Source organism: Streptomyces shenzhenensis, assembly GCF_003688995.1.
In the GTDB taxonomy this organism is placed as follows: domain Bacteria; phylum Actinomycetota; class Actinomycetes; order Streptomycetales; family Streptomycetaceae; genus Streptomyces; species Streptomyces shenzhenensis_A.
In genome coordinates, this window is sequence record NZ_PENI01000010.1 from 56,836 (window position 1) to 113,655 (window position 56,820).

Annotated in this window: 47 protein-coding genes and 1 tRNA gene (2 of these 48 cut by a window edge); 25 read left to right on the forward strand and 23 right to left on the reverse strand. The window is 71.9% G+C overall.

Annotated elements, in window-relative coordinates; translation table 11 throughout:
- A protein-coding gene (locus CTZ28_RS17705) for a S41 family peptidase (RefSeq protein WP_121890391.1) crosses the window boundary here: on the reverse strand, window positions 1-2,816 show its 5' portion. 511 nt of this gene lie to the left of the window's left edge; 2,816 of the gene's 3,327 nt are visible here — the first part of the coding sequence; it begins with the start codon at window positions 2,814-2,816; its stop codon lies beyond the left edge, outside the window.
- A 155-nt stretch (window positions 2,817-2,971) separates the two neighbouring features.
- On the opposite strand from CTZ28_RS17705, the gene CTZ28_RS17710 reads away from it, so the two are divergent.
- The 5 genes from CTZ28_RS17710 to CTZ28_RS17730 all read left to right on the forward strand — a co-directional run bounded on the left by CTZ28_RS17710 (window position 2,972) and on the right by CTZ28_RS17730 (window position 8,006).
- Window positions 2,972-3,571 (forward strand): TetR/AcrR family transcriptional regulator, encoded by a 600-nt coding sequence (locus CTZ28_RS17710; RefSeq protein WP_121890392.1) that lies wholly within the window; start codon window positions 2,972-2,974, stop codon window positions 3,569-3,571.
- A gap of 124 nt (window positions 3,572-3,695) precedes the next feature.
- A complete protein-coding gene (locus tag CTZ28_RS17715; protein ID WP_121890393.1) occupies window positions 3,696-5,918 on the forward strand; it encodes an MMPL family transporter in 2,223 nt (740 codons plus the stop codon).
- Between the two features lie 134 nt (window positions 5,919-6,052).
- On the forward strand, window positions 6,053-6,565 hold the full coding sequence (locus tag CTZ28_RS17720; RefSeq protein ID WP_121890394.1) for a YbaK/EbsC family protein: 513 nt from the start codon (window positions 6,053-6,055) through the stop codon (window positions 6,563-6,565).
- A 183-nt stretch (window positions 6,566-6,748) separates the two neighbouring features.
- Window positions 6,749-7,651 carry an NAD(P)-dependent oxidoreductase gene (locus CTZ28_RS17725; protein WP_121890395.1) on the forward strand — a complete coding sequence of 301 codons (903 nt, stop codon included), beginning with the start codon at window positions 6,749-6,751 and terminating at the stop codon, window positions 7,649-7,651.
- Between the two features lie 79 nt (window positions 7,652-7,730).
- Complete coding sequence (locus CTZ28_RS17730; protein ID WP_121890396.1) at window positions 7,731-8,006, forward strand: DUF1876 domain-containing protein; 276 nt, start codon at window positions 7,731-7,733, stop codon at window positions 8,004-8,006.
- A gap of 241 nt (window positions 8,007-8,247) precedes the next feature.
- On the opposite strand, the gene CTZ28_RS17735 is transcribed toward CTZ28_RS17730, so the two are convergent.
- The 4 genes from CTZ28_RS17735 to CTZ28_RS17750 all read right to left on the reverse strand — a co-directional run bounded on the left by CTZ28_RS17735 (window position 8,248) and on the right by CTZ28_RS17750 (window position 12,075).
- Window positions 8,248-9,414, reverse strand: a complete 1,167-nt coding sequence (locus CTZ28_RS17735; protein WP_121890397.1) for a serine hydrolase domain-containing protein — start codon at window positions 9,412-9,414, stop codon at window positions 8,248-8,250.
- Between the two features lie 90 nt (window positions 9,415-9,504).
- Window positions 9,505-10,281 (reverse strand): energy-coupling factor ABC transporter ATP-binding protein, encoded by a 777-nt coding sequence (locus CTZ28_RS17740; protein WP_121890398.1) that lies wholly within the window; start codon window positions 10,279-10,281, stop codon window positions 9,505-9,507.
- Window positions 10,269-11,030 carry a cobalt ECF transporter T component CbiQ gene (gene cbiQ, locus CTZ28_RS17745; RefSeq protein ID WP_121890399.1) on the reverse strand — a complete coding sequence of 254 codons (762 nt, stop codon included), beginning with the start codon at window positions 11,028-11,030 and terminating at the stop codon, window positions 10,269-10,271. The genes CTZ28_RS17740 and cbiQ overlap by 13 nt, the downstream gene beginning before the upstream one ends.
- Before the next feature lies 1 nt (window position 11,031).
- A complete protein-coding gene (locus CTZ28_RS17750; RefSeq protein WP_121890400.1) occupies window positions 11,032-12,075 on the reverse strand; it encodes an energy-coupling factor ABC transporter permease in 1,044 nt (347 codons plus the stop codon).
- Between the two features lie 180 nt (window positions 12,076-12,255).
- On the opposite strand from CTZ28_RS17750, the gene CTZ28_RS17755 reads away from it, so the two are divergent.
- Window positions 12,256-12,618: an SsgA family sporulation/cell division regulator gene (locus tag CTZ28_RS17755; protein WP_121890401.1), complete on the forward strand. Its 363-nt coding sequence runs from the start codon at window positions 12,256-12,258 to the stop codon at window positions 12,616-12,618.
- A gap of 34 nt (window positions 12,619-12,652) precedes the next feature.
- On the opposite strand, the gene CTZ28_RS17760 is transcribed toward CTZ28_RS17755, so the two are convergent.
- The 3 genes from CTZ28_RS17760 to CTZ28_RS17770 form a co-directional block, all read right to left on the reverse strand.
- Window positions 12,653-14,323 carry a penicillin-binding transpeptidase domain-containing protein gene (locus CTZ28_RS17760; RefSeq protein WP_121890402.1) on the reverse strand — a complete coding sequence of 557 codons (1,671 nt, stop codon included), beginning with the start codon at window positions 14,321-14,323 and terminating at the stop codon, window positions 12,653-12,655.
- Between the two features lie 105 nt (window positions 14,324-14,428).
- Complete coding sequence (locus tag CTZ28_RS17765) at window positions 14,429-16,054, reverse strand: penicillin-binding transpeptidase domain-containing protein (RefSeq protein WP_121890403.1); 1,626 nt, start codon at window positions 16,052-16,054, stop codon at window positions 14,429-14,431.
- A gap of 127 nt (window positions 16,055-16,181) precedes the next feature.
- On the reverse strand, window positions 16,182-17,936 hold the full coding sequence (locus tag CTZ28_RS17770; RefSeq protein WP_183154447.1) for a dolichyl-phosphate-mannose--protein mannosyltransferase: 1,755 nt from the start codon (window positions 17,934-17,936) through the stop codon (window positions 16,182-16,184).
- 96 nt (window positions 17,937-18,032) lie between these two features.
- Here CTZ28_RS17770 and rsmI point away from each other — a divergent pair, with 96 nt between their 5' ends.
- From rsmI to CTZ28_RS17800, 6 genes are all read left to right on the forward strand, one after another.
- Window positions 18,033-18,881, forward strand: a complete 849-nt coding sequence (gene rsmI / locus CTZ28_RS17775) for a 16S rRNA (cytidine(1402)-2'-O)-methyltransferase (protein WP_121890405.1) — start codon at window positions 18,033-18,035, stop codon at window positions 18,879-18,881.
- Window positions 18,882-19,153: 272 nt separating this feature from the next.
- A complete protein-coding gene (locus CTZ28_RS17780) occupies window positions 19,154-19,534 on the forward strand; it encodes a hypothetical protein (protein WP_121890406.1) in 381 nt (126 codons plus the stop codon).
- Between the two features lie 45 nt (window positions 19,535-19,579).
- The gene (locus CTZ28_RS17785; RefSeq protein WP_121890407.1) at window positions 19,580-20,458 is read left to right on the forward strand and encodes a TatD family hydrolase; all 879 of its coding nucleotides are present in this window, start codon (window positions 19,580-19,582) and stop codon (window positions 20,456-20,458) included.
- A gap of 115 nt (window positions 20,459-20,573) precedes the next feature.
- Window positions 20,574-21,977 carry a resuscitation-promoting factor gene (locus CTZ28_RS17790; protein ID WP_259471678.1) on the forward strand — a complete coding sequence of 468 codons (1,404 nt, stop codon included), beginning with the start codon at window positions 20,574-20,576 and terminating at the stop codon, window positions 21,975-21,977.
- A gap of 72 nt (window positions 21,978-22,049) precedes the next feature.
- Window positions 22,050-22,916 (forward strand): 16S rRNA (adenine(1518)-N(6)/adenine(1519)-N(6))-dimethyltransferase RsmA, encoded by an 867-nt coding sequence (rsmA, locus tag CTZ28_RS17795; RefSeq protein ID WP_121890408.1) that lies wholly within the window; start codon window positions 22,050-22,052, stop codon window positions 22,914-22,916.
- A complete protein-coding gene (locus tag CTZ28_RS17800; protein WP_121890409.1) occupies window positions 22,913-23,806 on the forward strand; it encodes a 4-(cytidine 5'-diphospho)-2-C-methyl-D-erythritol kinase in 894 nt (297 codons plus the stop codon). The genes rsmA and CTZ28_RS17800 overlap by 4 nt, the downstream gene beginning before the upstream one ends.
- 12 nt (window positions 23,807-23,818) lie before the next feature.
- Here the strand turns inward: CTZ28_RS17800 and CTZ28_RS17805 are convergent, their stop codons facing one another.
- Window positions 23,819-24,424: a Uma2 family endonuclease gene (locus CTZ28_RS17805; protein WP_259471679.1), complete on the reverse strand. Its 606-nt coding sequence runs from the start codon at window positions 24,422-24,424 to the stop codon at window positions 23,819-23,821.
- A gap of 145 nt (window positions 24,425-24,569) precedes the next feature.
- Here CTZ28_RS17805 and CTZ28_RS17810 point away from each other — a divergent pair, with 145 nt between their 5' ends.
- The 7 genes from CTZ28_RS17810 to galK all read left to right on the forward strand — a co-directional run bounded on the left by CTZ28_RS17810 (window position 24,570) and on the right by galK (window position 34,660).
- A complete protein-coding gene (locus CTZ28_RS17810) occupies window positions 24,570-26,378 on the forward strand; it encodes an ABC-F family ATP-binding cassette domain-containing protein (protein ID WP_121890411.1) in 1,809 nt (602 codons plus the stop codon).
- Between the two features lie 268 nt (window positions 26,379-26,646).
- Complete coding sequence (locus tag CTZ28_RS17815) at window positions 26,647-28,440, forward strand: outer membrane protein assembly factor BamB family protein (RefSeq protein ID WP_121890412.1); 1,794 nt, start codon at window positions 26,647-26,649, stop codon at window positions 28,438-28,440.
- Between the two features lie 101 nt (window positions 28,441-28,541).
- The gene (locus CTZ28_RS17820) at window positions 28,542-30,404 is read left to right on the forward strand and encodes an outer membrane protein assembly factor BamB family protein (RefSeq protein ID WP_121890413.1); all 1,863 of its coding nucleotides are present in this window, start codon (window positions 28,542-28,544) and stop codon (window positions 30,402-30,404) included.
- A 251-nt stretch (window positions 30,405-30,655) separates the two neighbouring features.
- On the forward strand, window positions 30,656-31,345 hold the full coding sequence (locus tag CTZ28_RS17825) for a helix-turn-helix transcriptional regulator (protein WP_121890414.1): 690 nt from the start codon (window positions 30,656-30,658) through the stop codon (window positions 31,343-31,345).
- A gap of 125 nt (window positions 31,346-31,470) precedes the next feature.
- Entirely contained in the window at window positions 31,471-32,532 is a 1,062-nt protein-coding gene (gene galT, locus CTZ28_RS17830; protein WP_121890415.1) for a galactose-1-phosphate uridylyltransferase, read from the forward strand.
- On the forward strand, window positions 32,529-33,497 hold the full coding sequence (gene galE, locus CTZ28_RS17835) for a UDP-glucose 4-epimerase GalE (protein ID WP_121890416.1): 969 nt from the start codon (window positions 32,529-32,531) through the stop codon (window positions 33,495-33,497). The genes galT and galE overlap by 4 nt, the downstream gene beginning before the upstream one ends.
- The gene (gene galK, locus CTZ28_RS17840) at window positions 33,497-34,660 is read left to right on the forward strand and encodes a galactokinase (RefSeq protein WP_121890417.1); all 1,164 of its coding nucleotides are present in this window, start codon (window positions 33,497-33,499) and stop codon (window positions 34,658-34,660) included. The genes galE and galK overlap by 1 nt, the downstream gene beginning before the upstream one ends.
- A gap of 10 nt (window positions 34,661-34,670) precedes the next feature.
- Here galK and CTZ28_RS17845 read toward each other — a convergent pair whose 3' ends face one another.
- Complete coding sequence (locus CTZ28_RS17845) at window positions 34,671-35,114, reverse strand: GNAT family N-acetyltransferase (RefSeq protein WP_121890591.1); 444 nt, start codon at window positions 35,112-35,114, stop codon at window positions 34,671-34,673.
- A gap of 272 nt (window positions 35,115-35,386) precedes the next feature.
- On the opposite strand from CTZ28_RS17845, the gene CTZ28_RS17850 reads away from it, so the two are divergent.
- Entirely contained in the window at window positions 35,387-36,160 is a 774-nt protein-coding gene (locus CTZ28_RS17850; RefSeq protein ID WP_121890418.1) for a LuxR C-terminal-related transcriptional regulator, read from the forward strand.
- A 185-nt stretch (window positions 36,161-36,345) separates the two neighbouring features.
- Here the strand turns inward: CTZ28_RS17850 and tamR are convergent, their stop codons facing one another.
- The 3 genes from tamR to CTZ28_RS17865 form a co-directional block, all read right to left on the reverse strand.
- Window positions 36,346-36,843, reverse strand: a complete 498-nt coding sequence (gene tamR, locus CTZ28_RS17855) for a MarR family transcriptional regulator TamR (protein ID WP_121890419.1) — start codon at window positions 36,841-36,843, stop codon at window positions 36,346-36,348.
- 89 nt (window positions 36,844-36,932) lie between these two features.
- Complete coding sequence (locus tag CTZ28_RS17860) at window positions 36,933-37,607, reverse strand: TetR/AcrR family transcriptional regulator (RefSeq protein WP_121890420.1); 675 nt, start codon at window positions 37,605-37,607, stop codon at window positions 36,933-36,935.
- Window positions 37,604-38,611, reverse strand: a complete 1,008-nt coding sequence (locus tag CTZ28_RS17865; protein ID WP_121890421.1) for an acyl-CoA desaturase — start codon at window positions 38,609-38,611, stop codon at window positions 37,604-37,606. The genes CTZ28_RS17860 and CTZ28_RS17865 overlap by 4 nt, the downstream gene beginning before the upstream one ends.
- 305 nt (window positions 38,612-38,916) lie before the next feature.
- Here CTZ28_RS17865 and ppc point away from each other — a divergent pair, with 305 nt between their 5' ends.
- Window positions 38,917-41,649 (forward strand): phosphoenolpyruvate carboxylase, encoded by a 2,733-nt coding sequence (gene ppc, locus CTZ28_RS17870; RefSeq protein ID WP_121890422.1) that lies wholly within the window; start codon window positions 38,917-38,919, stop codon window positions 41,647-41,649.
- 193 nt (window positions 41,650-41,842) lie between these two features.
- On the opposite strand, the gene CTZ28_RS17875 is transcribed toward ppc, so the two are convergent.
- The 7 genes from CTZ28_RS17875 to CTZ28_RS17905 form a co-directional block, all read right to left on the reverse strand.
- Window positions 41,843-42,331 carry a hypothetical protein gene (locus CTZ28_RS17875; RefSeq protein WP_259471680.1) on the reverse strand — a complete coding sequence of 163 codons (489 nt, stop codon included), beginning with the start codon at window positions 42,329-42,331 and terminating at the stop codon, window positions 41,843-41,845.
- A 65-nt stretch (window positions 42,332-42,396) separates the two neighbouring features.
- Window positions 42,397-42,999, reverse strand: coding sequence for an aminoacyl-tRNA hydrolase (gene pth, locus CTZ28_RS17880; protein WP_121890424.1), 603 nt, complete (start codon window positions 42,997-42,999; stop codon window positions 42,397-42,399).
- 162 nt (window positions 43,000-43,161) lie between these two features.
- A complete protein-coding gene (locus CTZ28_RS17885; protein WP_121890425.1) occupies window positions 43,162-43,755 on the reverse strand; it encodes a 50S ribosomal protein L25/general stress protein Ctc in 594 nt (197 codons plus the stop codon).
- Between the two features lie 228 nt (window positions 43,756-43,983).
- Window positions 43,984-44,964, reverse strand: a complete 981-nt coding sequence (locus tag CTZ28_RS17890) for a ribose-phosphate diphosphokinase (protein ID WP_121890426.1) — start codon at window positions 44,962-44,964, stop codon at window positions 43,984-43,986.
- 128 nt (window positions 44,965-45,092) lie between these two features.
- Entirely contained in the window at window positions 45,093-46,541 is a 1,449-nt protein-coding gene (gene glmU / locus CTZ28_RS17895) for a bifunctional UDP-N-acetylglucosamine diphosphorylase/glucosamine-1-phosphate N-acetyltransferase GlmU (protein ID WP_121890427.1), read from the reverse strand.
- Between the two features lie 127 nt (window positions 46,542-46,668).
- A tRNA-Gln gene (locus CTZ28_RS17900) sits at window positions 46,669-46,739 on the reverse strand.
- An 11-nt stretch (window positions 46,740-46,750) separates the two neighbouring features.
- The gene (locus CTZ28_RS17905) at window positions 46,751-47,623 is read right to left on the reverse strand and encodes a terminase gpP N-terminus-related DNA-binding protein (protein ID WP_121890428.1); all 873 of its coding nucleotides are present in this window, start codon (window positions 47,621-47,623) and stop codon (window positions 46,751-46,753) included.
- A 166-nt stretch (window positions 47,624-47,789) separates the two neighbouring features.
- Here CTZ28_RS17905 and CTZ28_RS17910 point away from each other — a divergent pair, with 166 nt between their 5' ends.
- The gene (locus CTZ28_RS17910) at window positions 47,790-49,103 is read left to right on the forward strand and encodes a sensor histidine kinase (RefSeq protein WP_121890429.1); all 1,314 of its coding nucleotides are present in this window, start codon (window positions 47,790-47,792) and stop codon (window positions 49,101-49,103) included.
- 68 nt (window positions 49,104-49,171) lie between these two features.
- Here the strand turns inward: CTZ28_RS17910 and CTZ28_RS17915 are convergent, their stop codons facing one another.
- Window positions 49,172-49,666, reverse strand: a complete 495-nt coding sequence (locus CTZ28_RS17915) for an SUKH-3 domain-containing protein (protein ID WP_121890430.1) — start codon at window positions 49,664-49,666, stop codon at window positions 49,172-49,174.
- 118 nt (window positions 49,667-49,784) lie between these two features.
- Entirely contained in the window at window positions 49,785-50,336 is a 552-nt protein-coding gene (locus CTZ28_RS17920) for a YwqJ-related putative deaminase (protein ID WP_121890431.1), read from the reverse strand.
- Between the two features lie 299 nt (window positions 50,337-50,635).
- Here CTZ28_RS17920 and CTZ28_RS17925 point away from each other — a divergent pair, with 299 nt between their 5' ends.
- The 3 genes from CTZ28_RS17925 (at window position 50,636) to CTZ28_RS17935 (ending at window position 55,384) form a co-directional block, all read left to right on the forward strand.
- The gene (locus CTZ28_RS17925) at window positions 50,636-51,634 is read left to right on the forward strand and encodes an SMI1/KNR4 family protein (protein WP_121890432.1); all 999 of its coding nucleotides are present in this window, start codon (window positions 50,636-50,638) and stop codon (window positions 51,632-51,634) included.
- 7 nt (window positions 51,635-51,641) lie between these two features.
- Window positions 51,642-54,350 (forward strand): SUKH-4 family immunity protein, encoded by a 2,709-nt coding sequence (locus CTZ28_RS17930; RefSeq protein WP_121890433.1) that lies wholly within the window; start codon window positions 51,642-51,644, stop codon window positions 54,348-54,350.
- A gap of 146 nt (window positions 54,351-54,496) precedes the next feature.
- Complete coding sequence (locus tag CTZ28_RS17935; protein WP_121890434.1) at window positions 54,497-55,384, forward strand: cellulose-binding protein; 888 nt, start codon at window positions 54,497-54,499, stop codon at window positions 55,382-55,384.
- A gap of 35 nt (window positions 55,385-55,419) precedes the next feature.
- Here CTZ28_RS17935 and CTZ28_RS17940 read toward each other — a convergent pair whose 3' ends face one another.
- Window positions 55,420-56,820, reverse strand: the 3' portion of a protein-coding gene (locus CTZ28_RS17940) for an MFS transporter (RefSeq protein ID WP_121890435.1). Its footprint extends 93 nt past the window's final position; only the last 1,401 of its 1,494 coding nucleotides appear in the window; its start codon lies off the right edge, out of view; its stop codon occupies window positions 55,420-55,422.

Genomic DNA, 56,820 nt, shown 5'->3' on the forward strand with positions numbered 1-56,820 from the left:
GCGTTGCCGCGCACGTCCACCAGGAGCGCGGGCCGGGACACCTCCAGGCGCACATCGCGGTTGAACTGGGCCCAGCCGGAGCCGCCCATGTCCGGGATGTGCAGATAGCCGCACCGGCCGCCGCTCAACTCCCGCACCACCTCGCGGCGTTTGGCCACCCAGTCCTGGTAGCGCAGCGGCCGTTCGTCGATCAGCGGGACCACGGCCACCCGCCGCGACCGGCCGTCCGGGCCCGCGGTGGGGCCGGCGAGTTGCGTGAGCTGCTCGCCGGAGGGGCAGTGGGCGAAGGTCAGCTCCACGGTCGTGCCGCCCGCGCCCGCCAGCAGCGGGTACGGGCCCGCCACCGGGTCCACCGGCCGCCCGTCCACATGCGTGAGCACGGCGCCCTCCCGGATGCCGGTGCCGGCCAGCGGCGAGCGCGCCCGGGAGTCGGACGAGTCGCCGGGCAGGATCCGCTGGACCATCCAGTGCCCGTCCCGGCAGACGAAGTTGGCGCCGAGCAGGCCCTGGTAGCGCTGGTAGTGGGGCGGGCCCTCGTTGCGGCGGGCCGGGGTGACATAGGCGTGCGAGGTGCCCAGCTCGCCCAGCACCTCGCGCAGCAGATCCGCGAACTCGTCCGGGGACGTGACGCGTTCGACCAGCGGCCGGTACTGGTCGAGGACCGCGTCCCAGTCGATGCCGCACATCCCCGGGTCCCAGAAGTAGGCCCGGATGAGCCGGCCCGCCTCCTCGAAGGACTGGCGCCACTCGGCGGGCGGGTCGACCTCGTGCAGGATGCGGCGCAGATCGATCCAGACCGTGGTGTCGGCGTCGCCGGACTCGGTGGACGGGACGGCACGCAGCTCGCCCTCGTCGACCACGACCAGCCGGGTGCCGTCGCCGCTGACCGCGAACCAGTCCAGGTGGCCGACGAGTTCGTACTTCTTCGCCTTGGTGATGTGAAAGTACTCCAGGGTCGGGCGTCCGCTGGTGTCGGCCGGGTTGACGAAGGTCTCGCCCAGCGCGCCCGAGATCGGCCAGCGCAGCCAGACCAGGCCGCCGCCCGCCACCGGGTGCAGCGCCGAGTACTTGGAGGCGGCCACCGGGAAGGGGGTGACCCGGCTCTCCAGGCCCTCGACCTCGACGGTCACCGCGTTGCCGTCGCCGGGCTCGTCCTCCAGGGGGTCAAGGCCGCCGGCCGCGGGGCGTCCGTCCGGGTTCAGCGCGAAGGGGGAGGGGGTGGCGGACGACAGCGGCACCAGGTAGGGGCGGCAGCCGAGCGGGAAGGACAGGTCCCCGGTGTGCACGTCGTACACCGGGTCGAAGCCGCGCCAGGACAGGAAGGCCAGATAGCGGCCGTCCCGGGTGAACACCGGGTTCTCGTCCTCGAAGCGGCCGTCGGTGACGTCGACGATCAGCCGGTCCGGCTGTCCGGTCCCGGGCACGCGGGCCATCTTGATCTGCCGCAGCGAGCGTCCGATGCCCGGGTGCGACCAGGTCAGCCAGGTCCCGTCCGGGGCGAACGCGAGGTCCTTCACCGGGCCGTTGATGGACCGGATCAGCTCGGTGACCCCGCGTGTCCCGGACGGCGTCCCGGAGCCGTCCGCGGCGTCCTCGGTGATGTCGACGAGGAGCAGCCGTCCGTCGTGCGCGGCGACGGCGAGGCGTTCGCCCGACGGGTCCGAGACCAGCTCCAGGACCCGGCCGAGGCCGCCGGAGGCCGGCCGGCGCGGCGGCCGGTCGCCGCTGGCCCGGGGCAGCTGGGCGATCTCGATGCCGTCCTCGCCCCCGGCGTCCGTGACGTAGGCGATCTGCCCGGTCGAGCCCAGCATCTCCGGCAGCCGGACCCGGACCCCCGGGGTGTCCGCGATGGTGCGGGCCGGGCCGTCGCGGTGGGTGAGCCAGTACAGGCTGCCGCGCACGACGACGGCGCTGGCCCGTCCCGTCTCGTCGACCGAGACGCCGTCCACGTGCTGGGCGGCCGGGACCTGGTAGCGGCGCCGGCCGGCGCGCGGGCCGGACAGCCGCACGTCGAGCCGGCGCGGCACAGCGTGCGGGGACAGGTCGTCGACGAGCCACAGATCGCCCCCGCACTGGTACACCACCCGCGTCCCGTCGCCGGCGGCGTGCCGGGCGTAGAAGGCGTCGTGGTCGGAGTGGCGGCGCAGGTCGGAGCCGTCGTACGCGCACGAGTAGAGGTTGCCGACGCCCTCGTGGTCGGAGAGGAAGGCGATCCGGCCGGCCACGAACAGGGGGGAGCCCAGATGACCGCCGAGGCCGGCGAGCAGCCGCCGCCCGTGCAGCCACAGCCGGCCCGTGGCGCCGCCCCGGTACCGCTTCCAGGCGGCGGGTTCGTGCGGCGGGGTGCCGGTCAGCAGCAGTGTTCTGCGCTCGTCGTCGAGGTCGGCGACCTGGATGTCGGAGACCGGGCCCCAGGGGAGCTTGCGGCCCGGGTCGCCGTCGGGGGAGACCTTGTAGGCCCAGGTGAAGTAGGAGAAAGGCTGGCCGTGGGAGGCGACCGCGAGGATGTCGGACTCGCCGTCCTCGCCGGGCGGCGTCCACCCGCACACCCGGGTGTCGGCGCTGCCCCAGTACGTCAGCTGCCGTCCCGGTCCGCCGTCGACGTCGGCCAGGTGGATCTCGGGCACCAGGCTGTGCCAGGTCGTGTAGGCGATCCTGCGGCCGTCGGGGGAGAAGCGCGGGTGGCCGATCTTGGTCCGGTCGACGGTGAGCCGCCAGGCGCGGCCGGGGGCGTCGAGGGGGGCCAGCCACAGATCGTCCTCGGCCACGAAACACAGCAGGTCGCCGCTGAGGTGCGGCAGGCGGAGATAGGTCACCTCCCCATGCTTTTCCGGCCCCTGGGACCGGGCAACTTATGCGGAACTGACGGACGTGACCCAACGCACGTACGAAACCGTTTCGTTTCGATGCGAGAGTGCGCTACATTCGTCTCGTACGAAACCGTGTCGTTCGGAGCAGGGAAGGCAGAGGTATGGCTGAGGTCGCAACGACGCGTCGCAGTCGGATCACCCCTGAGCGCGAGGCCGAGTTGTACGAGGCCGTGCTCGAACTGCTCCGGGAAGTCGGCTACGACGCCCTCACCATGGACGCCGTGGCCACCCGCACCCGGTCCAGCAAGGCCACCCTCTACCGCCAGTGGGGCGGCAAGGCCGACCTGGTCGTGAAGGCCATCCGGCACGGCAAGCCGTTCAGCATCGAAGAGATCGACACCGGATCGCTGCGGGGCGATCTGCACGCCATGCTGGCGGCCGAGGACGACTGCACGATGGAGCGGAACTCCGCACTGATGCGGGGCGTCGCCATGGTCATGCACCACAACCCCGACCTGCGCGAGGCGTTCCGCAACCAGCTCCTGGATCCCGAGATGCACGGGCTCCGCGCGGTGCTGCAACGCGCCATCGAACGCGGCGAGGTCCGCCCGGACTGCCCCGCGCTGGAATTCCTCGTGCACATGATGGTCGGCGGCTTCGCCACTCGCGCGCTGCTCGAGGAGCAGCCACCGACCCAGGCATTCCTCACGTCGTACGTCGACGCCGTGGTCCTCCCCGCCCTCGGCGTATCCACCGACTGACCACCTCGCACCTCCCCAGCCCCACCTGACGTCACCGCTCACGTCGTCGGGCCGATCACCCCTGCCCCCACGGGTTGATCATCCCTGCCCTGACCACCCCACGACTGACCGGGAGTACGCCCTCGTGGCCACGTTCCTCTACAAACTGGGCCGGCTCGCCTTCAGGCGACGGCACTTCGTCGCCCTGATCTGGGTGGCGCTGCTGGCGCTGGCGGGTGCCGGCGCGGCAAGCGCCCCCGCCGCCGGCAACACCTCCTTCTCCATCCCAGGTACGGAGGCACAGAAGGCCTTCGACCTGCTGGAACAGCGCTTCCCCGGCATGAGCGCCGACGGCGCGACCGCCCGTGTCGTTTTCAAGGCGCCGAGCGGCGAGAAGATGACCGACAAGGACATCAAGGCCACCGTCGAGAAGACGGTGCAGGAGCTGGAGGACGGCGCCGAGGTCGCCTCCGTCGCCGACCCGTACACCGGGAAAGCCGTCAGCAAGGACGGCACGATCGCCTACGCGTCCGTGAAGTACAAGGTCTCCGGCATGGAGCTGGAGGACTCCTCGCGCGACGCGCTCAACCACGCCGCCGACGGGGCGCGGGACGCCGGACTGACCGTCGAGATCGGCGGTGACGCGCTCAACGCGACACCGGAGACCGGATCCAGCGAGATCATCGGCATCGCGATCGCCGCGGTCGTCCTCGTCATCACCTTCGGCTCCCTGCTCGCGGCCGGACTCCCGCTGCTGACCGCGCTCATCGGCGTGGGCATCGGCGTCTCCACCATCACCGCGCTGGCCAGCGCCCTCGACCTGGGCTCGACCACCTCCATCCTGGCGATGATGATCGGCCTCGCCGTCGGCATCGACTACGCGCTGTTCATCGTCTCCCGCTACCGCGCCGAACTCGCCGAGGGCCGCGAGCGCGAGGAGGCCGCCGGGCGGGCCGTCGGCACCGCCGGCTCCGCGGTGGTCTTCGCGGGCCTCACCGTCGTGATCGCCCTGGTCGGCCTGTCCGTCGTCAACATCCCGATGCTGACGAAGATGGGCATCGCGGCCGCCGGCACGGTCGCCGTCGCGGTCCTGATCGCCCTCACCATGGTCCCGGCGCTGCTCGGGTACGCGGGCCGCCGGGTCAAGCCGGCCGGTGAGAAGAGCAAGCTGCTCGGCGGCCGGCGCAAGGCCGAGCGCCCGCAGTCGGCCGGCCGGCCGAACCTGGGCACCCGCTGGGCGAGCTTCGTCGTGCGCCGCCCGGTCGCCGTCCTGCTGCTGGGCGTCGTCGGCCTCGGCGCCGCGGCCGTCCCGGCCACCTCCCTGGAACTGGGCCTGCCCGACGACGGCTCCCAGCCGACGTCCACGACCCAGCGCCGCGCCTACGACCTGCTCTCCGAGGGCTTCGGGGCCGGCTTCAACGGCCCGCTGATGGTCGTCGTCGACGCACGCGACAGCGCCCGGCCGAAGGCCGCCTTCGACGAGGTCGGCGACCGGATCAAGAGCCTCGGGAACGTCGTCACGGTGACCCCGGCCGCGCCCAACGAGGCCGGCGACACCGCGACCATCACCGTGATCCCGGACTCCAAGCCGTCCTCGACCACCACCGAGGACCTGGTGCACGCGATCCGGGACACCGGCGCCGACATCACCCGGAGCACCGACGCCACGGTGCTGGTCACCGGCTCGACGGCGATGAACATCGACGTCTCGCAGAAGCTGAACGACGCGCTGCTGCCCTATCTGACCCTCGTCGTCGGCCTCGCGTTCCTGCTGCTGATCGTGGTCTTCCGCTCTGTCCTCGTGCCGCTGAAGGCGGCCCTCGGCTTCCTGCTGAGCGTGCTGGCCGCCCTGGGCGCCGTCGTCGCGGTCTTCCAGTGGGGCTGGCTGTCCGGCCTGATGGGCGTCGAGGAGACCGGACCGGTCATGTCGATGATGCCGATCTTCATGGTCGGTGTGGTCTTCGGCCTCGCCATGGACTACGAGGTGTTCCTGGTGACCCGGATGCGGGAGGCGTACGTCCACGGCGAGAACCCGAGCCAGGCCGTGGTCACCGGCTTCCGGTACGGCGCCCGGGTCGTCACGGCCGCGGCCGTGATCATGATCGCCGTCTTCTCCGGCTTCATCGGATCCGGCGAGTCGATGGTGAAGATGATCGGCTTCGGTCTCGCCGTCGCCGTGCTCTTCGACGCCTTCATCGTGCGCATGGCGATCGTGCCGGCGGTGCTCGCCCTGCTCGGCAGGCGGGCCTGGTGGCTGCCCGGCTGGCTGGACCGCCTGCTGCCCAACGTGGACGTCGAGGGCGAGGGCCTGCGCGCCCTGGACGACGACCGGCCCCGGGACGAGGACCGGGAGCTGGTACGCGCCTGACGCGTACCGCCTGACACAGGAGCCGGCCGGTGAGGGACCGTGGGGACGGGGCTGCCCTCACCGGCCTTCTGTGTCCCGGGCGACGCGGGCGGAATCGTCCGCCCGCCGCCCGCCCGTCCCGCTACGGTGCCCCCATGACGACAGCCGCCACCGACGCCGAGGGCTCCGGAGCCCACCCCCGGTTCGCCGCCGCTCTCGACGAGCTGGGCCTCGGGGACCTGCACTCCCGCATCCGGCGCTTCCCGGACGCTACCCGTACCGCGGCCGAGGCCGCCGCAGCGATCGGCTGCGAGCTGAGCCAGATCTGCAAGTCGCTGATCTTCGCAGCGGACGACGTGCCCGTGCTGGTGCTCATGGACGGGGCGTCCCGGGTGGACGTCGAGCGGGTCCGGGCGGAGCTGGGCGCCGGGGCCGTCACCCGGGCCAAGGCCGAGGTCGTACGGGAGACCACCGGGTACGCCATCGGCGGCGTGCCCCCCTTCGGGCACCGGACCCGTACCCGGGTGCTCGCCGACCGCTCGCTGCTCGGGCACGACCTCGTGTGGGCCGCCGCCGGTACCCCGCACACCGTGTTCCCGATGGCCCCCGAGGCGCTGATCGCCCGGGCCGGCGGCACCCTGGTGGATGTACGCGAGCGCACCTCCTGACCGCGCCGGCCGCGAGCGTCGGTCCTCGTCGGCCACTTTCGTCGGGATAGTCGCGATCTGGGCGGAAAAGCCGCCTAAAATCGCCGCGGTGATACCGGTCCGGAGCGCTGCTGTCGCATGTCGCACCGGAGCAGCATCCGGAGCGGGACTCCGCGAGCAGGACACCCGAGATCAGGAGCACGCATGACCGACAACCTCACCGTGAGCGTCCTGGGCACCGGCATCATGGGCGCCGCGATGGCCCGCAACATCGCCCGCGCCGGACACTCCGTCCGCGTCTGGAACCGCACCCGCGACAAGGCGCAGCCGCTGGCCTCCGAGGGGGCGCATGTCGCCGCCGACCCGGCCGAGGCGGTGCACGGGGCCGACGCCGTGCTGACCATGCTGTACGACGGCGACACGGTCCTGGAGGTCATGCGCGAGGCGGCACCCGCGCTGCGCTCCGGCGCCGTCTGGCTGCAGTCGACCACGGCCGGCCTCGACTCCGTCGCCGAACTCGCCGGGTTCGCCCGCGAGCGCGGTCTCGTCTTCTACGACGCCCCCGTCCTCGGCACCCGGCAGCCCGCCGAGTCCGGGCAGCTCACCGTGCTGGCCGCCGGCCCCGAGGAGCACCGCGCGACGGTCGTGCCCGTCTTCGACGCGATCGGCGTGCGGACCGTGTGGACCGGCGAGGACGGGGCCGAGGCCGGCGCGACCCGGCTCAAGCTGGTCGCCAACAGCTGGGTCCTCGCGGTCACCGCGGCCGGCGGCGAGGTCGTCGCCCTCGCCCAGGCGCTCGGCGTCGACCCGCAGAGCTTCTTCGACCTGATCGCCGAGGGACCGCTCGACATGGGGTACCTGCGGGCCAAGGCCGGGATGATCCTCGACGGGCAACTGACCCCGCCGCAGTTCGCGGTGGCCACCGCCGAGAAGGACGCGCGGCTGATCGTGCGGGCGGGGGAGCGCGGCCACGTACGCCTGGACGTCGCCGCCGCCACCGCCGAACGCTTCGCCCGGGCCGCCGCACAGGGCCACGGCGACGAGGACATGGCCGCCGCCTACTTCGCGAGCTTCGACGGGACGCCGGGTACGTCCGAGCAGCCCTAGGGGCGCGCGGCTGGGGCCCGGCGTGACGTCGCGGTGGCTCGGGCGCACTCTGGAATCAGTGGTTCCGGAGGTGGTCCCGATGACACACACCGCAGTGGGATGGCATGTCGAGATGGAGTTCCAGGAGGACGATCAGCACACGCGGGCGGTGGCGCTGGTGCGCTTGCCCGACGGCACGGAGGTGCGGGCGCACGGCCAGGCGAGCCGGCACCGCACCGACACGAATCAGCCGAGGGTGGGCGAGGAAATAGCGGGCGCCCGCGCCCTCAACGAACTGGCGATGCAACTCCTGTCCAAGGCCCACGAAGAAATAGACACAGCATCAGGAAGAACCTCACACCCAATCAACGTATGAACAGCCCCCCCGACAGCGCCCCCGAAGGGGCGCGGGGAACTGCGCGACCAGCCACGACGGCGCGGCAGCCGAAGGACAATGCGTCAGGGCCGCGGCGGTGTGTTGTGGTCATGCGGCATGGCAGCGCCCCCAAAGGGGCGCGGGGAACTGCGCGACCGGCCACGATGGCGCCGCAGCCGAAGACGCGATCAGCCACGACGGTGCCGCAGCCGAAAGGCGAGCAGCACCCCAGCCAAGCCGCCTACTCCCCGGCGAGAGCCGCCCGTACGGCCCGCACCAACGCCTGCGCCCGCGGATCCGCCGTCACGCTCTGCCGGAAGCCGTTCGTCACATAGCCGAAGGCGAGCCCCGAGTCAGGGTCGGCGAAGCCGAGCGCGCCCCCGCGGCCGGGATGTCCGAAGGAGCCGGGCGACAGCAGCGGCGACGCCGCGCCGTGCAGCATGTGCCCGAGACCGAACCGCGTGCCCACGACCAGCACGCGGTCGGGCCCGGCGGACCGCTCGCCGCGGGCCAGCTCGACGGTGCGCGGAGTGAACAGCCGTCGGCCGCCGTCCACTTCGCCGATCAGCGCGGCGTAGAACCGGGCCAGGCCGTCCGCGGTGGCGATGCCGTTGGAGGCGGGCAGGGCGGCGGCGCGGTAGGCGGGGTCGTTCTCGTCGGGCAGCGGGGTGATCGCGGCGAAGGCGCGGCGGGTCAGCGAGCCGGGGTCGGCGTAGGCATCGGCGACGGACCGCTTGGGCCGGGTCCGCAGCCCGCCGGCTGCCTCGGGGGCGTCGACCGGTCCGACCCGGCCCACCCGCGCGGCCTGGCCGTCCGGCAGCCCGAGCCACAGGTCGGCGCCGGCCGGCCCGGCGATCTCGTCGGCCAGCCAGGCACCGACCGGACGGCCCGTGACCCGCCGCGCCAGCTCGCCGGTGAGCCAGCTGTACGTCTGCGCGTGGTAGCCGTGGTCCGTGCCCGGCTCCCACACCGGCGCCTGGGCCGCGACGGCCGCCGCGCCCAGCTCGGGATCGGCCGCCTGCCCAGGGGTGAGCGGGCGGTCCAGCACCGGGACGCCGGCGCGGTGCGCGAGCAGGTGCCACACCAGCGTGCGCTCCTTGCCCGCGGCCTTGAACTCCGGCCAGTACTCGCCCACCGGCGCGTCCAGGTCCAGCTCCCCGCGCTGGTGGAGGAGGAGCAGGACGGCCGCGGCGACGCCCTTCGTCGCGGAGCGCACGATCTGGGCGGTGTCGCGTTCCCAGGGCGCCTGCCCGTCCACGTCCTTGGTGCCGCCCCACAGGTCGACGATCCGGTGCCCGTCCCGGTACACGGCCAGCGCGGCGCCCCGCTCGCCCAGTTGCTCGAAGTTGCGCAGGAACGCCTCCCTGACCGGCTCGAAGCCCTCGGCCACTGTGCCGTTCACGTCCACGCCCGCACTTCCCTTCGGCTCACCTTCGGCTGTGGGTGCAACACCGGCGGCCGGCCTGCGATTCCTTCGGCCGGGCACGGCCGGACGCCGTCACCGGCCGGACGTCGTCACCGACTTCGGGTCGAAGCCGAAGGGCAGCTCCAGGCGGTGGGCCCGCATCAACGCGTCGTCGGACAGGACGTCGCCGGTCGGACCGTCCGCCGCGATCACGCCGTCGCTCAGGATCAGCGAGCGCGGGCACAGCTCCAGCGCGTACGGCAGGTCGTGCGTGACCATCAGGACGGTGACGTCCAGCGCGCGCAGGATGTCGGCGAGTTCCCGCCGGGAGGCCGGGTCGAGGTTGGAGGAGGGCTCGTCGAGCACCAGGATCTCCGGCTCCATCGCCAGCACGGTGGCGACGGCGACCCGGCGCCGCTGGCCGAACGAGAGATGGTGCGGCGGCCGGTCGGCGAAGTCCGCCATGCCCACCTGCTCCAGGGCCGTGCGCACCCGCTCCTGGAGCGCGGCGCCCTTCAGCCCGGCAGCCGCGGGACCGAACGCCACGTCCTCCCGCACGGTCGGCATGAACAGCTGGTCGTCGGGGTCCTGGAAGACGATGCCGACCTTCTGCCGGATCTCGGCCATGTGTTTCCTGCCGACCGGCAGCCCGGCCACGGTCACCGTCCCGGTCCCGCCGCTCAGGATGCCGTTGAGGTGCAGGACGAGGGTGGTCTTGCCGGCGCCGTTCGGGCCGAGCAGCGCGACCCGTTCGCCGCGGCCGACGGCGAAGTCCACGCCGAACAGGGCCTGGTGGCCGTCGGGGTAGGCGAAGGCGAGGCCGGAGACCTCCAGGGACGCGGGGATCGAGTCAGTGCTCACAGGGTCCATCCCAGCAGACAGACGACGAGGGCGGCGCAGGGGAGGGCCAGGGCGTACGACCACTGGGCCCGGGACGCGGTCACCTCGTCGATGACCGGCATCGAACCGGCGTACCCCCGGCTCACCATGGCCAGGTGGACGCGCTCGCCGCGCTCGTAGGAGCGGATGAAGAGCGCACCGGCGGACTTGGCGAGCACGCCCCAGTGGCGCACCCCCCGCGCCTCGAAGCCGCGCGACTCGCGGGCGATCCGCATGCGGCGCATCTCGTCGGTGATGACATCGCCGTAGCGGATCATGAACGATGCGATCTGGACCAGCAGCGGCGGCAGCCTCAGCCGCTGGAGTCCGAGCAGCAGCTCGCGCAGTTCGGTGGTGGCGGCCAGCAGCACCGAGGCGGCGACGCCCAGTGTGCCCTTGGCGAGCACGTTCCAGGCGCCCCACAGGCCGTTGACGCTCAGCGACAGACCGAGGACGTCCACCCGCTCGCCCTCCGCCACGAACGGCATGAGCACCGCGAACGCCACGAACGGCACCTCGATGAGGAGGCGCTTGAGCAGGAAGCCGGCCGGGACCCGGGCGCGGTACGCCACTGCCGCGAGCAGCACGGCGTACAGCCCGAACGCCCACACGGCCTCGCGCGGTGTGGAGACCACGACCACCACGAAGGCGAAGGCGGCGGCGAGCTTGGTGTGCGGTGGCAGCGCGTGCACGGGCGAGTGCCCGTGCCGGTACAGCCGATGGGCGTGCCCGGCCCCCATGTCAGATCTCCGTGCCCGTGGGGGAGACGTCCTGGGTGCGGCGCCTGCGTACCGCCCAGAAGATCGCGCTGCCCGCGACGACCGTGACGCCGACGCCGATCACGCCCGCGAGACCGCCGGAGAGCCGGGCGTCGGAGACGTCCTTGACGCCGTAGTCGGCGAGCGGCGAGTCGGCCGAGGCGTGGTCCTCGGTCTTCCGGTCGATGCCGTGGTCGTGGGCGACCTTCTCCAGGCCGTCCGGGTTGGCGGACGCGTAGAAGCTGACGAACCCGGCGAGCACGAGGGAGGTGACCAGGCCGGTGATCCACAGGGTGCGGCGCGAGGTCCGGGCGGCGGCCGGGGCCGCCGCCGCCGGGGCGTCGACCAGCTCGCCGTGCACGCGCAGCTTGAGCTCCTGGCGCAGGCCCCGGGCGCCGTGCACGAGGTCCGGCCGTACGGCGACGACGGCGCCGACCGTGAGCGCGGTGATCGCGGCCTCGCCGATGCCGATCAGCACATGGACGCCGATCATCGCGGTGGCGACCTTGCCGAGGGCCACGTCGGTGGTGCCGCCGACCGCGTAGATCAGGGTGAAGGCGACGGCGGCGGCCGGCACCGAAACCAGCGCGGCGACGAAGGAGGCGACGGTGACCGAGCGCCGCCCGCGCGGCAGCACCGCGAGCAGGCCGCGGAAGACGGCGTACGACACCACGGTCGTCACGATCGCCATGTCGGTGATGTTCACGCCGAGCGCAGTCAGGCCGCCGTCGGCGAACAGGATGCCCTGCATGAGCAGGACGACGGAGACGCAGAGCACTCCGGTGTAGGGGCCGACGAGTATCGCGGCGAGGGCGCCGCCGAGCAGATGGCCGCTGGTCCCGGCGGCGACCGGGAAGTTCAGCATCTGCACCGCGAAGATGAACGCCGCCACGAGACCGGCCAGCGGCGCGGTCCGCTCGTCCAGCTCACGCCGCGCGCCGCGCAGGCTCACGGCGATGGCGCCGGCGGCGACCACTCCGGTGACGGCGGAGGTGGGGGCGTCGATGAATCCGTCAGGAACATGCACGCGCCGATTCTAGGCACTTATTGCGAACGTCTTGCAAGAGCGAGGTTGTCGTTTATTGCACACGTGAGATCTCTCAGCTCTCAATGAGCACATTCTTGGAAATATGCGACATTGGAAAGGAGGTGTACGCGCGCAGTAGCGCAGGACCAATATCGGTGACACAGCGTTAGGGGCTCTCTGATGTCCGTAGTCGAACAGTACGCACGAGCCCATGTCGTCACGGACGAGGACACCCGCGAGGATGCCCCCGCCGTCCCCGTCGTCCTGCGCTACGACCCCGAGGTGGATCCACGGTCGGTGCGCATCGGTCTGCCCGACCCGTTGCCCGGACCGCACGAGTGGACGTTCTCACGCGCGCTGCTCGAACAGGGACTGCGGGCACCCGCCGAGAGCGGAGACGTCCGGGTGTGGCCCTGCGGCCGCGTCCAGGCCGTCGTGGAGTTCCACTCCGCGCACGGGGTCTCCGTGGTGCAGTTCGAGTCGAAGGCCCTGCTGCGGTTCCTGCGGCGCACCTATATGGCCGGCGAACCCGTGCCGCGCTGACCACTCGGCCCCGGACTCCGTCCCAACGCTGTCCTCAGCCGCCCGTCTTCAGCAGCGCCGCCACGATCGGGCCCGCCGTGTCACCGCCGTGGCCGCCCGCCTGGACGACGCCCGCGGCCGCCAGATCCCCGCGGTACGCCGTGAACCAGCCGTTGGCCTTCTTCTGCCCGTCGACCTCCGCCGAACCCGTCTTGGCGCCGTAGTCGGGGCCGAGACCGGACATCGCCTGCGCCGCCGTGCCGTACGCGGCGGTGTACTGCATCAGCTCACGCAGCTGGGAGAGGGTGCCCGCGGACATCGTGCGGGACGCGGTGGCCAGCGTGCGGTTGTCGACCGACGGGGAGACCAGGTACGGCTGGTGGAAGACGCCCGCCTTCACCGTCGCGGCGACGGACGCCATGTTGAGCGGGTTCATGCGCACCCCGCCCTGGCCGATCAGCGAGGCCGCCATCTGCGCCGCCGACTGCACCGGCACCGAGCCGTCGAAGGTCGGGACGCCGATCGCCCAGTCGTTCCGGGACAGACCGAAGACCTGCTGGGCCTGCTTCGTCAGGTCGTCGTCCGTCAGCTCGCCCGCCTGGCTGATGAAGGCCGTGTTGCAGGAGCGCGCGAAGCTCGCCTTGAACGTGCCGCCCTTGATCTGGAAATCGTCGTCGTTGTGGAACTTCCAGCCGCCGTACGTGAACGTCTTGGGGCAGGGGTGGGACTTGTTCGCGGAGGCCAGGTCCTTCTCGATGAGCAGCGACGACGTGATGACCTTCATCGTGGAACCGGGGGCCAGCGAACCCTGGAGCGCCGTGTTGAAGCCGCGGCTGGTGTTGGCCACCGCGAGGATCTCACCGGTCGAGGGCCGCATCACCAAGACCGAGGCGCGCTCCGACTCGGCGACCTGCTCCTCGGCCGCGGCCTGCAGGCTCGCGCTCAGCGTCGTCCTCACCGTGCCCGGCGTGCCCTTGCCCAGTTCCAGCAGCGTCTTGTCGGACAGCTTCGCCTTCTGCGACTCCTTGCCGCGGACCACGCGCAGTTCGACGCCCGCCTTGCCGCCCGCCAGCTTGCCGTACTTCGCGCGCAGCCCGTCCAGCACCGTGCCGAGCGACGGGTACGCGGCCGTGGTCAGCTTCCCGCCGTCGCGGTCCAGCGCCGTCACCGGCGGTGTGCCGGCCTCGCCGGTGACCAGCTTGTCGCCGTCCTTCAGATCGGGGTGCAGCACGGCGGCGTGCCAGCCGATCACCGGCTCGCCGTCGGACGTGCCGCGCACCACCGTGAGCGCGCTGTCGTACGCCAGCGGCTTGCTGACGCCCTTGTAGGTCACCGTGGCCCGCACGGCGAACGGGACCTCGGCGCCGGTGCCGGTGCCGGGGGTGATCTTGACGTCCTTGATGTGGGCGTCCTTGGTGTAGCCGGTGAGCAGCGCGGTGGCGGCGCTCGCGTCGTCCGTGGCGGCCGCGGCCCGCGTGACCTCGCCCCGCTGCCAGGCCGTGAGGAAGCTCGTGGCGGCGGTCCGCACCTCGGCCGCGGTCAGCGGTCCGGTCTTCACCGCCTTGCGGCCCGCCGACGCCGGCCCCGTCCCGTCCTCGGCCGCCGCGCCGCCGCCGTAGAGCGCGTAGACGGCGACCCCGGCGCCGATGACGACGACGGCGCTCATCCCGCCGAGCACGGCGGGTCGGGTCTTCCGTCGCTCGGCGACGCGCCTTCTCTTGCCCACAGCCTCAGTTCCTCCGCGAATTCCCCAGGGTCCCCGTCGCCCTCGTTGCCCCCATGCACCTCAACGACGGCTACCACCCTAGAGTCCCGTCCTGTACGGGTGACTTCAGCCACCTGTCCGTAGCACAGCTGCGACAATCGGTCCGGCCGCGTCGGTGCCGTGGCCGGCGTCCTGGGCCATCGCCGCCGCCGCGATGTCGTTCCGGTACCCGGTGAACCAGCTGTTGGACCTGGTCTGTCCGTCGACCTCCGCCGAGCCGGTCTTCGCGCCGATGCTGCCGCCCAGACCGGCCATCACCCCGGCCGCGGTGCCGCTGGTCGCGGTGCGGTACATCATCGCCCGCAGCTGCTGGACCGTGCCCGCGGGCAGCCCCTGCGCGCGGGCCGGTTCGCGGCCGTCGAGGGCGAGCGGCACGACGACCGGCTGACGGAACGTGCCGGTCATCGCGGTCGCCGTCACCGACGCCAGGTTCAGCGGGCTCATCTGGACCTGGCCCTGTCCGATGAGGGCGGCCGCCATGTCCGGGCCGCCGGTGGCCGGCACGGAGCCGTCGAAGGACGGGATGCCGGTCTGCCAGTCGTCCCGGCCGAGGCCGAAACGGTCCTCGGCCTCCTGGGTCAGCGAGTCGGTCTTCAGGTCGTCGGTGTACTTGATGAACGCCGTGTTGCAGGAGCGGGCGAAGCTCTCCGAGAGCGTCGCGTTCTGGTTCGGGGCCAGGCTCTTGAGGTTGCGGAAGGTCTGGCCCTCCCACATCGCGTCCGGGGTGCAGGGCGCGGGCCCGTTCGCCGTGGTGATCCCGTTGTCGATGAGCGTGGCCGCGCTGATGATCTTCATGGTGGAGCCGGGGGCCAGCTTGCCGAGGAAGGCCGCGTTGAAGCCGTCCTCGCGGTGGTTGGCGACCGCCAGCACCTCGCCGGTGCTCGGCCGCACCGCCGCCACCGACGACTCCGGGTACTTCCGCACCGCCGTCTCGGCCGCGGCCTGCGCGCTCGCGCTCAGCGTCGTCCGCAGCCGGCCCGCCCGGCCCTCGGCGAGGGTGAGCAGCGGGGTGTCGGCGGCGTCCTCGGCCTCGTGCCGGATCGCCAGTTCCACTCCGGGGCTGCCGCCCGCCTTGGCGCCGTACTTGTCACGCAGCTCGTCCAGGATGGGGCCCAGGGACGGGTAGGCGTCCTTCGTCAGCACCTTGCCGTTGCGGTCCACCGCCTCGACCGGCGGGCTCGCGGACTCACCGGTCACCAGTGTGTCGCCGGGCCGCAGCTCGGGGTGGACGAGGGAGGGCTGCCAGTCGACGAGCGCGCGGTGCGTGGTCCGGCCCCGCACGATCGTCAACTCGCTCTTGTAGGCGAGCGGTTCGGACTTCCCGTCGTAGGACACCGTCGCCTTGACCGTGAACGGCACGGTGGCGCCGGTCGCCGCGCCGGGCGTGATCCGCACGCCGGTGATGTGCGCGTCCTGCGCGTACGCCGTCAGCAGCGGCTCGGCGTCCGCCGCGTTGTCCGTGTACGAGGCCGCCGTCACCCCGCTGCCCTTCTCCCAGGCGGCGAAGAACTTCCGCGTGGTCTCCCGCACTTCGGCGGCGGTGGGCGGCCCGGTCCGCACGGGTGTGGGACCACCGCCCGACTCCCCGCCGCCGTTCACGGCGGACACGATGTTGTACGTCCCGTACCCGGCCCCTCCCACCAGCACGGCGAACGCACCGCCGACGACAGCGGCCTTGACCCCCTTGCGCATCCTGCCGAACCCCTCCCCCTGCCCCCGTGACAGTCCCCCGCACTGTAGGCGGGGCCGCGGTGCGAAGGTGAGGGATGTTGTCGGATGGTGTCCTAACGGAGACGGGGTCACCACCCGCCGAGCGCGCCTAGACCCATGTATCCAGCCACATCCGCGACCGCCAGTTGTCGATCGGGATCGCCGTGCCCGTGTACAGGGGCCAGAAATAGATGAAGTTCCAGGCGATCAGGAGGACCAGGACGCCCGCGCCCGAGGCGCCGATCACCCGGCGGGTGTCGGTGGAACCGCGTGGGCCGATGATCGCGCCGATCAGCATCGCCACCGCCAGGCACAGGAACGGCAGGAAGACGATGGCGTAGAAGAAGAAGATCGTGCGCTCCTGGTACATGAACCAGGGCAGATAGCCGGCGGCGATGGCGCAGGCGATGGCGCCCGCGCGCCAGTCGCGGCGGAACAGCCAGCGCCACAGGACGTACAGGAGGGCGAAGCAGGCCGCCCACCACAGCAGCGGCGTGCCGAGCGCCAGGACCTCGCGGGCGCACTTCTGGCCCGCGTCGGCCGGGCAGCCGTCCGTGCCGGCGGTGGGGGACTCGTAGAAGTACGAGACCGGGCGGCCCAGCACGAGCCAGCTCCAGGGGTTGGACTGGTAGGTGTGCGGCGACGACAGGCCGACGTGGAACTCGTACACCTCGTGTTCGTAGTGCCACAGGCTGCGCAGCCAGTCCGGCAGGAAGGTCCAGTGGCCGCCCTTGCCGTCGGTCGCCGCCCAGTTGCGGAAGTAGCCGCCCGAGCCGTCGGCGGGGGAGCGGATCCAGCCGATCCAGGAGACCAGGTACACGGCGACCGCCACCGGCACCGTGGCCAGAAACGTGATGCCCGTGTCGTACTTGAGCACCGCCATGTAGGGGTGCCGCGCCCCGGCCACCTTGCGGGCGCCGACGTCCCACAGCACCGCAAGCACACAGAACGCGGCGAGGATGTAGAGGCCGTTCCACTTGGTGCCGAAGGCCAGCCCGAGCATCAGGCCGGCCGCCCAGCGCCAGGGGCGCAGGCCGAGGCGGAGCGTGTCGGCGGTGTGCGCGTCCGGGCGGACGCGGCCGTCGGCGTCGGCGGGCAGCGCTGCGGCGAGCCGCGCCCGCGACCGGTCCCGGTCGACGACCAGACAGCCGAAGGCCGCGAGGACGAAGAACATCAGCACGCCGTCCAGCAGCGCGGTGCGGCTCATCACGAAGTGCAGGCCGTCCACCGCCATCAGCGCGCCCGCCAGACAGCCGAGGAAGGTCGAGCGGAAGATCCGGCGGCCGATGCGGCACAGCAGCAGCACGCTCAGCGTGCCCAGCAGGGCCGTCATGAACCGCCAGCCGAACGGGTCGAACCCGAAGATCAGCTCGCCCAGCCCGATGACGTACTTGCCCACCGGCGGGTGCACGACGTACGCCGCGTCCGTGGGGATGGTCAGATGCCCGCCCGACTGCAGGACCAGGTCGTTGGCGTTCTTGTCCCAGTTGACCTCGAAACCGCGGTGGACGAGCGCCCAGGCGTCCTTGGCGTAGTACGTCTCGTCGAATATCACCGCCTTCGGGCTGCCCAGGTTCCAGAACCGCATCGCGCCCGCCATCAGCGTCACCAGCAGCGGGCCGACCCAGCCCGACCAGCGGGTGATCCGCTCGGCCAGGGCCGGCGGCACGCCCAGGGCGAGCCAGAGGCGCGGACTGGGCTCGGCGTACGGCGGCACCAGGCGGTCGCGGACGTCGCCGGCGCCACCGGCCGCGGCCGGGCCCGCCGGATAGCCGAAGCGGCGCAGCCGCTGCAGCCACGACGGACGCTGGTCGTGCGGAGCCTGGCCCTGCCGGGTGTCCATGGAGGACGCGGTACTGGTCACCGCGCCATCGTAGGGAACCCTTCTGTGCGAGTCCCGCGCATGGCCGCTACGGGGCCGGATGCGCCCCCTTCCGTCCGCCCCTGGGAGGATGGGGGCGTGACTGGAACCCTTGTCCTGGCGGGCACTCCCATCGGCGACGTCGCGGACGCGCCACCGCGGCTCGCGGCGGAACTGGCGAGCGCGGACGTCGTGGCCGCCGAGGACACCCGGCGGCTGCGCCGGCTGACGCAGGCGCTGGGCGTCACCCCCAAGGGGCGCGTGGTCTCCTACTTCGAGGGCAACGAGGCGGCCCGGACGCCCGAACTGGTCGCGGAGCTGCTGGGCGGCGCGCGGGTGCTGCTGGTGACGGACGCCGGGATGCCGTCGGTCTCCGACCCCGGATACCGGCTGGTCGCCGCGTCCGTCGAGCGGGACATCCGGGTCACCGCGGTCCCGGGGCCGTCCGCCGTGCTCACCGCGCTCGCGCTGTCCGGACTGCCCGTCGACCGGTTCTGCTTCGAGGGTTTCCTGCCGCGCAAGGCGGGCGAGCGGCTGTCCCGGCTGCGGGAGGTCGCCGGGGAGCGGCGCACGCTGGTGTACTTCGAGGCGCCGCACCGCCTGGACGACACGCTCGCCGCGATGGCCGAGGTGTTCGGCGGGCAGCGGCCGGCCGCCGTCTGCCGTGAGCTGACCAAGACGTACGAGGAGGTGCGCCGCGGTCCCCTCGCCGAGCTGGCCGCGTGGGCGGCGGAGGGGGTACGGGGCGAGATCACCGTCGTCGTCCAGGGCGCGCCCGAGCCGGGTCCCGAGGATCTCGGCGCCGATGAACTCGTGCGCCGGGTCCGGGTCCGCGAGGAGGCGGGGGAGCGGCGCAAGGAGGCGATCGCGGCGGTGGCGGTCGAGGTGGGGGTGGCCAAGCGGGTGGTGTTCGACGCTGTGGTCGCATCGAAGCGCTCCGCTGGGTAGGGCGGGGGTTTTCGGGGGCGCCGTCGGGGTTGGGGGTTGTTTCGGGGTGCGGGTTGTGGGGGCTGGTCGCGCCGTTCCCCGCGCCCCTTTGGGGCGTGGTTCATGTAGGGGCAAATTGTGCTTGGGGCAGGTAAAGGGCCGGCCCGGTTGTCGGGGGTGCTGCGGCAAGGGAGGGCCAAATCGGGTTCAACAGTCGGCAGGGGTGGTGCATTTGCCGTCGGTGCGGGCGTCCACTGGTGGAAGGGTCCGGCGGACGAAGAGGAGTAACTGGCATGAGTGAGATCGCAGGGCAGACCGGCCCCCGCGGTGCGGCGACAGCCGTCGTTCACGAGTCGTATTCCTTCGCCTGCATGCGCTGCGGGCACGGCTGGGAGCAGTCGTACGAGATAGAGCACCACACGGACGCCGACGGCACCGAGTTCGTCATGTACGTAGCGAACGGGCGGATCGTTCCGTCGCCGCTGAGCCGGCCCGTGTGCCAGAACTGCGACGGCCGCGTGGTCCGGATCATGCGGGCGGGGCAGGTCTCGTCGGTGCTCGGGGCGGCGCACGAGACCGCCGAACGGGAGCCGGACCGGCCGGCGCCGGCGTCCCCGCACCACCACTGGCACCTGTCCGATCTCCTCCATCCGTTCCAGCGCCGGGCGAGCTGACCGGCGCAGGCCGGGTGCGGCATGCCCCTTTCGTAGGATCGGGGCATGCCTTCGAATGCCGACAAGAACGCGGCACCGCCGCTCCCGGAGCCCCTCCGGGTGCCGGTCGCCGACTCCCACACCCATCTCGACATGCAGTCCGGCACGGTCGAGGAGGGACTCGCCAGGGCCGCGTCGGTGGGCGTGACGACGGTCGTCCAGGTCGGCTGCGACATCAAGGGCTCCCAGTGGGCCGCGGAGACCGCCGCGGCGTACGACGGCGTCCACGCGACCGTCGCCCTGCACCCCAACGAGGCCCCGCGCATCGTCCACGGGGACCCCGACGGGTGGTCCCGGCAGGGCGCCCGCGAGGCGGGCGGCGACGCGGCCCTGGACGAGGCGCTGGCCGAGATCGACCGGCTGGCCGGGCTGCCGCAGGTGAAGGGCGTCGGCGAGACGGGACTCGACCACTTCCGCACCGGCCCCGGGGGCAAAGCGGCCCAGGAGCGGTCCTTCCGCGCCCATATCGAGATCGCCAAGCGGCACGGCAAGGCCCTGGTCATCCACGACCGGGACGCGCACGCCGACGTGCTGCGCGTCCTCAAGGAGGAGGGCGCCCCCGAGCGCACCGTCTTCCACTGCTACTCGGGCGACGCGGCGATGGCTGACGTGTGCGCCCGCGAGGGCTACTTCATGTCCTTCGCCGGGAACGTCACCTTCAAGAACGCCCAGAACCTGCGCGACGCCCTCGCCGTCGCCCCGCTGGAACTGGTCCTGGTGGAGACGGACGCGCCGTTCCTGACCCCGGCGCCGTACCGCGGACGGCCCAACGCGCCCTACCTGGTTCCGGTGACGGTGCGCGCGATGGCCGCCGTGCGCGGCATCGACGAGGACGCGCTGGCGACGGCCCTGGGCGCGAACACGGCCCGCGCCTTCGCCTACTGAGCGCAGGGCGAGTCCTCCCGACTGTCGCCAGTTGTGCCGTTTTGGAGAGTGCGGGGTGCTCCGCTAGGTTCTGGGGGCCATTTGGTCCCCTTCTGGCCCTCTGGAGCGTGTCGGTGTGAGCAATCCGCAGTACGAGACGTACGGGACTTATGGGACGTACGGGCCGTACGGGACGTACCTTCCCGGTCCCGCCCCGGCCCCGGCTCCGGCTCCGCCGGCGGGGTACGGCACATGGGAGGTGCCCGTCGCCGGCGGGGCGTACCGCGACACCTACCGGCCCGCCCACGAACAGCCGTTGCTGCCGCGGCAGCCGCCGAGCGGGATCGAGCCGGACCTGCGCGAGCCCGTCAGACGTGAGGCCGTCATGCGCCCCCGGTCGGACCGGCGCGCCGCGCGCCGGCGCCGGGCGCGCTACGCCCGGCGCTCGGAGCCCACGATGCGTCGGCTGGTGCCGCAGGCGCTGGTCGTCGCCTGCCTGGCCGGCGGCACCACCGCGTTCGTCGCCAAGGACAAGGCGATCGAGCTGAGCGTCGACGGGAAGTCGCGCACCCTGCACACCTTCGCCGACGACGTGACCGAACTGCTCGCCGAGGAGGGCGTGCCGGTGGGGGAGCACGACGTGGTCACGCCGGCCCGCGGCGCGGAGCTCAGCAGCGGCGACGAGATCGCGGTGCACTACGGGCGGCCCGTACGGCTCACCATCGACGGCGAGCGGCGCCAGGTGTGGACGACGGCGCGCACCGTGGACGACGCGCTCAGGGAGCTCGGGGTGCGCGCGGAGGGCGCGTATCTGTCGGCCTCGCGCGCCCAGCCCATCGGGCGCGCCGGTCTCGCCCTGGACGTGCGCACCGAACGCGCGGTGACGGTCATCGCGGACGGCCGTGCCCACATGGTCCGCACCAACGCGGCGACCGTACGCGAGGCGGTCGACCAGGCCGGGATCACCCTGCGCGGCCAGGACACCACGTCCGTGCCGCCGGGCAGCTTCCCGCGGGACGGACAGACGGTGACCGTGCTGCGGGTCACCGGCGCCAAGGAGGTACGCGAGGAGCCGATCCCGTACCAGGTGCGGCGGACCAACGACCCGACGCTGTTCCGCGGCATCGAGGTGGTCGACCGCGCCGGACAGCCGGGCGTGCGACGCGTGACCTTCCTCATGCGGACCGTCAACGGGGTCCGGCAGAAGCCCCGCCGGGAGCGGTCCGAGGTGGTCCGCGAGCCGCTGACCCAGCTCGTACGGGTGGGCATCAAGCCGCCGCCGGCCTCCGTCGAGGGCGCCGAGGGACTGAACTGGCGGGCCCTCGCGACCTGCGAGTCCGGCGGACGGCCCGCCGCGGTGGACCCCTCGGGAACCTACGGCGGCCTCTACCAGTTCGACGGGAGCACCTGGCGCGGCCTGGGCGGCAAGGGCCGCCCGCAGGACGCCTCGGCGGCGGAACAGACGTACCGGGCCAAGAAACTGTACGTACGCCGCGGCTCGAGCCCCTGGCCCCACTGCGGATCCCGCCTGTACGGGTAGGAGCGCCGGGCCGCAGGGTTGTCGGGTCGGGGGGTGGGGTGAGGGGGTGCCGGTGGCCCTTACCCTTGTGCCGTGAGTAGCTCCATCCCCGACGTTCTCCTCGGCCCCGCCGACATCCGTGAGCTGGCGGCGGCGCTGGGCGTGCGCCCGACCAAGCAGCGCGGCCAGAACTTCGTGATCGACGCGAACACCGTCCGCCGTATCGTCCGCACCGCCGGGGTCCGCCCCGACGACGTGGTCGTCGAGGTCGGCCCGGGGCTCGGCTCCCTCACCCTCGCCCTGCTGGAGGCCGCCGACCGGGTCACCGCCGTCGAGATCGACGACGTGCTGGCCGCCGCGCTGCCCGCCACCATCGCCGCGCGGATGCCCGAGCGCGCCGACCGGTTCACGCTGGTCCACTCCGACGCGATGAACGTCTCCGCGCTGCCCGGCCCCGCCCCCACCGCGCTGGTCGCCAACCTGCCCTACAACGTGGCCGTGCCCGTGCTGCTGCACATGCTCGACACCTTCCCCGGCATCGAGCGGACGCTGGTGATGGTGCAGGCGGAGGTCGCGGACCGGCTCGCCGCCGCGCCCGGTTCGAAGGTGTACGGCGTCCCCTCCGTCAAGGCGAACTGGTACGCCGAGGTGAAGCGGGCCGGGGCCATCGGACGCAACGTCTTCTGGCCCGCGCCGAACGTGGACAGCGGGCTGGTCTCCCTGGTCCGGCGGGCCGAACCGGTCAGGACCACGGCCTCGAAGCGGGAGGTCTTCCAGGTCGTCGACGCGGCGTTCGCGCAGCGCCGCAAGACACTGCGGGCGGCGCTCGCCGGATGGGCCGGTTCCGCGGCGGCCGCCGAGGCGGCCCTGGTCGCCGCCGGGGTGTCCCCGCAGGCACGCGGTGAGTCGCTGACGGTGGAGGAGTTCGCGCGGATCGCGGAGCACAAGGAGGGCGAGTGAGCGTCACGGTACGCGTCCCGGCCAAGGTCAATGTCCAGCTCGCCGTGGGCGCCGCCCGGCCCGACGGTTTCCACGACCTGGCCAACGTCTTCCTCGCGGTCGGCCTGTACGACGAGGTCACCGTGACCCCGGCGGACGAACTGCGGGTCACCTGCGCGGGCCCGGACGCCGCTCAGGTCCCGCTCGACCGCACCAACCTCGCGGCGCGCGCCGCCCTCGCGCTCGCCGGGCGCCGTGGCATCGAGCCCGCCGTGCACCTCCACATCGCCAAGGACATCCCGGTGGCCGGGGGCATGGCGGGCGGCAGCGCGGACGGGGCGGGTGCGCTGCTGGCGTGCGACACGCTCTGGGGTACCGATGCCTCGTCGGCCGAACTCCTCGACATCTGCGCCGAGCTGGGCAGCGACGTGCCGTTCGGTCTGGTGGGCGGCGCGGCGCTCGGCACCGGGCGCGGCGAGAAGCTGACGGTTCTGGAGGTCGGCGGCGCCTTCCACTGGGTGTTCGCCATGGCCGACCGGGGGCTGTCCACGCCGGCCGTCTTCCAGGAGTTCGACCGGCTCGCCGAGGGCCGTGCCATCCCCGAGCCGGTGGCCTGCCCGGACCTCCTGGACGCGCTCGCGAAGGGCGACCCCGACCTGCTTGCGGCGAGCATCTCCAACGATCTCCAGCCCGCCGCCCTGTCCCTCTTCCCGGAGCTGGCGCAGACGCTGGCGGCGGGCCGCGGGGCGGGCGCGCTCACGGCCCTGGTCTCGGGTTCGGGCCCGACCACCGCCTTCCTGGTCCGTGACCCCGAGTCGGCGGAGCGGGTGGTGCAGGCGCTGCGGGCGTCGGGGACGTGCAGGACGGTGCGTACGGCGTCGGGGCCCGCCCCGGGGGCGACGGTGCTCTGAAGCGCGGGCGGCTCAGAGCTCGTCGATCGCCGTCAGATCGATGTCGATGGGGTAGGGCTTGTCGACCTTGATCCGGTCACGGTACATGCCCACGTGCACATACGCCTTGGTGAGCGGGTCGAGTTCGTAGACGTGGACGACGGGCCTGCCGCTCGTCCCGCTCGCCTCGACGCGCCAGAAGTTCGGGATTCCGGCGGCGGCGTACTTCTGCGGCTTGGTCGTGCGGTCACGGGACTCGGAATCGGGCGAGACGACTTCGACGGCCAGGAGTACGTCCTCGGCTCGGTAGCTCGTCTGTTCCGGCCCGGTGATCGCATCAGTCCGGATCACGCTCACGTCTGGTTCGGGGCCGTTGCGCTTGTCGAGGACCACGGTCATCTCCCGACGGACGCGCAGCGCGGCGGGCACGGTGCTGCGCAGGCCGGTCACCAGCAGGTCGATGGCGATGGCGTGAAACTCCCGCTGCGGACTCACGAAAACCAGACTCCCGTCGATCAGCTCGGTGTGCGGCGGGAGATCAGGCAGCGTGAACAGGTCGTCCACGGTGTAGCCGTCCTGCGGCGGCACCGGCCACTGCACGTGGTGCTCGACGGACTCGGCGGTCATTGTTCCTCCCATGGACGGGATCCTGCTGCCTGCCCTCCACGGTAGCCGCCGCATTCCGATTACGTCATCACAAAGAGTGACCACCCCCGCGCGCCCCGCCCGTGCCGCCGCAGGCCCTACGCTTGAAGGCTGATCGATCCCCGCGCACAGGAGTGAAATGGCCGTCAACCTGGTCAATGTCGAGAACGTCAGCAAGGTGTACGGCACGCGTGCGCTGCTGGACGGCGTCTCGCTCGGTGTGTCCGAAGGGGACCGGATCGGGGTCGTCGGACGCAACGGCGACGGCAAGACCACCCTCATCCGGATGCTCGCCAAGCTGGAGGAGGCCGACACCGGGCGGGTCACGCACTCCGGCGGGCTGCGGCTCGGCGTGCTCACCCAGCACGACTCCCTCGACCCGGCGGCCACCGTGCGGCACGAGGTCATCGGGGACATGGCCGACCACGAATGGGCGGGCAACGCCAAGGTCAGGGACGTGCTGACCGGCCTGTTCGGCGGGCTCGACCTGCCCGGCTTCCCCGCGGGCCTCGACACCGTCATCGGCCCGCTGTCCGGCGGCGAGCGGCGCCGGATCGCGCTCGCCAAGCTGCTCATCGAGGAGCAGGACCTGCTCGTCCTGGACGAGCCCACCAACCACCTCGACGTCGAGGGCATCGCGTGGCTGGCCGGGCATCTGCGGGAGCGGCGTTCGGCGCTGGTCTGTGTGACCCACGACCGCTGGTTCCTCGACCAGGTGTGCACCCGCATGTGGGACGTGCAGCGCGGCGTGGTCCACGAGTACGAGGGCGGCTACTCCGACTACGTCTTCGCCCGCGCCGAACGCGAGCGCATCGCCGCCACCGAGGAGGTCAAGCGGCAGAACCTGATCCGCAAGGAGCTGGCCTGGCTGCGGCGCGGCGCGCCCGCCCGCACCTCCAAGCCGCGGTTCCGGGTCGAGGCAGCCAACGAGCTGATCCAGGACGTACCGCCGCCCCGGGACAGCAGCGAGCTGATGCGGTTCGCCTCCTCGCGGCTCGGCAAGACCGTCTTCGACCTGACGGACGTGAGCGTCCAGGCCGGCCCCAAGATGCTGCTCAAGCACGTCACCTGGCAGCTCGGCCCCGGCGACCGCATCGCCCTGGTCGGGGTCAACGGCGCCGGGAAGACCTCCCTGCTGCGGGCCATGGCGGACGCGGCGCGCACCGACGGCGAGGCGCAGCCCGTGGCCGGCCGGGTCGCCGTCGGCAAGACGGTCAGGCTCGCCTACCTCTCCCAGGAGGTCGCCGAACTCGACCCCACCTGGCGGGTCCTGGAGGCCGTGCAGCAGGTGCGTGAGCGGGTCGACCTCGGCAAGGGGCGGGAGATGACCGCCGGGCAGCTGTGCGAGACGTTCGGCTTCACCAAGGAGAAGCAGTGGACGCCGGTGGGCGACCTGTCGGGCGGTGAGCGGCGGCGGCTGCAACTGCTGCGGCTGCTCATGGACGAGCCCAATGTCCTCTTCCTGGACGAACCCACCAACGATCTCGACATCGAGACCCTGACCCAGTTGGAGGACCTCCTCGACGGCTGGCCCGGCTCGATGATCGTCATCTCTCACGACCGGTTCTTCGTCGAGCGCACCACCGACCGGGTGTACGCGCTGCTCGGCGACGCGACGCTGCGGATGCTGCCGCGCGGCATCGACGAGTACCTGGAGCGGCGCCGGCGCATGGAGGAGGCCGTCGCCGCCTCGGCCGCCGCCGCGGCGCCCAAGCCGGCGACGGCGGAGCGGAGCGCCGCCGACCAGCGGGCCGCGAAGAAGGAACTCCAGCGGATCGAGCGCCAGTTGGACCGCGTCTCCGAGAAGGAGACCACGCTGCACGCGCAGATCGCCGAGCACGCCACCGACTTCGCGAAGGTGGCCGGACTCGACGCTCAGCTGCGCGACCTGGCGGCCGAACGCGAGGAACTGGAGCTGCGCTGGCTGGAACTCGCCGAGGACGCATAGCCACGATTCGGGCGCCCGGCGGAGCGCGCACGCGGCGCACGCGCCGGGCGCGAGACACTCGCGAGTGCGGCGTGAAGGGGGCGTGAAGGCGCGTAACGGCGGCATCACGGGCCGGTCCTCCCTTGGGAACAGCGGTGGATCCGGCCAAGTCCGTATGGGGTGCTGGGTGATAGAAAGGGCCGTCTGAGAACCATCTGAGAGCGACCTTGGGTCCATCGCGAACCTCAGGGCGTGGCTAAAAATCAGTGAACGAGGGGGAAGAGCGCTGATGACTCAGCCGCCCGACCAGCCGCCGCACGGCGGTTTCGGAGCACCACAAGGCCAACCGCCGCAGGGCGGCGGATTCGGGGCCCCGCAGACCCCGCCCGCGCAGGGCGGTTTCGGCCCCGCCCCGGGCACCCCGGGTGCACCGCCGCCGCCCGCACAGCCGCCCCAGGCGCCGCCTCCGCCGCCGCAGCAGCCGGGTTACGGCACTCCGCAGCAGACCGGCCCGTACGCCCAGCCGGGTCCCTATGGACAGCCCGGCCCCTACGGACAGCCGCAGCAGCCGGGGCCGTACGGACAGCAGCCCGGCTACGGCTATCCGCAGCAGCCGCAGTACCCGGGCGCGCCCGGCACCCCGCCGCCCGGCGGCTCCTCCCGGAAGAAGACCGCGCTGATCGTCGGCGGCGCGGCGGCGGCGCTGGTCGTCATCGGCGCCACCGTGTACGCGGTCAGCGGTGACGACGGCGGGAAGAAGCCGGTCGCCGGGAAGTCCGACGACGCCAAGCCCTCGGCCGCCACCTCCGGTGACCCGGTCGACCCCGGTGACGGCAGCGGTGACGGCCGCTCGGACCCGGAGAACCTCAACGAGGGCCGTCAGCCCGGTGAGTCCCGGGTGCTCTGGTACAAGTCGGCGCCCGACGCGCCCGGTTCCGGTGCCGACGCGCCCGGCATGTGGATCACCGGTAAGACGGCGGTGAAGGCCGCGTACAAGCAGGTCTTCGCCTACGGCGTGGCCGACGGCAAGCCCTCTTGGGACCCGATCGACTTCCCGCAGAAGATCTGCGCGGTCACCCCGCAGAAGACGGCCGACGACAAGGTCGTCGTGGCGTACATGAGCGGCTCGAGCGACCGCGCCAAGTGCAACCAGCTCCAGGTGATCGACCTCGACACCGGCAAGAAGGGCTGGACCGGCACGGTCGCCGACGGCGCGCTGTTCGACAGTGCCATCAGCGTCGAACTGACCCTCAGCGGCAAGACGCTGATGGTGGGCCGTTCGCAGTCCGGCACGGCGTACGACATGGACAGCGGCCGGAAGCTGTACGACAAGACCAAGTACGGCAACGCCTGCTTCCCGACCGCGTTCGCGGGCGGCGCGAGCCGGCTGATCTCCGTGGCCTCCTGCGACGCCACCGGCAGCGACGAGCACGACGAGATCCAGGAACTCGACCCGGCCACCGGCAAGGTCAAGTGGACCCAGCCGGTCAAGAAGGGCTGGAAGGTCGCGCGCGCCTACTCCGTCGACCCGCTCGTGGTCTACCTGACCAACGAGGACAAGAAGGCCTGGAACATCTCCACCTTCACCGGCAGCGGCGGTTTCCGCTCGGAGGTCAAGGTCGACGAGAAGTTCGCCCCCCACTGCGGCTGGGCGATCCTCGCGCGTGACCTCCAGGGCTGCACCGGCGTCGTCGCCGACGCCGACACGCTCTACCTGCCCACCGACGCCACGAGCGGCGCCAACGAGATCGTCGCGATCGGCCTCGCCGACGGCAAGGAGAAGTGGCGCGTCAAGTCCCCCGCGGACGAGTCGATGGCGCCGCTCAGGGCCGAGGGCGGCCGGCTGGTCGCGTACGTCCAGCCGTCGTACGACGCGGGCGGCCAGGTCGTGTCGATCCCGACCGCGGGCGCCGCCCACAAGCCGGTCAAGCTGCTGCAGAACCCGCAGTCCACCGCGACCATCGAGAACAGCTTCTTCGACGGTGCCGTCGACTGGGTCGACGGCAGGTTCTACATCTCCTCCACCCGGCTCACCGGCAACGACGACTCGAAGGAGAAGCTGATGCTCGCCTTCGGCAAGTGAGCCCGTGCGGTCCGGCGCGCACCGCGGCGCCGGACCGCCCGCATTCCCCTCGCCGTCCCCTTCGCCGTCGTCTTCGAGCGTTTCTCCGAGGTGCATCCGTCATGACCCAGCCGCCGCCCCCGCCCCACCAGCCGCCCCAGCAGGGCGGTTTCGGACCGCCGCAGGACCAGCCGCCCGCGGTGCCGCCGACCCCACAGGCCCCGCAGGGCCCGCCCGCGACCCCGCCGGCCTTCGGCAAGGCCCCGGAGCAGGGACCGGGCCATCCGCAGCAGCCGCCGCAGGCCCCCCACACTCCGCCGCCCCCGCCGCCCGGCTACGGCTACCCCCAGGCACCGCAGGCACCCCAGTACCCGCAGGGCGTGCCCCAGCCGCCGCCGCCCGGTTACGGCTACCCCGGCCAGCAGCCCAACCCGTACGCCCAGCCCACCGCGTACGGCCAGCAGCCCGGTTACGGCTACCCCGGTCACCCCGGCCAGCCCGGTATGCCGCTGCAACCGCAGCCCGGACCGCCCGGCGGCCCGGCGAAGTCCAAGGCGCCGCTGATCATCATCGTGTCGGCGGTGGTCGCCATCGCGCTGATCGTCGTCGGCGGTCTGGTGTACGCGAGGTCGTCCGGCGACGACTCCGCGAAGAAGGACACGGCCGGTTCCAGCGGCGGCACCGGCGGCAAGGACGCCAAGGGCGAGTCCGGCGGCGGCTCCACCGGGGGCAAGGAGAAGGTGCCCGCCGACACCGCGTCCAAGGTCCTCTTCCAGGTCCCGCTGCCCACGACCGACGACACGGTCGTCACCTCCGGTTCCTGGCTCACCGACAAGGTGTACGCCAAGAGCGGCATCGCCGAGATCGTCGGCTACGACCCCGCCAAGGGCGCCAAGCTGTGGACGGTCAAGCTGCCCGGCCCGGTGTGCCAGGCCACCGACCACATCACCCCGGACCATATGACCGCGGTCGTCTTCCAGCCGCGGATGCCGAAGAAGGGCTCTTCCGAGGGGTGCAGCCAGCTGGCGCTGATCGACCTCGACGCGGGGACCAAGCTCTGGACGAAGACGGTCAACTCCGGTGACCGCCCGATCAACTTCGACAACGTCACCATCGCCCAGAACACGGTCGCGGTCGGCAGCACCAGCGGCGGCGCCGCCTTCGACATCTCCGGCAAGCTGCTGTGGCAGCCGAAGCCGACCGACACCTGCTACGACGCCGGGTACGGCGGCGGCGCCAAGCTGGTCGCGGTCCGCAAGTGCGGCGGCTACGACAGCCGTCAGCTGCACATCCAGACCATCGATCCGAAGTCCGGGAAGGTGATCTCCGAGTACAAGATGACCGCGGGCATCGAGTACGCGGCGATCGTCTCGACCGACCCGCTGGTGGTGGCCGCCGACGTCGGCGACAGCGCCGGTGACGGCAGCGGCATCTCCGACTACTTCTCCATCGACAACAAGACCGGCAAGCTGCGCGCCAAGATCTCGGCGCCGGGCGAGGACTACGCCGGCCGCTGCGACGGCATCTCCCGGATCGAGTACTGCCGGCAGATCGCCGTCGGCGGCGGCAAGCTCTTCGTGCCGACCGAGGAGCACGACGGCAGCGGGCAGTACAGCAAGACCAACGAGATCATCGCGTTCGACCTGGCCACCGGCAAGCAGACCGGCCAGCGCGCGGACGCCGGCGACGGCTACACCATCTCCCCGCTGCGCATGGACGGCGCCAACCTGATCGCGTACAAGCGCCCGCCGTACGACAAGGGCGGCCAGATCGTCAGCATCGACGGCCGCTCCTTCAAGGAGACCAAGCTGCTGGAGAACCCGGCCACCAAGGCGGTGCGCGACGCGGAGACCAGCATGCTGCCGGACTACGCGGAGATCCGCTACGCGCAGGGCCGCCTGTACATGTCGTCGGTGTTCGCCCACAAGGTCAACACCGCGTACGGCAAGGAGTACCTGGCGGTCGCGTTCGGCACGGGCGGCTGAGCGCCGCAGCACCCCGGCCCGACGGCCCCGCCCCAGCTCGGGGGCGGGGCCGCGCGCGTACCGCTCGAATGCCGGGAAAGCAAGAGATTCCTCCGATCCGGGACACTTCTCATCAGTAGGGGCAGCGCGATGTCGAACAAGCGTGTAGCTTCCGGGGGCATGAAGGGCGAGGCGCCGGGGAGCCCTCTGTCCATGCGGACCGGTGGGCATCCATAGTGGGGGCTCCACAGGGGGGACTGGGGGGTTGCTCCATGGGAGTGCGGCTCATGGTGGTCGACGACCACCGATTGCTCGCCGAGGCGCTGGCCTCGGCACTCAAGCTGCGCGGGCACCGGGTGCTCGCCGCGGCGGCGCCGGCCGTGGGCGCGGCCGATCTGGTGATCAGCCGCGCGCCCGAGGTGTGCCTGCTGGGTACGGCGGCGCCGGCCGAGCCGGGGAACTTCGACCCGGTGGTGAAGATCAAGCGGGAGAGGCCGCAGGTCGCGGTCGTGGTCCTGGGCCCCGTGCCGTCGCCGCGCGGGATCGCCGCGGCCTTCGCTGCGGGCGCGTCCGGGTACGTGCGGCACGACGAGCGGATCGAGGGCGTCGAGCGGGCGATCATGAAGGCCCGGGCGGGGGAGGCGGCCGTCGCCCCGCAGCTGCTGCAGGGCGCCTTCGGTGAGCTGCTCAATCCCGCCGCCCAGCCCGATGACGAGGGCCAGCGGCTGCTGCAGATGCTCACCCCGCGCGAGGTGGAGGTGCTGGTCCGGGTCGCGGACGGCGAGGACACCCGGCTGATCGCCGCCGGCATGGGCATCGCCCCGTCGACCGCGCGGACGCATGTCCAGCGGGTGCTGATGAAACTGGGCGTGGGCTCCCGGCTGGAGGCCGCGGCCCTGGCGGCCCGCACCGGCCTCCTGGACCGCGCGACCCCCCCATCACCCCCGGACCCCAAGCCCTGACGGTTCTGTCCACAGAGTTCGGCGCGGTGACCCTGCCGGAGCCCACGCCGCCGACTGTTGTCGAGTTGTGGTCTGTTATGTTTGATTGTGTTGAGTGATTGGGTGTGGGCATAGAGGAGTCCGGCGTGAAGAAGACCTCGACCCGGTTGGCCGACGGTCGTGAGCTGATCTACTACGACCTGCGGGACGACACGGTGCGCAGCGCGGTGGACCGCCGGCCGCTCGACCGGACCGTGACGACCTCCGAGATCCGCCACGACCCGCTGCTCGGCGACGCCGTCGCCGTCGCCTCGCACCGCCAGGGCCGCACCTACCACCCGCCCGCCGACGAGTGCCCGCTGTGCCCTACGCAAGGCGACCGGCTGAGCGAGATCCCCGACTCCTCCTACGACGCCGTCGTCTTCGAGAACCGCTTCCCGTCACTGGCCGGCGACTCCGGCCGCTGCGAGGTCGTCTGCTTCACCTCGGACCACGACGCCTCCTTCGCGGACCTGAGCGAGGACCAGGCCAGGCTCGTCCTGGACGCGTGGACCGACCGGACCTCGGAGCTGTCCCATCTGCCCGCCGTGGAGCAGGTGTTCTGCTTCGAGAACCGCGGCGCGGAGATCGGCGTGACGCTCGGGCACCCGCACGGCCAGATCTACGCCTACCCGTTCACCACCCCGCGCACCGCGCTGATGCTGCGTTCCCTGGCGGCACACAAGGAGGCGACCGGCGGCGAGAACCTCTTCGACGCCGTCCTGGAGCGTGAACTCGCCGGTGCACGGGTCGTCCTGGAGAGTGACCACTGGGCGGCCTTCGTGCCGTACGCGGCGCACTGGCCGTACGAGGTCCACCTGTACCCGAAGCGCCGGGTACCCGATCTGCTCGGCCTCGACGAGGCGGCCCGCACAGAGTTCCCCCAGGTTTATCTGGAACTCTTGAAGCGATTCGACCGGATCTTCGGCGAGGGTGAGCCCCGGACGCCCTACATCGCGGCCTGGCACCAGGCCCCGTTCGGCGCGCTGGACGAGTTCGACGGTGTGACGCGTGACGACTTCGCGCTCCACCTGGAGCTTTTCACCATCCGCCGGACATCGGGCAAGCTGAAGTTCCTCGCGGGCTCCGAGTCGGGCATGAGCGTGTTCATCAACGACGTCCCGCCGGAGCGCGCGGCCGAGCGACTGCGAGAGGTAGCGAGTTCATGAGCGGCAAGTATCTGGTCACCGGGGGCGCGGGCTACGTCGGCAGCGTGGTGGCCCGGCATCTGCTGGAGGCCGGTCACGAGGTCACCGTCCTCGACAACCTCTCCACCGGCTTCCGCGAGGGCGTCCCCGCCGGGGCCGCCTTCGTCGAGGGGGACATCCGCGACGCCGCCAAGTGGCTCGACGCGTCCTACGACGGCGTCCTGCACTTCGCCGCCTCCTCCCAGGTCGGTGAGTCGGTCGTGCGGCCCGAGAAGTACTGGGACAACAACGTCGGCGGCACCATGGCGCTGCTCGGCGCCATGCGCGAGGCGGGCGTGCGCAGGCTGGTCTTCTCCTCCACGGCCGCCACCTACGGCGAGCCGGAGGAGGTCCCGATCGTCGAGACCGCGCCGACGAAGCCGACCAGCCCCTACGGCGCCACCAAGCTCGCCGTCGACCACATGATCACGGGCGAGGCGGCGGCCCACGGCCTCGGCGCCGTCTCCCTGCGCTACTTCAACGTGGCCGGCGCGTACGGCGCCCACGGCGAGCGGCACGACCCCGAGTCGCATCTGATCCCCCTCGTGCTCCAGGTCGCCCAGGGCAGGCGCGACGCCATCTCGGTGTACGGCGACGACTACCCGACCCCGGACGGCACCTGCATCCGCGACTACATCCACGTCGCCGACCTGGCCGAGGCCCATCTGCTGGCGCTGCGGGCCGCCGCCCCGGGCGAGCACCTGATCTGCAACCTCGGCAACGGCAACGGCTTCTCGGTGCGCGAGGTCATCGAGACCGTCCGCCGGGTCACCGGCCACCCCGTCCCGGAGGTCGCCGCCCCGCGCCGCGGCGGCGACCCGGCGGTGCTGGTGGCCTCGGCCCGGACGGCACACGAGAAGCTGGGCTGGAACCCGTCCCGCGCGGACCTCGCGGGGATCGTCGCGGACGCATGGGAGTTCGCGCAGAGCATCGCGGAGGAGCGGTAGTGGGGGCACAGCAGGTGCGGGACGGCTTCGTCGGGCTGTACGGAGCCGAGCCCGAGGGCGTCTGGTCGGCGCCCGGCCGGGTCAACCTGATCGGCGAGCACACCGATTACAACGACGGCTTCGTGATGCCGTTCGCGCTGCCGCACACGACCGTCGCGGCCGTCTCGCGCCGCACCGACGGCGTGCTGCGGCTGCACTCGGCGAACACCACGGCCGGCGCGGACGGGGTGGTGGAACTCCCGCTCACCGCGCTGGCCCCGGAGTCCGACCGGAACTGGACGGCGTACCCCGCGGGCGTGGTCTGGGCCCTGCGCGCGGCGGGCCACCCGGTGACCGGCGCCGACATCCACCTGGCCTCGACGGTCCCGACGGGCGCCGGCCTGTCGTCGTCGGCCGCCCTGGAGGTCGTGGTCGCGCTCGCCCTGAACGACCTGTACGGGCTCGGCCTCCAGCGCTGGCAGCTGGCCCGGCTGTGCCAGCGCGCTGAGAACGTCTACGTCGGCGCGCCCACCGGCATCATGGACCAGACCGCCGCCGCGTGCTGCGTCGAGGGCCACGCCCTGTTCCTCGACACCCGTGACCTGTCCCAGCGCCAGATCCCCTTCGACCTGGCCGCCGAGGGCATGCGCCTGCTGGTCGTCGACACCCGGGTCAAGCACGCCCACAGCGACGGCGAGTACGGCAAGCGGCGGGCCGGCTGCGAGAAGGGCGCGGCCCTGCTGGGCGTGGACGCGCTGCGGGACGTGCCGTACGACGGGCTCGACGCCGCGCTGGCCCGGCTCGGCGACGAGGAGGAGGTGCGCCGGCTGGTGCGCCACGTCGTCACCGAGGACGAGCGGGTGGAGCGGGTCGTGTCCCTGCTGGAGTCCGGCGACACCCGCGCCATCGGCCCGGTCCTGACCGAGGGCCACGCCTCCCTGCGGGACGACTTCCGTATCTCCTGCCCCGAACTGGACCTGGTGGTCGACACGGCCCTCGAGGCGGGCGCGCTGGGCGCGCGGATGACCGGCGGCGGCTTCGGCGGCTCGGCGATCGTCCTGGCCGAGGCGAGCGGCATCGACGCGATCACCAAGGCGGTCGAGGCCGCGTTCGCCGCGGCGGACTTCACGGCCCCGCGCACCTTCGAGGCGGTGCCCGCGGCGGGCGCCCGCCGGCTGGTGTGACCGGCCCGGGTCAGCCCAGTCGCCTGGTCAGGGTGTACTCGGTGATCCCCGGCGGATAGTCGGGGATCACGCACACCACCTCGTAGCCCTGCTTGCGGTAGAACTCCGGCGCCTGGAAGTCCCAGGTCTCCACACGGGCGGCCCGGCAGCCCCGGTCCTGGCCGGCCAGCCGCTCGGCCTCCCCGAGCAGACGCCCGCCGAGGCCCGCCCCGCGGTGCCGGGCGTCGACCCAGAGGTAGGTCACATGCAGCCAGCCCGCCCAGGTGTGGCCGACCAGTCCGCCGGCCAGTCGGCCCGAGGCGTCCAGCGCCCAGACGTGGAGGGGCACTTCGCGTGCGCCGGGGGTGCCGCTCAGGGCGGCCAGGACGGGGGACGCCGCCGTATTGGTCTCCCGCAGCCGGGAACGGAGCAGATCGCGTCGGGCCTTGTCGACTTCTGCCTCAATACGAAACATGCGGCACACCATAAACGCGTCGGGCGGCCAGTTCTGCACATCACCTTCCGCCGACGGCACCCGGCCGTACGCTGATGAGCGGCACCGGTGGGGGCCGGTGCTGATCAGGGGGCGAGACGGGCGGGTACGACGCCCGCGGCGGGGGTAGCAGTGACTGCACGGCGGCGGCCGTGCGGCCGGTCCCGCCGACCACAGCGTCGTACCCACCAGGTCGCCGCTCTTCTGACCTTGGGGTGTCCCCTGCTCTTCGAGAGCGTGGGGAAGGGGGTTTCATGGTTCGCATCCGAGTCCTGGTCGTGGACGACCACCGCATCTTCGCCGAGTCGCTCGCCGCCGCCCTGGCCGCCGAGCCGGACGTGGAGGTCTCCGCGGCCGGCAGCGGTCCGGCGGCGCTGCGCTGCCTGGAGCGGGCGGCCGGCGAGGGCCGCCGCTATGACGTGCTGCTCGTCGACGCCGACCTGGGCGGCCGGCTGCCCGGCGCCCGGCCGGCGGTGCCGGTGCAGGCGAGCAACGAAGAGGGGCTGGTGGACGGGATCTCGCTGGTCGCGGGCGTCCGTTCGGCACACCCCGGCGTACGGACCGTGGTCCTCGCCGAACGGGACGACCCGCGCCGCGCCGCCCTCGCGCTCCAGGCCGGCGCCTCCGGCTGGGTCGCCAAGGACTGCTCGCTGTCCCGGCTGCTCAACGTCATCCGGGGCGTCCTGCGCGACGAGACGCATCTGCCGCCCGCGCTGCTCACCGGTGTGCTGCGGGAACTGACCGCAGCCCGCAAGCACCGCACCGAGAGCGAGCGGCTGGTCGAGTCGCTCACCCCGCGGGAGCGGGAGGTGCTGCGCTGCATGGTCGCCGGGCTCGGCCGCAAGGCGGTCGCCGAGCGGCTGTTCCTGTCCCCGCACACCGTGCGCACCCACATGCAGAACGTGCTCGGCAAGCTGGGCGTCCACTCCACCCTCGCCGCCGTGGCCCTGGCCCGCCGGGCGGGAGTGGGGCCGGCCGACCTGGAGCCTGCCGGGCGGCTCAGGCCGGAGGAGACCAACAGCGCCTGAACCAGGTCCGGTGAAGTCCGCTGCGGTTCGGCAGCGCCCCGAAGGGGCGCGGGGCTGTATCCACATGCGGCTCCGCCGCGATGGGGGTCCCCCCTGTTCGAGCGAAGCCGAGAACTTGGGGGAGCGACCGGCCACGCGGTGCCGCGGACGACCGACGGTACATCGCGGCAGTTCCAGCGGAGCGCTCAGCCGGGGATGTTGTCGAACGGGGCGGTCAACTGGCGTAGCAGTGCGGCCAGTTCGGTGCGCTGGGCGCGGGAGAGCTCCGCGAGGATCGCCCGCTCCTGCTCCAGCAGGCCCGCCAGCGCCTGGTCCGCGCGGTCCTGGCCCTCCTGGGTGAGGCGGACCAGCACGCCGCGCCGGTCGCTGGGGTCGGGCAGCCGCTCGACCAGGCCCTTCTTGGTCAGCCGGTCGATGCGGTTGGTCATCGTGCCCGAGGTGACCAGGGTCTGGGTGAGCAGCTGCCCGGGGGAGAGCTGATAGGGCGTGCCCGCCCGCCTGAGCGCGGTCAGAACGTCGAACTCCCAGGGCTCCAGATGATGCTCGGCGAACGCCAGCCGGCGTGCCCGGTCCAGGTGCCGGGCCAGCCTGCTCACCCGGCTCAGCACCTCAAGCGGTTCCACGTCGAGGTCCGGGCGCTCCCGGCGCCATGCTGCGACCAGCCGATCGACCTCGTCCTCCATGGCGATCAGTGTAGTGGTTGTGTCGACATGAAGTCTCTTGAGGCCAAGTGTCTTGACGTCAAGGTATATCCCACGAGGAAGCCACAGGTCTAGGACTTGCGGTGCCCGATCAGGCGCGGCTTCTGCTCCAGGCCGTCCAGGCCGTGCCACGCCAGGTTCACCAGGTGCGCGGCCACCTCGGCCTTCTTCGGCCGGCGCACGTCAAGCCACCACTGGCCGGTCAGCGCGACCATGCCGACCAGGGCCTGGGCGTACAACGGAGCCAGCTTCGGATCAAAACCGCGGCTCTTGAACTCGCGGCCCAGGATGTCCTCCACCTGGGTGGCGATGTCCGAGATGAGAGACGCGAAGGAGCCCGTCGACTGCGGGATGGGGGAGTCACGGACCAGGATCCGGAAGCCGTCCGTGTACTCCTCGATGTAGTCCAGGAGCGCGAAGGCCGCCTGCTCGCACAGCTCACGCGGATGGCCGGCCGTCAGCGAGCCGGTGACCATGTCCAGCAGCCGGCGCATCTCACGGTCGACCACCACCGCGTACAGCCCCTCCTTGCCGCCGAAGTGCTCGTAGACCACCGGCTTGGACACCCCGGCCTTCGCCGCGATCTCCTCCACCGACGTGCCTTCGAAGCCTTTCGCCGCGAAGAGGGTGCGACCGATCTCCAGCAGCTGCTGGCGGCGCTCGGCACCGGTCATACGGGTGCGACGCGCTCGCCGCGGCTTCTCGGGACTGGGGGTGCTGGAGTCGGTCGCCACGGCGTCAATCATGCCGTCTTCGCGGTCTCCGTCCCGCGCCGGGAGCCTTCTTCCCCGGTGTTGCGGCGCGAATCGATACGTGAGCGTGACGGCCAGCGCACGTCGTACGCCCAGCCGAGCAGCTCGAACCAGCGGATGATCCGCGCCGAGGAGTCCACCTGACCCCGCTCCACACCGTGCCGCGCCGAGGTCGGGTCGGCGTGGTGCAGGTTGTGCCAGGACTCGCCGCACGACAGGACCGCAAGCCACCACACATTGCCCGAGCGGTCCCGCGACTTGAAGGGCCGCTTGCCGACGGCGTGGCAGATCGAGTTGATCGACCAGGTCACGTGGTGCAGCAGCGCCACCCGGACCAGGGACCCCCAGAAGAACGCCGTGCACGCGCCCCACCAGGACATCGTGACCAGGCCGCCGATCAGCGGGGGCAGCAGCAGCGACACCAGCGTCCACAGAATGAACTGGCGGGAGATCGCACGGATCGCCCCGTCCTTGATCAGATCCGGCGCGTACTTGTCCTGCGGCGTCTGCTCCTCGTCGAACATCCAGCCGATATGGGCCCACCACAGGCCCTTGATCAGGGCGGGCACGGTCTCCCCGTAACGCCACGGAGAATGCGGGTCACCGTCCGCGTCCGAGAACTTGTGGTGCTTGCGGTGATCGGCCACCCAGCGCACCAGGGGACCCTCGACCGCAAGCGACCCCATGATCGCCAGGGCGATCCGCAGCGGCCGCTTCGCCTTGAACGAACCATGCGTGAAATAACGGTGGAAACCGATCGTGATGCCATGGCAGCCGAGGAAGTAGAAGAAGACCAGCAGGCCGAGGTCCAGCCAGCTGACCCCCCAGCCCCAGGCCAGCGGCACCGCGGCGACCAGCGCGAGGAACGGGACAGTGATGAACAGCAGCAGCGTGATCTGCTCGATCGAACGCTTCTGCTCGCCACCCAGCGTGGCGGACGGCAAGGGGGAGTCGGAGGCCTTCTGGGCGTCGTCGATCACATCGGAACGGGTGGTCATGGGGCGTCCCCTGTGGGGTCGAGGGTAGCGGAGGGGTAACGGGCCGCCGGAGCCGACGGGACACCGGGTGGGCCTCCCTACGGTTCCGTAACCTACGGCGTCGTAAGTATGGCAGCGCCGCATGCGGCGGCAAGAGCCCAAAAGCCTGCGCGTCCGCATGGACACCTATCCTTGGAATCGGTCGGACAGCGCGGTCCGCTCTGATTTCTTCCCGGCTGTCCCGCCCGTATGCGGCACCCGCCGCATACGGCGGACTACCGGGTTCCCTCCCCGGACGAGCTTCAACACTGCAAGGAGCCGCACCTGTGAGCAGTGCCGACGATCAGACCACCACGACCAGCAGCGAGCTGCGCGCCGACATCCGGCGACTGGGTGACCTCCTCGGCGAGACCCTCGTCAGGCAGGAGGGCCCCGAGCTGCTCGAACTGGTCGAGAGGGTCCGCCGCCTCACCCGCGAGGACGGCGAGGCCGCCGCCGAGCTGCTGCGTGGCACCGAACTGGAGACGGCCGCCAAGCTGGTGCGCGCCTTCTCCACCTACTTCCACCTCGCCAACGTCACCGAACAGGTACATCGCGGTCGCGAACTGCGGGCCCGCCGCGCGGCCGAGGGCAGCCTGCTCGCCCGCACCGCCGACCGCCTCAAGGACGCCGACCCCGACCATCTGCGGCAGACGGTCGAGCACCTGAACGTTCGCCCAGTGTTCACAGCGCACCCCACCGAGGCCGCGCGCCGTTCCGTCCTCAACAAGCTCCGGCGCATCGCCGCGCTGCTGGAGACCCCCGTCATCGAGGCCGACCGCCGCCGCCACGACACCCGGCTCGCCGAGAACATCGACCTGGTCTGGCAGACCGACGAACTGCGGGTCGTCCGCCCCGAACCCGCCGACGAGGCCCGCAACGCCATCTACTACCTCGACGAACTGCACGCCGGCGCCGTCGGCGACGTCCTGGAGGACCTGACGGCCGAGCTGGAACGCGTCGGCGTGCGGCTCCCCGACCACACCCGGCCGCTCACCTTCGGCACCTGGATCGGCGGCGACCGCGACGGCAACCCGAACGTCACCCCCGACGTCACCTGGGACGTCCTCATCCTCCAGCACGAACACGGCATCAACGACGCCCTGGAGATGATCGACGAACTGCGCGGATTCCTGTCCAACTCCATCCGCTACACCGGCGCCACCGAGGAACTCCTCCAGTCCCTGCGCACCGACCTGGAGCTGCTGCCGGAGATCAGCCCCCGCTACAAGCGGCTCAACGCCGAGGAGCCCTACCGGCTCAAGGCCACCTGTATCCGCCAGAAGCTCGTCAACACCAAGCAGCGGCTGGCCACCGGCACCCCCCACGAACCCGGCCGCGACTACCTCGGCACCGCCGAGCTGCTCGGCGACCTGCGGCTCATCCAGACCTCGCTCAGGGAACACCGCGGCGGCCTGTTCGCCGACGGCCGCCTCGGCCGCAACATCCGCACCCTGGCCGCCTTCGGCCTCCAGCTCGCCACCATGGACGTACGCGAACACGCGGACGCCCACCACCACGCCCTCGGCCAGCTCTTCGACCGGCTCGGCGAGGAGTCCTGGCGCTACACCGACATGCCCCGCGAATACCGGGCCAAGCTCCTCGCCAAGGAACTGCGCTCCCGCCGGCCGCTGGCGCCCACCCCGGCACCCGTGGACGAGGCCGGCGCGAAGACCCTCGGCGTCTTCCAGACCGTCAAGCGCGCCCTGGAGGTCTTCGGACCCGAGGTCGTCGAGTCGTACATCATCTCGATGTGCCAGGGCGCCGACGACGTCTTCGCCGCCGCCGTCCTCGCCCGCGAGGCCGGCCTGATCGACCTGCACGCGGGCTGGGCGAAGGTCGGGATCGTGCCGCTCCTGGAGACCACCGACGAGCTGAAGGCCGCCGACACCATCCTGGAGGACATGCTCGCCGACCCGTCCTACCGGCGGCTCGTCGCGCTGCGCGGCGACGTCCAGGAGGTCATGCTCGGCTACTCCGACTCCTCCAAGTTCGGCGGCATCACCACCAGCCAGTGGGAGATCCACCGCGCCCAGCGCCGGCTGCGCGACGTCGCCCACCGCTACGGGGTGCGGCTGCGCCTCTTCCACGGCCGCGGCGGCACCGTCGGCCGGGGCGGCGGCCCCTCCCACGACGCGATCCTCGCCCAGCCCTGGGGCACCCTGGAAGGCGAGATCAAGGTCACCGAACAGGGCGAGGTCATCTCCGACAAGTACCTCGTGCCCTCGCTGGCCCGGGAGAACCTGGAACTGACCGTCGCGGCCACCCTGCAGGCCTCCGCCCTGCACACCGCGCCCCGGCAGTCCGTGGAGGCACTCGCCCGCTGGGACGCCGCCATGGACGCCGTCTCCGACGCCGCCCACTCCGCCTACCGCAGGCTCGTCGAGGACCCCGACCTGCCGGCGTACTTCTTCGCCTCCACCCCCGTCGACCAGCTCGCCGACCTGCACCTCGGCTCCCGGCCCTCGCGCCGCCCCGACTCCGGCGCCGGGCTCGACGGACTGCGCGCCATCCCCTGGGTGTTCGGCTGGACCCAGTCCCGGCAGATCGTCCCCGGCTGGTTCGGCGTCGGCTCCGGCCTCAAGGCACTGCGCGAGGCCGGCCTCGACACCGTCCTCACCGAGATGCACGAACAGTGGCACTTCTTCCGCAACTTCGTCTCCAACGTCGAGATGACGCTCGCCAAGACCGATCTGCGGATCGCCCGCCACTACGTCGACACCCTGGTGCCCGACGAACTGCGGCACGTCTTCGACACCATCACCGCCGAACACGACCTGACGGTCCGCGAGATCCTGCGGATCACCGGCGAGGACGAACTCCTCGACGCCCAGCCGGTGCTGAAGCAGACCTTCGCCATCCGCGACGCCTACCTGGACCCCATCTCCTACCTCCAGGTCACCCTGCTCAAGCGACAGCGCGACGCGGCCGCCGCGAGCGAACAGCCCGACCCGGTGCTGTCGCGTGCCCTGCTCCTGACGGTCAACGGCGTCGCGGCGGGCCTGCGCAACACCGGCTGACCCCGGCTGCCCGACACGAAGGTGCCTCCGCGTTTCATGCGCTGGGGGCGCCCTCGTGCGTTGTTCAGTGGATCAGCCCCGGCCGGCCGGCAGCGTGACGGAGTTGCGGCGGGCCTGCGCAACACCGGCTGACCCCGGCTGCCCGACACGAGGGTGCCCCCGTGCTCCACGAGCCGGGGGCACCGGGTGTTGTTCAGAGGGTCATGAAGGTCGCGGTGACCAGGAGGAGTCCGGAACCCGCGAGGATCCAGGCGATCCGGCTCAGCCGGAGTCCGCCCGCGACCACCACCGAGGCCAGCAGCAGCGCGCCGCCGAGCGGCACCCACGCGTTGAGGATGCCGGCGGGACCGGACCGTACGACCTCGTCGGTGCCCGGCTTCACCACCACCGCGTACGACTGGCCCTTGCGGATCGCGACGGTCCGCGCGATGACCACCTCGCGGGCCTCCGCCCCCGCCGAGACCGGCGTGAACGGCCCCGAACAGGTCTCCTCCGCACAGTCCGTCACCTTGACCGTGCCGCTCTCCCGGCCCTTCGCCAGCATCACGTGCTGTGCGTCCCCCCAGGACCCCCACACGCCGGCGATCAGGAGCAACACGGTGACCGTCCCCATCGCCGCGAGCCGGCCGAACCGCAGCGCGGCGACCGAGGTCTGACGGGACGTGGTGGCAGTGGCTGGCATGGCCGGGATCATTGGCCATGGCCGTCCGATCGGTCAACTCCGGAAGCCACCGGTGGCCGGACAAGTCAGGAGTTGTACGAGCTTTGCGCCCGCTCCAGCCCCTCCGTCACCAGACTCTCCACCGCGTCCGCCGCACGGTCCACGAAGTAGTCCAACTCCTTGCGCTCCGCCGACGAGAAGTCCTTCAGCACGAAGTCCGCCACCTGCATCCGCCCCGGCGGCCGCCCGATCCCGAACCGCACCCGGTGGTAGTCCGCCCCCATCGCCTTCGTCATCGACTTCAGCCCGTTGTGCCCGTTGTCCCCGCCGCCCAGCTTGAGCCGCAGAGTGCCGTAGTCGATGTCCAACTCGTCATGCACCGCCACGATGTTCGCGACCGGCACCTTGTAGAAGTCCCGCAGCGCGGTCACCGGACCGCCCGACAGGTTCATGTACGACATCGGCTTGGCGAGGATCACCCGCCGGTTCGCCGGACCGGGCGGACCGATCCGGCCCTCGACGACCTGCGCCTGCGCCTTCGGGGCCCGCTTGAACTTCCCGCCGATCCGCTCGGCGAGCAGGTCCACCACCATGAAGCCGACGTTGTGCCGGTTCATGGCGTACTCCGGCCCGGGATTCCCGAGCCCGACAATCAGCCAGGGGCCACTGGCGGGGGTGGTCACGTCCATGTCTCCTCAAATGCGACACAGCCGCTGCTCCCCGGGGAAGCAGCGGCTGCATACCGCTGTGGGCAGTCGTCCCGCAGGGCGGAACCGCTGGGCACAGCCGACAGCGCCGGCCGCCCGACCAACGCGGGCCCGGCCCTGCGACACCCGCAGGGCCGCTCGGGCTCAGGCCTCGGCGGTCACTTCGCCCTCGGCGGCCTCTTCCGGGGCCTCCTCGGCCTGCGCGGCCAGAACCTGCAGCACGACCGCGTCCTCGTCCACCGCCAGCGTCGCACCGGACGGCAGCACGATGTCCTTGGCGTGGACGGCGGCGCCGGCCGCCAGGCCCTCCACGGACACCGTGACGGACTGGGGGATGTGGGTGGCCTCGGCCTCGACCGGCAGCGCGACCAGGACGTGCTCCAGCAGGTTGCCGCCCGGGGCCAGCTCGCCCTCGGTGTGCACCGGAATCTCGACCGTGACCTTCTCGCCGCGCTTGACCAGCAGCAGGTCGACGTGCTCCAGGAAGCCCTTCAGCGCGTCGCGCTGCACGGCCTTCGGGATCGCCAGCTCGTTGCCCTTGCCGTCGATGTCAAGGGAGATCAGGACGTTCGGCGTACGCAGCGCCAGCAGCAGCTCGTGGCCCGGCAGGGTCAGGTGCAGCGGCTGCGAACCGTGGCCGTAGAGCACACCGGGAACCTTGTTGTCACGGCGGATACGGCGCGCGGCACCCTTGCCGAACTCGGTGCGCGTCTCGACGGCGAGCTTGACCTCGGACATGATCACTCCTCGTAGGGGTGGATATGAATGTGGTCACCCGGCCACGAACGGCCTGCTACGAAGAGCGCGTCGATAACGGACCACCGCACCCCGCCGAAAACGGGACACGGCCTCCCTCGCCGAGCAACTTCAGCAGTCTACTCGGCGAGAAAGGCCGCACCCAAAAGGATCTTCAGCGCCCCGCGCACCCGGCAACCGGCCAAGCCCGCGGAGCCCTCCGCAGAAACCTCACTGCTCGTCGAAGAGACTCGTCACCGAGCCGTCCTCGAACACCTCACGCACCGCACTGGCGATCGTCGGAGCGATCGACAGAACCGTGATCTTGTCCAGATCCCGGCCCAGCTCACCCGGCGTCGGCAGCGTGTTGGTGAACACGAACTCACTCACCCGGGAGTTCTTCAGCCGGTCCGCCGCAGGGCCGGAGAGCACACCGTGCGTCGCCGTCACGATGACGTCCTCCGCGCCGTGCGCGAACAGCGCGTCGGCCGCGGCACAGATCGTCCCACCGGTGTCGATCATGTCGTCGACCAGCACACACACCCGGCCCTTGACCTCGCCCACCACCTCGTGGACCGTCACCTGGTTCGCCACGTCCTTGTCCCGCCGCTTGTGCACGATCGCCAGCGGCGCACCGAGCCGGTCGCACCAGCGGTCGGCCACCCGGACCCGGCCGGCGTCCGGAGACACCACCGTCAGCTTGGCGCGGTCCACCTTCCGGCCCACGTAGTCCGCGAGGAGAGGCAGCGCGAAGAGGTGGTCGACAGGGCCGTCGAAGAAGCCCTGGATCTGGTCCGTGTGCAGGTCCACCGTCAGGATCCGGTCCGCACCCGCCGTCTTCATCATGTCCGCGATCAGCCGCGCCGAGATCGGTTCACGTCCACGGTGTTTCTTGTCCTGACGGGCGTAACCGTAGAAGGGCACCATCACGGTGATGGAGCGGGCCGACGCACGCTTCAGCGCGTCGATCATGATCAACTGCTCCATGATCCACTTATTGATCGGAGCCGTGTGGCTCTGGATCAGGAAGCAGTCCGCACCACGCGCCGACTCCTGGTACCGCACATAGATCTCACCGTTGGCGAAATCGAAGGCCTTCGTCGGGACGACCCCGACACCCAGCTGGTGGGCGACCTCCTCGGCAAGCTCGGGGTGGGCGCGGCCGGAGAAGAACATCAACTTCTTCTCGCCGGTCGTCTTGATCCCGGTCACAGCACTGTCTCCTCAGAGGTGTCTCAGCCGCCCGCGACCTCTCGGCTGGGCGTGAGAGGCCGACTCAGCTGGTGGGGTGCGGATGTGCACTTATCACGGTACGCCGAGTTCCACGTACCCGTTTCCGGTCAGTCTTCGCTTCCGCCCGGTCCGGACGCCGCCTCCGCCGCCTTCGCGGCAGCGCTCCCGGGACGCTTACGTGCCACCCAACCCTCGATATTCCGCTGCTGACCGCGGGCCACGGCCAGCGAACCGGGCGGCACATCCTTGGTGATCACAGAACCGGCGGCGGTATAGGCACCGTCCCCGACCGTGACGGGCGCCACAAACATGTTGTCCGCACCCGTACGACAGTGAGAACCCACCGAAGTGTGATGCTTGTCCTGCCCGTCGTAGTTCACAAAGACACTCGCCGCACCGATGTTGGTGTACTCACCGATCGTCGCGTCACCCACATAGGACAGATGCGGAACCTTGGTGCCCGCACCGATCGCGGCGTTCTTCGTCTCCACGAACGTGCCCACCTTCGCCCTCGGACCCAGACGAGTGCCCGGACGCAGATAGGCGAACGGACCCACATTCGTCTCCGGACCGATCTGCGCCCCCTCCGCGACCGTCGTGTCGACCCGGGCACCGGCACCCACCGTGGTGTCCGTCAGCCGGGTACGGGGCCCGACCTCCGCGCCCTCACCGATCAGCGTCGAACCGTGCAGCTCGGTACCCGGATGAACCACCACATCCCGTTCGAACGACACCGTGACATCGACCCACGTGGTCGCCGGGTCCACCACCGTCACACCGGCCAGCATCGCGCGCTCCAGCAGCCGGTCGTTGAGGACACGGCGCGCCTGCGCCAGCTGGACCCGGTTGTTGATCCCCGCGATCTCCCGGTGATCGCCGGCGACCGAGGCGCCGACCCGGTGCCCGGCCTCCCGCAGGATCCCGAGAACATCGGTCAGGTACTCCTCGCCCTGGCTGTTGTCCGTACGCAGCTTGCCGAGGGCGTCCGCGAGCAACGGCCCGTCGAAGGCGAACACACCGGAATTGATCTCACGGATGGCGCGCTGGGACTCGTCGGCGTCCTTGTGCTCGACGATCGCGGTGACGGCACCCGAGACTCCGTCGCGGACGATGCGCCCGTACCCCGTCGCGTCCGGCACCTCCGCCGTCAGCACGGTGACCGCGTTGCCGTCGGCGTGGTGGGCCTCGGTGAGCCGCCGCAACGTCTCGCCGGTGAGCAGCGGGGTGTCCCCGCAGACGACGACCACGGTCCCGTCGACGGCGCCGCCCAGCTCCTCCACGGCCATGCGCACCGCGTGCCCGGTGCCGTTCTGCTGGTCCTGTACGGCCGTCCGCGCCTGGGGGTCGAGTTCGCCGAGGTGCGCGGTGACCTGTTCGCGCGCGTGCCCCACGACGACGACGAGGTCCAGGGGGTTCAACTCGCGTGCCGTGGCCAGCACATGGCCGACGAGGGAGCGGCCGCAGATCTGGTGCAGGACCTTGGGTGTGGCCGACTTCATACGGGTGCCCTCACCCGCTGCGAGAACGACGACGGCTGCCGGGCGAATGGCGCTCACGGAGTTGCCCTTCGGCTTTGACGGGTGTAGGTGACATCCGCAGGATACCGGGGCGTTTCGTGAGCGACATGAGTACGGGTCCCGACAGTACTGTCAGGACCCGAACCTAGGTCTTGTGCGCTGTGGGCTCCCGGAGAAGGACTCGAACCCTCATTCAACGGACCAAAACCGTTTGTCCTACCTTTAGACGATCCGGGATGGTTACTCCGCTATGTCCGATTTTCTTGATCGGCCTCGCGTGCAGAGTCCACTATGCCGTACCAGGCACCCTCCACGCGACGGTACAAGTCGGCGCTCCTGAGTACGTAGATGATCAGGCAGCCGCGGTAGGCCTCCGAGATGTTCTTGCGGCTCGTCTTCGGGTTGTGCTTCTTGAGGGTGGCCTTCTGGAAGGTGGAGGGCTCCACACCCGCCAGACCCGCCCAGAACTCCTCGGCGTCCGTCACGTCGGCCGACTCGTGGATGCTCACTCGAAACCGCAGGCGTTCGCGTTCCACGCCGAGCACTTCGAGCCAGCGAAGGAAGAGACGGATGACGTTCGGGTCGCTGTTGATGAACTGCAGCCTCTCGCGGCGGCTGTACGGCTTGTCCTTGGCGCCCTCGGCCCAGTAGAGAACCACTCCCACCAGGAACAGCTCGCGGGGCGACAGGTCGCCGATGGACTTGCGGGCGGTCTCCTTCGTGTGTTGCCGCTCCGCGTCGCGGATGCGGAGCTTCGCCTCCCAGCCCTTCCTTGCGATAGCCGCCGCCTCCTCGCGGCTGCGCGTGCGTTCGGGCCTCGGCAGGTCTCGTACCCACAGTGAGACCGAGCTCCTGGAGCAGCCCAGCTCCGCCTCGATCTGGTCGTACGTCCAGCCCTGGAGGCGTAGCTCGCGGGCTCGCTCGCGTAGGTCGTCCTTTGCGCGGGGGCGTTTCGTCCATTCGGGTGGTGGTTCCCCCTTCACCAGTTGGTTGAGGAGGTCGTTGTTGAAGATCTTCAGCTCGTCCCGGATCTGCCGGAGGCTGTGGCCGCTGCGTCGCAGCGCGACCGCCTGTTCTCGTAGTCCCTCGAAGTCGGTGTATTTGCCGGGTGCGTGTGCCATGGGCATACCGTCCGGCCGGAATGGTCCGTTCCGGAGTCGAACGGGCATGGTTCAGCAGTTCGAGGGATAACGGGAGGTTTCGCAATGGTGCGATTACGGCGTGTGGTGTGAGCGGGTACGCAAAACTCGCCGGATACGCGGTGCCCGCCGCCCGTAGGCTGGACGCATGACCACAACGGGGGATGAGCTCGCGACGGCCGTGACCGGGCCGTGGTGGTGGGCGAGGTGGCGCAGCGCACTGCTGGACGGCGGTCTCGCGGTGGTGTCCGCCGCGGAGTGCGCGTCGGAGGGCGTGCCGTTCGCCCGGGACGCGGGGATCCCGCTGTCGGCCGGGGTCCTGTTCGGTCTGCTCGCGGGTTCGGTGCTGTTGGTGCGCAGGAAGTGGCCGATCGCCGTAGTTCTCGTGGCGATCGCGATCACGCCCGCCCAGATGGGCTTCCTGATGGGCATCGTCGGTCTGTACACCTTGGCCGCCGCGGAGCTGCCGCGCCGGATCATCGTGGCGCTGGCCGGTATGTCGTTCGTCGGGACGATGATCGTCACGTTCGTGCGGGTGCGGCAGGACATGGCGCGCGGGGAGCTGACGCTCGGTGACTGGTTCGAGCCGTTCGCCTCCATCACGACGTCGCTCGGTCTGACGGCGCCTCCGGTGCTCCTGGGGCTGTATGTGGGTGCGCGGCGCCGGCTGATGGAGAGTTTGCGGGAGCGGGCGGACAGTCTGGAGCGTGAGCTGCAGTTGCTCGCCGAGCGGGCCGAGGAGCGGGCCGAGTGGGCGCGTAACGAGGAGCGCACGCGGATCGCGCGTGAGATGCATGATGTGGTCGCGCACCGGGTGAGCCTGATGGTGGTGCATGCCGCCGCGTTGCAGGCGGTGGCGCGGAAGGATCCCGAGAAGGCTGTGAAGAATGCGGTGCTGGTCGGGGACATGGGGCGGCAGGCGCTGACCGAGCTGCGGGAGATGCTGGGCGTGTTGCGTTCGGGGGAGGGCGCGGTGCGGCGTGCGGAGCCGGTGCCGTTGGCTGCCGTGGAGGTGGCTGCGGCCGCTGCCGCGTCCCGGGCGGCGGCGGAGGAGGGTGCGGGGGACGGGCCGTGTCTGTCGGAACTGGACGAGTTGGTCGGGCAGTCGGCTGCCGCGGGCATGGTGGTGCGTCTGTCGGTCGAGGGTGAGAAGCGGTCGTATGCGCGTGAGATCGAGCAGACGGCGTTTCGTGTGGTCCAGGAGGCGTTGACCAACGTGCACAAGCATGCGGCGGGTGCGAAGACGCATGTGCGGTTGGCGCACCGCGGTGCGGAGATCGCGATGCAGGTGGAGAACGAGCCGCCGCCCGAGCCCGGGTCGGCGTCGGCGGCGCAGCTGCCGTCCGGTGGCAACGGTCTGCTCGGGATGCGGGAGCGGGTCGTGGCGCTGGGCGGCGTTTTTGTGTCGGGGCCGACGGATGCGGGGGGATTCCGGGTCTCGGCGGTCATTCCGGCGGTGTGAGCGGGTGTGTGCGGTGGGGCCGGCCGGGCGTCCGCTCGGGGGTCGGCGGGCGGTTTCCGCTGCCGGGGTCAGCCCGCTGTCAGCCGGACCGGCTGTATGCCGCCGATGAGTGCGGCGAGGGCGCGGTCGATGTCGGGGCCGAGGTACCAGTCGCCGGTGTGGTCGAGGGTGTAGACGCGGCCTTCGGCGTCGATGGCGAGGAGTGCGCCGGTGTCGGACTCCTCGCCGAGTGGGCACAGCTCGGTGTTCAGGGCGCGGCCGAGGTCGCCGAGGGTGCGGGCGAGGTGGAGGCCGTGCAGCGGGTCGAGGTGCAGGGCGGCGGGTGCGACCTGGCGGCCCGGGCCGGTGGGGGTGATGCGGAGTCCGCCGAACTCGGCCCAGGCCTCGACGGCGGCGGGGAAGACGGCGTGCCGGTGGCCGGCGGGTGAGGTGTGGGCGCGCAGGGCGTCGGCCCAGGCCTCGGCCTGTTTTATGTCCCACTGTCCGGGCTGCCAGCCGGCTGTGCGCAGGGCGGCGTCGACGGGCACGGCGAAGCGGGTGGAGGTGGTGCGGTCGGGGTGCATCTGCCCTTCGTTCGTCGAGATCTTGCGGTGGTACGGGTGGTTCCGGTCGTGCGGGTGCTGTGCACGGTGCGGGTCGTGCGGGTGTCGGGGAGGGGTACGGATGCCGGTCGGGGAGTGTTCAGCCGTTCGCGGTGGCCGGGTCGACGACGCGTACGCCGAAGTGGGCGCTCAGGGCGGTGCAGGCGCGGCAGGGCGCGGCGAAGTGGCCGTGCAGGGGGTCGCCGTCCTCGCGTATCCGGCGCGTGGTGAGCTTGGCCTGCTTGAGGGCTTTGCGGGCTTCGCCGTTGGTCATCGGCTTGCGGGCGGCGCGCTTGCTGCGGGCGGCGTCGGCGGTGGCGATGTGGCGGGAGATGAGGATGGTCTCGGCGCAGCGGCCGGTGAAGCGGTCTCGCTGGTCGCTGGTGAGCGTGTCGAGGAAGTCCTGGACGAGCGGGTGCAGGGAGGGGTTCTGGTCGCCGCGGGCGGCGGTGCCGGTGAGGGTGGTGCCGCGTACGGACAGGGCGGCGGCGACGGTCGGCAGGATGCCGTCGCGGCGGTGGAGCAGGGTGGGTGCGTGGGGTGTTTCGGCGTGGCTCCAGCCGATGCGGGGGTCGCCCGACGGGCTGTCGGCGGGGCCGGTCCGCGCTTCGGCGCGGGCGTTCGCATGTGGTCCCGTCTGCGTCGCGTTCATGATCGTCTTTCCCTCCCGGGCGTTCCCCCGAAGGACACAGAGTGCCAAATGCCGTGCCGGGTGCGGAAGCTGGGGCGGTGCGACACGCCCAGGTTTGGGCAGGCTGTGACGGTGGGGTGACCTCTGGTCACGGAAGCGGAAGCCCGGTGACCGGTGTCCGTGTACCGCATAGGCTGTCGGCACCGCGATGGGCGCGGTCTATGCGTCGGTGACGTTGGAGAGACAGTCGGATACGGGTGGTGGCGCGCCGTGCGTGGTGCGGTTGCGGCCCGTACAGAGTGCCGCAGGGGGCAACCGCCATGACGACAGGTCGGCTCGGGCAACAGGCCGCGCCGCCGAACGCGGCCTATGCCGGGCAGGTCGTGCATTTCCCGGATCCGGTCCGGGCGGCACGTCACCCGAGAGGGGTACGGGTCGACGAGCGCGGGTATCCCGACTTCTCGTCCTATGCGCGTGCGGCGGCGGAGATCGCGGATCCGCCGGAGGGTTTCGGTGTCGACGAACTGCGGCTGACGGACTATGTGTCGGCGAACGCGGCGCTGTCGGCGACGGGGCACGAGTTGTGGGACACGGTGCCGGAGGTGGCCACCCCGCACGGCTGGACCTGGCATCACGTGGCGGGTTCGCGGCGGCTGGAGCTGATTCCGGTCGAGGTGAAGGCGTTGCTGCGGCATCACGGCGGGATCGCCACGGCCCGTGTCGATCAGGGCAAGCGGGGCACGCGGCCGTTGCAGGAGACGCGTCCGGCGCACTTCGGGCTGCCGAAGTCGGGTGTGGCCGTGACCGAGCAGCAGGTGCAGGGGGTCGAGGAGGATCTGGGGTACCGGCTGCCGGGCGCGTATCGCTCGTTCCTGAAGGCGGCGGGTGGTTGTGCGCCGGTGGGCACGGCGCTGGACGCCGAGTTGGGTCTGCTGCTGGACCAGCCGTTCTTCACGGTGCGGGACGAGGCGGCGGTCAATGACCTGGTGTATGTGAACAAGTGCCTGCGTGATCATCTGACCAAGGATTACCTGGGGGTGGCCTTTGTGCAGGGCGGGCTGCTCGCGGTGAAGGTCAAGGGTGAGCGGACGGGGTCGGTGTGGTTCGGCGCGTACGACGATGCGCGGGACGTGGATCCGGCGGGGCCGCCGGCGGAGCGGGTGGCGCGGCTGCTGCTGCCGTGCGGTGAGGACTTCGACGTCTTTCTGTCGCGGCTCGCGGGCAGTCCGCCGGAGCTGGAGACGGTGGCGAACCTGATGGTGGACGGCGGCTTCGCGCGTGCGGTGCCGGTGTCGTCGGCCGGGTCTGCGGGGGAGTGAGCTTTCGATGGTGACGTTCGCGCAGGCGCAGGAGCGCGCGGAAGAGTGGATCAACGGGGATGTGCCCGGGTACCAGCATCGTGAGGTGCGGGTGCGGGAGTTCGAGCTCGGCTTCGTGGTGTGGGGCGAGGACCGGGCGGAGGGGCCGCGTTCGGACGCGGGTGGGCAGCGGCTGGTGATCGCCCGGGACAGTGGCGAGGCCACGCTGTGGCCGGCGTTGCCGGTGGGTGAGGTGATTCGCCGGTATGAGGAGGAGTACGGCCGTGCGGCGTCCCTCGCCGAGGCGCCGCCGGCGCCCGCGGTACGGGTGGATCTGAATCAGACGTCGTTCCTGCTGAGTCCCCCGGAGTGGCTTCAGGAGGCGGCCGACAAGCTGGGTATTGCGGACCGGCGGGCGGCGGGTGGTGATGCGCTGCCCGAGACCCAGGCCGGGGTCCCGGCCGGGCCGCCCGTGCCGGCGGCGCCTTCGGGCGCCGGGAGCGGCGCCGGTCCTGCGTGGCCGGCTGCCGGGGGCGGTGGTGACGGCGGTGCTGTCCCGGTGTCGCCGGGTGCGCCGGTGGGGGCGACGCCGTGGGCGGGTACGGACACCAACGCGGACGCCGGTGACGACCGTTCGGTGCCGTTGCCCGCGACGGTGTTCTCGCCGCCGTTGGGCGACTCGGACGACGACGCCGCTGCGCCGCCCGCGGTCGCGCCGCACGCCGAGACGGCGCTGATGGCGGGCGGCAGTCAACTGCCGCGTACGGCGGTCACACCGGCCGTCGGCGACCCGAACGCGCCCGGAGCGCAGGGCGGTACGCCGCCGCCGGTGCCGAGTCCGCAGGGCAGCGTTCCGCCGCCTCCGCCGGGCGCGTTCGGGTCGCCGACGGCCGGCCATCCACAGGGTCCGGCCGCGCCCGGCACCCCGCCGCCTCCCGGCGTACCGCCGTACGGCTACCCGCAGGGGTCCGGGGCCGCTGCCGCCGGTCCGGGCGCTGCGCCTCCGGCCGACGCGGGTGACATCGCGGACGCCGCCACGAGCAAGGCCGCGCCGCCGCCGCGCCGTGGTGGCGGCGTGGGCGTGCCGCCGCCGCCTCCGCCGCCGGGTGCTCCGGGCGCCCCGGGTGTGCGGCCGGGCAGCACGCCGCCGCCTGCCGGGCCGGGTACGCCGCCCGGTGGGTACGTACGGACGCAGCTGGTGTCGTCGCTCGGCCCGGACGGGCCCGGCGGCAGCGGCCCCGGGGCCCCCGGCGACCCTGGCGCGCCGAATCCGCCCGGTGGCCCGAAGCCGCCGGGTGCCCCGGGTGACACTCCTCCCGGCAGCGTGCACCACGCGGCGACCGTGCTGGCCGACCCGAACCGGATGGCCGGCGGCGGCACGGGCGGGGGCGCCCCGCAGCCGCCCGGAGCCCCGGGTGTCCCGGGTGCGCCTCCCGTTCCCGGTGCTCCGCAGTCGCCGCCCGTGCATCATGCCGAGACCGTGCTGGCCGGGCCCCCGGTGGGTGGTCCGGGCGTGCCTCTGCCGCCGCCTCAGGGTGCTCCCGGGATGCCTCCGGGTGCCCCTGGCGCGCCGAATCCGCCGGGTGCGCCTCCCGTTCCCGGTGCTCCGCAGCCGTCGCCCGTGCATCATGCCGAGACCGTGCTGGCCGGGCCCCCGGTGGGTGGTCCGGGCGCGCCTCCGCCGCCGCCCCAGGGTGCTCCCGGGATGCCCCCGGGCGCCCCGCAGCCGATGCCGCCCGGGTACGGCTATCCGCAGCAGGCGCAGCCCACGGTCGGCCCGGGATATCAGGCCGTGCTGCGCTACCGCGCGCAGGACGGTTCCGAGCAGCAGCTGATCCGGCGCTCGGCGCCGGGCACGCCGCACCCGGAGTGGCAGATCTTCCATGAGCTGCGCGCCATGAACGTCCCGCCGGACCAGGTGCTGGAGCTGCACACGGAGCTGGAGTCCTGCGAACTGCCGGGCGCCTACTGTGCCCGGATGATCCGGGAGCAGTGGCCGCAGGCGCGGATCACGAGCATCGCGCCGTACGGCACGGACCGTGCGAGCCGGCAGCAGGGCATGCAGCAACTGCTCGCGCACCAAGGCGAGTTGCACCAGGTGGCGGACGGTCCGGCGCGGCCGGCGCCGGTGCGGGCGCCGCTGCCTCCGGTGCAGGCCGCGCCGCCGGTGCCGCCGGAGGGGGTCGCGCAGGAACTGGCGGCCGCGTTCGGGCCGGGCGTGTTCCACTTCGAGCAGGCCGCGGTGTCCCGGCAGGGCGTGCCGCCGATCGTCGCGCACACGCTGGTGGTGGCCGGACTGCCGGTGGACCTGGGGCCGTTCTTCTGGGCGCAGGCCCAGCCGGGCCGTCCGGTGCCGACGCTGGCGGAGCTGGCGCAGGAGCGCGGGGTGCAGCCCGCTTCGGACGCGGGCTCGTACCTGGTGATGGGCACCGACTTCGGCCGGGCGGTCTGCGTGCAGTACGGGACGGCGAACATCGTCGCCGTGCCGGTCGAGGCGGGTCCCGGCGGGGCGCCGGTGCCGCCGCAGTTCGTGAACACCGGCCTGCTGGAGTTCGCCCGCTGTCTGGCGCTGCTCGGCCGGATGTGGCGGCTGCGGTACGGCCTGAACCAGGAGCAGGCGGGCCGTTGGACCGTCGACTTCCAGGCTCAGCTCGCCTCGCTCGACCCGGCGGCGCTCGGTTCGCCGGAGAGCTGGTGGTCGGTGCTGCTGGAGCAGATGTGGGACGGCCTGTTGTAGTCGCGTACGCGTGAGCCCGTGGGGGCCGGGTCCGGTCGAGTGATCGGATCCGGCCCTTTTTGCGTGTCACGGCGCCTTGCGCCCGATTCATCATGATGCGCGCGAAATCATCATTTCGTGTGTGTTCGGTGGAGAGGGGTTCCAGGATGAACGGCGTATCGATGGCATCGCAGGGCTTCCTGACCGTCCGGGGGCGCGGCTACCGCCCCGAGCAGGTGGACGCGTGCACGGCGGCGCTCTCGCGGGAGCGGGACGCCGCGTGGGAGCGGGCCGCGCGGCTGACCGTACTCGCCAAGGACATGGAGGCGGAGGTGGAGCGGCTGCGCGAGACGGTCGCGGGGCTCGCTCCGCAGACGTACGAGACGCTCGGGGAGCGTGCGTGCTGTGTCTTCCGGTTGGCGCTGGAGGAGGCGGCGGACCTGCGGGAGTCGGCCCGGTGCGCGACGCGGGAGGAGCTTGCCCGGGCCGAGGAGCATGCGCTCGGCGTGCGCCGGGCGGCCCAGGACGCGGCGGACGCCCTGCGCGCGGAGGCCGAGGAACACGCCCGCCGACGGCTTCTCGATGCGCAGGCCGAGGCGGACGACGCACGCGTCGGGGCCCGGCGCGAGGTGAAGGAGCGGCGGAGCGAGGCCCTCGCCGCGCTGCGGGACGTGCGGCAGCGGACCGCCGGGATGCTCGCCGAGCAGGCCAAGGAGCATGCCGTGCGGTGGGCCGAGGCGGACCAGGAGGACGTCGAGCTGGCGGCGGCGCGGGAGAGCGGGGACACCGAGGCCGTGGCCCGGGCCGAGGCCGCGGTGGGCGCGGCGCAGCGGGAGCTCGGGGAGGCGCGGGAGGCGGCGCGGCGGTGCCAGGACGAGGCACACGCGCGTGCCGCCGAGATCGTCGCCGAGGCGCGCGTGCGGGAGGACTGGATCGCGCGCGAGACCGAGCGGGTGCTGTGTGAGCACAGCGCGGCGTGGGCCGACATGCAGGCGCAGCTGGACCGTGTGCGCAACAGCCTTGCCTCCCTGACCGGGCGTACCGCCTGGGAGTGACGCGGCCCGCGCGGTGTTGCGTCCGGCCTCGGGTGTCAGTCCTTCAGTACCGGGAAGCGGCGCGGCGCGAGGAGCAGCAGGGCCAGGAAGGCCAGGGCCGCCGCGCAGGCCGCTCCCAGGTACACCGCGTGCACCGCCTCGGCGATGGCGTGCCGGGTGGACTCCGGGGCGGTGCCGGAGTCCAGGGAGCGGGTCACCGTGTCCAGGTCGCCCGCGCCGCCCAGCCGGGCGGCCAGCACGCCGTTGGCGATCGCGCCGAACACGGCGGCGCCGGCCGTCTGGCCGGTCTGGCGGCAGAACAGGACGGAGGCGGTGGCCGTGCCGCGTTCCGCCCAGCCGACGGTCGACTGGACGCCGACGATCAGTGGCAGCTGGAACAGGCCGAGCGCGGCGCCGAGCAGCAGCATCAGCAGTGTCGGCTGCCACGCCGAGCCCGGGTACGGCAGGAACGGGAACGCGAACAGGATCAGCGTGGCCGTGCCGATGCCGAGCAGCGCGGTGTCGCGGAAGCCGATGCGCCGGTACACGTGCTGGCTCAGCGCCGCCGACACCGGCCAGCTCAGGGTCCATACGGAGAGCACGAATCCGGCGGCCACGGGGGCCAGGCCGAGCACTGACTGCGCGTACATCGGCAGGAACACCGTGGGTGCCACCATCAGCAGGCCGAGCGCGCCCAGCGCGAGGTTGACCGCCGCGATCGTACGGCGCCGCCACACCCACCCGGGGATGATGGGCTCCGCCGCCCGGCGCTCCACCCACACCACGACCGCGATCAGGGCGAGGCCCGTGGCGAACAGGGAGAGGGACGGCGCGGACAGCCACGCCCATGCCACTCCGCCCTGCACCAGCGCGGTCAGCAGCGCCCCGCCGCACGCGAACACCGCCAGCGCGCCCGCCCAGTCGATGCGCGGGCGTGTGCCCGGCTCGCGCGCGGGCTCGTGGAGATGACAGACGATCAGCCACAGGGCCGCGGCGCCGATGGGCAGGTTGACCAGGAAGATCCACCGCCAGTCCGCGTAGGTCGCCAGCACGCCGCCGATGCCCGGACCGGCGACCGCCGACACCGCCCACACGGTCGACAGCTTCGACTGGATCTTCGGGCGTTCCTTCAGCGGGTACAGATCGGCGGCGAGCGTCTGCACGGTGCCCTGCAGCGCCCCGCCGCCCAGGCCCTGTACGACGCGGAACGCGATCAGCGCCCCCATGTTCCAGGCGAGCGCGCACAGCAGCGAGCCGAGCAGGAAGACGGCCGCGCCCGCGACCAGGACCGGCTTGCGGCCGAAGGTGTCGGAGAGCTTGCCGTAGACGGGGAGGGTGACGGTGACGGCGAGCAGATAGCCGGAGAACAGCCAGGAGAAGACGGAGAAGCCACCGAGGTCGCCGACGATCTGCGGGACGGCCGTGGAGACGACGGTGGAGTCGAGCGCCGCCAGTGC

What these genes read in the sequence shown, in the direction of transcription:
- CTZ28_RS17710 (WP_121890392.1), top strand. Translation starts at nt 2,972, where the DNA reads ATGGCTGAGGTCGCAACGACGCGTCGCAGTCGGATCACCCCTGAGCGC.
- CTZ28_RS17720 (WP_121890394.1), top strand. Translation starts at nt 6,053, where the DNA reads ATGACGACAGCCGCCACCGACGCCGAGGGCTCCGGAGCCCACCCCCGG.
- CTZ28_RS17725 (WP_121890395.1), top strand. Translation starts at nt 6,749, where the DNA reads ATGACCGACAACCTCACCGTGAGCGTCCTGGGCACCGGCATCATGGGC.
- CTZ28_RS17730 (WP_121890396.1), top strand. Translation starts at nt 7,731, where the DNA reads ATGACACACACCGCAGTGGGATGGCATGTCGAGATGGAGTTCCAGGAG.
- CTZ28_RS17740 (WP_121890398.1), bottom strand. Translation starts at nt 10,281, where the DNA reads ATGGACCCTGTGAGCACTGACTCGATCCCCGCGTCCCTGGAGGTCTCC.
- cbiQ (WP_121890399.1), bottom strand. Translation starts at nt 11,030, where the DNA reads ATGGGGGCCGGGCACGCCCATCGGCTGTACCGGCACGGGCACTCGCCC.
- CTZ28_RS17755 (WP_121890401.1), top strand. Translation starts at nt 12,256, where the DNA reads ATGTCCGTAGTCGAACAGTACGCACGAGCCCATGTCGTCACGGACGAG.
- CTZ28_RS17765 (WP_121890403.1), bottom strand. Translation starts at nt 16,054, where the DNA reads ATGCGCAAGGGGGTCAAGGCCGCTGTCGTCGGCGGTGCGTTCGCCGTG.
- CTZ28_RS17780 (WP_121890406.1), top strand. Translation starts at nt 19,154, where the DNA reads ATGAGTGAGATCGCAGGGCAGACCGGCCCCCGCGGTGCGGCGACAGCC.
- CTZ28_RS17785 (WP_121890407.1), top strand. Translation starts at nt 19,580, where the DNA reads ATGCCTTCGAATGCCGACAAGAACGCGGCACCGCCGCTCCCGGAGCCC.
- CTZ28_RS17805 (WP_259471679.1), bottom strand. Translation starts at nt 24,424, where the DNA reads ATGGGAGGAACAATGACCGCCGAGTCCGTCGAGCACCACGTGCAGTGG.
- CTZ28_RS17810 (WP_121890411.1), top strand. Translation starts at nt 24,570, where the DNA reads ATGGCCGTCAACCTGGTCAATGTCGAGAACGTCAGCAAGGTGTACGGC.
- CTZ28_RS17815 (WP_121890412.1), top strand. Translation starts at nt 26,647, where the DNA reads ATGACTCAGCCGCCCGACCAGCCGCCGCACGGCGGTTTCGGAGCACCA.
- CTZ28_RS17820 (WP_121890413.1), top strand. Translation starts at nt 28,542, where the DNA reads ATGACCCAGCCGCCGCCCCCGCCCCACCAGCCGCCCCAGCAGGGCGGT.
- CTZ28_RS17825 (WP_121890414.1), top strand. Translation starts at nt 30,656, where the DNA reads ATGGGAGTGCGGCTCATGGTGGTCGACGACCACCGATTGCTCGCCGAG.
- galE (WP_121890416.1), top strand. Translation starts at nt 32,529, where the DNA reads ATGAGCGGCAAGTATCTGGTCACCGGGGGCGCGGGCTACGTCGGCAGC.
- CTZ28_RS17845 (WP_121890591.1), bottom strand. Translation starts at nt 35,114, where the DNA reads ATGTTTCGTATTGAGGCAGAAGTCGACAAGGCCCGACGCGATCTGCTC.
- CTZ28_RS17850 (WP_121890418.1), top strand. Translation starts at nt 35,387, where the DNA reads ATGGTTCGCATCCGAGTCCTGGTCGTGGACGACCACCGCATCTTCGCC.
- tamR (WP_121890419.1), bottom strand. Translation starts at nt 36,843, where the DNA reads ATGGAGGACGAGGTCGATCGGCTGGTCGCAGCATGGCGCCGGGAGCGC.
- CTZ28_RS17860 (WP_121890420.1), bottom strand. Translation starts at nt 37,607, where the DNA reads ATGATTGACGCCGTGGCGACCGACTCCAGCACCCCCAGTCCCGAGAAG.
- CTZ28_RS17865 (WP_121890421.1), bottom strand. Translation starts at nt 38,611, where the DNA reads ATGACCACCCGTTCCGATGTGATCGACGACGCCCAGAAGGCCTCCGAC.
- CTZ28_RS17875 (WP_259471680.1), bottom strand. Translation starts at nt 42,331, where the DNA reads ATGCCAGCCACTGCCACCACGTCCCGTCAGACCTCGGTCGCCGCGCTG.
- pth (WP_121890424.1), bottom strand. Translation starts at nt 42,999, where the DNA reads ATGGACGTGACCACCCCCGCCAGTGGCCCCTGGCTGATTGTCGGGCTC.
- CTZ28_RS17885 (WP_121890425.1), bottom strand. Translation starts at nt 43,755, where the DNA reads ATGTCCGAGGTCAAGCTCGCCGTCGAGACGCGCACCGAGTTCGGCAAG.
- CTZ28_RS17905 (WP_121890428.1), bottom strand. Translation starts at nt 47,623, where the DNA reads ATGGCACACGCACCCGGCAAATACACCGACTTCGAGGGACTACGAGAA.
- CTZ28_RS17910 (WP_121890429.1), top strand. Translation starts at nt 47,790, where the DNA reads ATGACCACAACGGGGGATGAGCTCGCGACGGCCGTGACCGGGCCGTGG.
- CTZ28_RS17915 (WP_121890430.1), bottom strand. Translation starts at nt 49,666, where the DNA reads ATGCACCCCGACCGCACCACCTCCACCCGCTTCGCCGTGCCCGTCGAC.
- CTZ28_RS17920 (WP_121890431.1), bottom strand. Translation starts at nt 50,336, where the DNA reads ATGAACGCGACGCAGACGGGACCACATGCGAACGCCCGCGCCGAAGCG.
- CTZ28_RS17925 (WP_121890432.1), top strand. Translation starts at nt 50,636, where the DNA reads ATGACGACAGGTCGGCTCGGGCAACAGGCCGCGCCGCCGAACGCGGCC.
- CTZ28_RS17930 (WP_121890433.1), top strand. Translation starts at nt 51,642, where the DNA reads ATGGTGACGTTCGCGCAGGCGCAGGAGCGCGCGGAAGAGTGGATCAAC.
- CTZ28_RS17935 (WP_121890434.1), top strand. Translation starts at nt 54,497, where the DNA reads ATGAACGGCGTATCGATGGCATCGCAGGGCTTCCTGACCGTCCGGGGG.